The organism is Streptomyces kanasensis, assembly GCF_043077165.1.
GTDB classification, from domain to species: domain Bacteria; phylum Actinomycetota; class Actinomycetes; order Streptomycetales; family Streptomycetaceae; genus Streptomyces; species Streptomyces changanensis.
In genome coordinates, this window is record NZ_JBIBSF010000009.1 from 56,062 (window position 1) to 109,827 (window position 53,766).

Here is a 53,766-nt window from a genome sequence, read left to right on the forward strand (position 1 = left end):
CATGCCGACGGCGGCGGGCAGGTAGCGGGCGGACACGTCGAGCCCGGACACCCGCGGCAGGCCGTGCGGCAGCAGCCCGGCCTGGAGGCTGTGGACCAGATCGTGCTTGGCGTCGTACAGCCGGGCCCGGTCCAGGGCCTGTGCGATCAGGCCCGCGAGGGAGCTGAGGACGGCCCGCTCCGGGGAGTGGAACCCGCGCGGCCGGTCGAAGCCGAGGACGAGGGAGCCGACCGGGCGGCCGGAGGCGATGAGCGGGACGAAGGCCCAGGCGCCCTCGGGGGTCCGCTCACCCGCCGACGGGTAGGCGGCGCGCAGCTCCTGGGCGCTCTGGAAGAACAGCGGGGTCCCCCCGGTGAAGGCCCGGACCTCCGGGGTGCCGGCGCCGACGGGGACGGAGTACAGCCGCTCGGCGAGGTCCGGGTCACAGCCGCTGTGGCCGACGAGCCGCAACCGGCCGTCCCCGGCGAGGAGCAGGGCGAGCGACCGCGCCCCCAGGGCGGGGGTCATCTGCTCGGCCGTCCGTTCGGCGACGTCCTGTACGCCGACGGCCTCGGTGAACATCGCCGCGAGGTGCATCAGGTGGTAGAGGGTGCCCGCCCGGCCCGGCACGCCGGGCGTCGCGGACCGCCGCCGGGCGGGCGCCCGCGCGGGCCGGGGCCGGGAGCCCGCCTCCGGGGCGTCGGGCAGCGGGATGACGCGGACGCTGATGCCGGTGGCGTCCGGGTGGAGGCGGAAGCGGAGCCGGTGGCCGGGCGGGCGCACGGCGGTGAACGCGGTGGTCTCCCGGCTGATGAGGGCCGCCCGGTAGCGGTCCTCGACGACGGGGGCGTCCAGCCACGGCAGCGCCTCCCAGGGGAAGGTGCCGACGAGCCGTTCCCGGGGCAGCCCCAGCAGCTCGGCGGCGGTCCGGGTGACGAAGGTGACGCGGCCGTCGAGGTCGAGGGCGCAGCTGCCGCCGGGGAGCCGGTCGGCAAAGGCGAGGGCGGCGGCGGTCTGCCCGGGGGCGGGGCCGGGCGCGTGGGCCACGAAGGGGTGCGGTCCCGGGAGCAGGGGGTCGCCGGCGCCGGCCGCCGTCCGCAGGACGTCCGCCATCCGCCCGGCCCCGGTCCGCAGCACCTCGGCCTCCTCCGGCGAGAGGGTCGGCGGATGACCGGCCGGCCAGAGCACGACCAGCCCGCCCCACGGGGTGCCGTCCGCGGTGAGGGGCAGGGCCGCGAGGGAGAAGCGGTACGGCAGGACCAGTCCGGGCCGGGGGTAGCGGCGGGCCATCTCCTCCTGGTCGCCCAGCCACACCAGCCGGGCCTGGGACACCGCGTCGGCGACGGGGACGGGATCACCGAGCGCCACCCGGGTCCACGGCGCGGCGATGTCGAGCGGGACACCGCTGAGGACGGCGAGGCGCAGGGTCCGGCCCTCCGGCGGCAGGAGGTACACCATGCCGACGGAGGCACCGGTCCGCTCCATGGCGGCCGTCAGGGCCGCGCCCAGCTCCCGCGTCTCCCGCCGTACGCTCCGCTCCACGCCTCCAGCCTGCCGTGCCCGGCGGAGGGCCGCAGTCCGGGCACGTCCCGGACGGCCGGACGCGCACGGCACGCGCCGGGCGGGACCGGGCCGGCACCGGGCACCGCACCGCACACGCCGGGCGGGACGGAGCCGACGCCCCGCGCCGCACCGCACACGCCGGGCGGGGCGGGGCCGACGCCGGGCGCGGACGGGCGGGCGGCGCCCGGCGCGCGGTCAGGCGTCCGCGGGGGTGAAGCGCAGCTCCGCGAGGCGTACGGACCCGGTGAGGGTGACGCGCAGGTCCCGCACACCGCGCAGCTCCCGCCCGTCGCCCGCCACGACCGGCAGGCGGTGGACGGCGTAGTCGTACGGCCCGCCGGGAACGGCCACCTCCAGGGAGACCGGGTCGGGGCCGTCCACGACGGCGAGGGCGACCGTGCCCGTGCCGGAGACCTCGACGGTGACCTCGCCGGTGCCGGCGCCGAGGTCGCAGGCACGGAAGAGCAGTTCGCCCGGGTGCGCGCCGCCGGGGGTGACGCAGTCGCCGGAGGTCCGGCTGCGGTCGGCGATGACCGTGCCGTGCTGCTCGTCGTAGTCGGCGGCGGCCAGGCCGCGGGTGAGGACGGGGCGGGGCGCCGGCGGCGGTCCGTCCACGCGGACCACGGTGTCGAGGCGGATGTCGGCGCTGGAGGCGCCGGCCTGGAAGGCGTACTCCCCCGCCGGCACGGTCCAGCGGCCGTGGGCGACGTCCCAGCAGCCGAGCGCGGTGACGGGCACGTCGAACGCGAGCCGGCGCGCCTCCCCGGGGGCGAGGTGGACGCGGCGGTGGGCGGCGAGTTCGCGGTGCGGCCGGGCGACGGCCGGGGCGAGGGCGCGGACGTACACCTGGGCCACCTCGTCGGACGCGACCGGTCCGGTGTTGGTGACGGTGAACGCCACGCGGAAGGCGTCCCCGCGGCGCTCGGCCGCGAGGTCGGCGTAGGCGAAGGACGTGTACGTCAGGCCGTGGCCGAAGGGGTGGAGGGGGCGGCCGTCGAAGTAGAGGTAGGTCTGGCGGCCGCCGATGACGTCGTAGTCCAGCAGGTCCGGCAGGTCGTCGTCGGCGGCGTACCAGGTCTGGGGCAGCCGGCCCGCCGGGGAGACGTCGCCGGCGAGGACGCGGGCGAGCGCGGTGCCCGCGGCCTGGCCGCCGTGGGCCGTCCACAGCAGGGCGGGCAGTGCGGCGGCGGCGTCGGGGACGGCGTAGGGATAGGAGGACGTGAGGACGAGGACGGTGCGCGGGTTGGCCGCGTGGGCGGCGCGCCACAGGCGGTCCTGGTCCGGGGGCAGGGCGAGGGTCGTGCGGTCCTCGGTCTCGCGGCCGTTGATGTGGGGGTCGTTGCCCGCGACGACGATGACGACGTCCGCGTCCGCCGCCGCCGCGGTGACCTCGTCCACGCCGCGGCGGACCGTCTCGACGGTGAAGGGGGTCGGGGGTTCCTCGTCCGCGGCGGCAACCTTCACGCCGTCGGCGGCGACATGGACGTGCCCACCGGTTCCGATGTGCCGAAGGAGGTGGCCGTCCCCGTGCGGTTCGAGCCGGAACGTCTCCTGGACGACCCAGCCGCCCGGCTGGTCGGCGGAGGCGCGCACCCACCGGTCGTCGGCGACGGAGAGGTGGCGCCCGTCGGGGGCGCGCAGCGTGAGGACGCCGCCGCCCCAGTCGGTGAGGGCGAACTCGCTGCCCCGGTCGTCGGTGGTGAGCGGCGGCAGGTCGGTGCGCCCGGCGAGGAGGGCCGGGTCGAGCGCGCCCCGCTCGGCGGGGTCGGGCCCGTCGGCGCCGGCGCCCTCGGGGACGCGCAGGAGGCCGGTGGCGCAGCGCAGGCGCACGGTGTCGACGCCCTCGGTGTGGGTGACGCGGTCGGCGCCGAAGCGGTCGCGCACGCCGTCGAGGGGGGTGGAGCGGTGGATCAGGGTGCCGCTGTACCAGTCGAGCTTGCAGGTGTCGGCGAGGGGACCGACGACGGCGACGCGGGGGCGGGCGGCCGGGTCGAGGGGGAGGGTGCCGTCGTTGGCGAGGAGCACGACGGCCTGTTCGGCGGCCTCCCGCGCCAGGGCCCGGTGCTCGGCGGTGTCGAAGGCGCGGGTGTCGGCGTACGGGTCGAGCTCGGGGTCGAACTCGCCGAGCGCGAAGCGCACGTGGAGCAGCCGGCGGACCGCGGCGTCGACGTCGGACGCGTCGATGAGGCCGCGGTCGAGGGCGCCGCGCACCCGGGCCGTGGTGGGCGTGCTGTCGGTGCCGTGGTCGGTGAAGCTGTCGACGCCGGCGCGCAGGGCGGCGGCGACGGCCTCCTCGTGGGTGTCGAGGTAGTGCTCGGTGTCGACGAGGTTGCTGGGCGCGCCGGCGTCGGAGCAGACCAGCAGTTCCTGGTCGGTCCAGGTGCGCAGGTGCTCGGCGAGGTACGGCGAGAGGTGGTTGGGGCGGCCGTTGACGAGGTTGTAGGCGGGCATGACGCCGGCGACGGCGCCCGCCTCGACGGCGGGGCGGAAGGCCCGCAGGTCGTACTCGTGCAGGACGCGGGGGCGCACGGAGGACGAGGTGGTGTCGCGGCGGGTCTCGTTGTTGTGGGCGAGCCAGTGCTTGAGGACCGGGGCGGTGCGCCAGTAGACGGGGTGGTCGCCGCGCAGCCCGCGGGTGTAGGCGGTGGCGATGGCGGAGGTGAGCGCGGGGTCCTCGGAGTAGCCCTCCTCGCCACGGCCCCACAGGGGGTTGCGCAGGAGGTTGACGGTGGGGGCCCAGACGTTGAGCCCGACCCGGTCGTCGTGGGCGCGCATGGCGCGCACCTCGGTGGAGACGGCCTCGCCGACGCGGCGGACGAGCTCCTCGTTCCAGGTGGCCCCCAGGCCGACGGCCTGCGGGAAGACGGTGGCGGGGCCCATCCAGGCGACGCCGTGCAGGGCCTCCTGGCCGGTGCGGAAGGCCGCGACGCCCAGGCGGTCCACGGCCGGTGCGAACTGGTGGAGCATCGCGATCCGCTCGTCGGGCGTGAGCCGCCCGAGCAGGTCGTCGACGCGCTTGCCGAACGGCAGCTGCGGGTCGCGGAAGGGCGGCCGGTCTGCGGTCACGTGGGGTTCCCCTTGTGGGTGTCCTGGAGCGGTCTTTCGAAGCGCTTCGATGCTGAGCGCCGTGACGCACAGGTGTCAAGACACACCCCGGCAACATCTCGATGGAGTACGGGAGCCATGGGAAGCAACGGGGTCTGCCGGGTCCGAGGAATCTTGCCGACCACCCTTGTGCGCCCGGATGCGTTCACTTAACCTCGCAGCAACATCGAAGCGCTTCGACTGAGGTGGCCGACTTTCGGCCGCGACGCGGCGGACCGCTTCGGCTCGGTCAGTTCCGCACGTCCCGTCTCAGACACCGCAGCCGACCGGCGGTCGCCGCCGGGTGTCCTGGCGCGCCACGAAGGGTTGACGCAATGACGCCGAACTCCCCCTCAGCCCGCACCTCCGGCCCCAGCCGCAGGAGCTTCCTCGCCTCGACGGCGGTCGCCGCCGCCGCGGTGGCGGGCGGGGTGCCCCTGCTCTCCGCGTGCGGGGGCGGCTCGCAGAGCGAGCGGAAGGACGGCGCCACCAGCGGGAAGGACGCCGAGAAGCTCCTGCCCACCTACGTGGCGCAGGACGTCGTGCGGCCGGACATCCCGGCGAGGAACGGGTCGGCCGCCGGCTTCACCAGCGCCCTCGCGGCGGCCCGGCTCAAGACCTCCGTCCCGGAGAAGCTCGGCAAGGGCGGCACGGTGCGGATCATGGCCCCGCTGTGGGGCTCGCCGCCCAAGAGCGACAACCCCTACTACCGGGCGATGGACGCCGCCATCGGCGTGCGGACGCGGTGGCAGAACCAGGACGGCAACACCTACGACGAGAAGCTCGGCGCCGTCCTGGCCTCCAGCGACATCCCGGACGTCGTCGTCGTGCCGGGCTGGAACCTCACCGGCAAGATCCCCAGCGCCGTCAACGCCAAGTTCGCCGACCTGGGCCCCTACCTGTCCGGCGACAAGGTCAAGGACTACCCGAACCTCGCCGCCGTGCCCACGGACGCCTGGCAGCGCTCCATCTTCGGCGGCGCCCTGCGCGGCATCCCGATGCCGGCCTCGTACGTCACCAACATCGCGCCGTACTACCGGCAGGACGTCTTCGAGGCGCGCGGCTACCGGGTGCCGAAGAGCGCCGACGAGTTCCTCGCCTGGGCGAAGGAGGCCACCAGCGCCAAGGCGAAGGTGTGGGCCTGCGACGACATGAAGTGGACGGCGTTCAACGTCTTCGGGGTCCTCCCGGGCAGCGACAAGGCGCTGTGGTGGAACCTGGTCGACGGCAAGCTCGTCAACCGGATCGAGACCGAGGAGTACCTCGAGGCCCTGGAGTGGGTGCGCAAGCTGTACGCGGCGAACGTCGTGCACCCCGACGCCCGCGCGCAGAACCAGGGCGACGCCGGCAACCGGTTCACCGCGGGCCAGGTCCTCGTCTACAACAACGACCTCTCCCACTGGTACGTCAAGAGCATCGAGCAGGCCGTCCAGAACCCGAAGTTCCGGATGGGCGCGATGGACGTCTTCGGCCACGACGGGTCGGCGCCGAAGCTCTACGCCCAGCAGCCGGCGAACATCTTCACCTTCGTCAGCGCGAAGGCCTCCGAGGCGGTCGTCCGGGACTTCCTGGCCGTCGCCAACTTCTGCGCGGCGCCCTACGGGACGAAGGAGCGGCTGCTCACCGACTACGGCGTCGAGGGCACCCACCACACGCTGCGCGACGGCATGCCGGTCAAGAACGACACCGGCCACCTCCAGGTGACGGGCGCGTTCGACCTGGTCGGCGACCCCGCCCCGTACAACGCCCGCCCCGACCGCCCGGACCTCGTCAAGGCGCAGGTGGAGTGGCAGCAGCGGATGGGCGCCTTCACGACGAAGACCTCCTTCTACGGGCTGACGGTCACCGAGCCCGGCCGCTGGACCAACCTCGCGGACGACTTCGAGCAGCTGGAGGACGACGTCGTGCGGGGCCGCAAGAAGATCGGCGACGTCCAGCAGGCCGTGTCGGAGTGGAAGAGCAAGGGCGGCGACAAGCTGCGCGACTGGTACCGGAAGCTCCTCGACGACACCGGTGCCGCCAGCTGATCCACCTCCCGGCCCACCGTCGACGGTTCGACGACAGACCGACAGACCGACACGCAAGGAGAGAACCGTGTCGCAGCACCGCACGGTACCCGGCGCCGACTCCGGCCGGGACGGCGCCGCACCGGAGGGGACGCCGTCCCGCGGGCCGGCCGCCCGCGACCCCGCCCCCGACGCCGCCTTGCCCGCCCGGGCCGCGGCCGCCGTCGCGCAGGCCGGTCCGCCGGCGGGCGGCCCCCGCGGCACCGGGATCGCCGCCGGCATGGCGACCGGGAAGGCGGCCGGGAAGGCGGCCGGGGGCCGGGGGCGCAAGCTGCCCCTGCGGGTCCGGTTCCGGCGCGACCGGACGCTCGTGCTGATGACGCTGCCGGCCCTGCTGCTGGTCGCGGTCTTCCACTACGTCCCCGTGCTCGGCAACGTCGTGGCCTTCCAGGACTACGACCCCTACCTCAGCGAGAACGGCTTCGCCGCGATGCTGGAGAGCCCGTGGATCGGGCTGGAGAACTTCGACCGGATCCTCGCCGACTCGGCGTTCTGGCGGGCGGTGGAGAACACCCTGGTGCTCTTCCTCCTCCAGCTGGTGCTCTTCTTCCCGGTGCCGATCGTGCTGGCGCTGCTGATCAACAGCATCGTCCGGCCGCGGGTGCGGGCGGTCGCCCAGGCGATCGTGTACCTGCCCCACTTCTTCTCGTGGGTGCTGGTCATCACCGTCTTCCAGCAGATCTTCGGCGGCGCGGGCATCATCGCGCAGACGCTGCGGCAGTACGGCGTCGAGGGCTTCGACCTGATGACCGACCCGGGGATCTTCAAGTTCCTGGTGACCTCCGAGGGCGTCTGGAAGGACGCCGGCTGGGGGGTCATCGTCTTCCTCGCCGCGCTCTCCGCGGTCAGCCAGGACCTGTACGAGGCGGCCGCCATGGACGGCGCCGGGCGGTGGCGGCGGATGTGGCACGTGACGCTGCCCGCGCTGCGCCCGGTGATCGCCCTGCTGCTGGTGCTGCGCGTCGGCGACGCGCTCACCGTGGGATTCGAGCAGTTGCTGCTGCAACGGGACGCCGTGGGTCCGGACGCCGCCGAGGTGCTGGACACGTACGTGTGGTGGAACGGCATCCGCAACCAGGACTTCGGCTACGCGGCCGCCGCGGGCCTCGTCAAGGGCGTCGTCGGCGTGGGACTGGTCCTCACGGCCAACAAGATCGCCCACCTCATGGGCGAGCAGGGGGTGTACCGGAAGTGATGCCGGCACTGCGCAGGGGGTGGGCGGCGACGCCCCGCCCCGTGTGGGAGGAGGAGCCCCGCAAGGCGGGGCTCGCGGCCAAGGGGATCGTGCTGGCCGGGGCGTGCCTCGCGGTCCTCTTCCCGCTGTGGATCGTCGTCGTCACCAGCCTGTCGTCCCGTCGGACGATCACGGAGGCCGGGGGTCTCGTCGTCATCCCGAGGGACGTCACGTTCATCGCGTACCAGGAGCTGCTCAGCGGCGGTCAGGTGCAGCGGGCGGCGCTGGTCAGCGTGGGCGTCACCGTCGTCGGCACCCTGTTCAGCATGGCGGTGTCGGTGCTGTGCGCCTACGGGCTGTCGCGGTCGGGGTCGCTGGGGCACCGCTGGATCCTGATGGCGCTGCTGGCGACGATGTTCTTCGGCGCCGGGCTGATCCCGACGTACCTGCTGGTGCAGGCGCTGGGGCTGACCGACACGTACGCGGCGCTGATCCTGCCGAGTGCGGTGAGCGTCTTCAACATCCTGGTGCTGCGGGCGTTCTTCATGAACATCTCTCAGGAGCTCGTCGACAGCGCGCGCATCGACGGGGCGGGCGACTTCCGGATCCTCTGGCAGATCGTCATGCCGCTGTCCCGGGCGGTCATCGCGGTGATCGCGCTGTTCTACGCGGTCGGGTACTGGAGCGCGTGGTTCAACGCCTCCATCTACCTGACCGACCAGGACATGATGCCGCTGCAGAACGTCATGATCCAGATCGTGCAGAAGCAGGAGCCGCCGACCGGCCTGGCCCAGATGATCAGGACCAACCAGCTGTCGCCGCTCTCCGTGCAGATGGCCGTCATGGTGCTGGCGCTCCTACCGGTCGCCGTCGCGTCGCCGTTCGTCCAGAAGCACTTCAAGAAGGGCATGCTGACCGGCGCGATCAAGGGCTGAGCCGGGGCCGCCCCCGCCCCCCTTCGGCCCGCTCCGCCCCCTCGGCCCGCCCCTCCCCCACCCGGCCCGGCGGACGCCGCCCCCGCGGGGCCCTTCCCCACCCCACCTCCCCCCAGAGATCGAGGCGTGTCATGTGTCCCTCCCCGCTCAGCCGGCGGTCCGTCCTCGCCGGCGGGGCCGCCACCGCGGCGCTCGCCGCCGTGTCCGGCCCCGCCCCCGCCCACGCCGTCCCGACCTCCCCCGGCGCCGCCCCGGCCACCGCCCCCACGGCCGGCACGGCGGGCGCGGCGGCCGGCAGGGCGCCGTACCGCTGGCGCACCGCGGTGATCGGCGGCACCGGCTTCGTCACGGGCGTGCTCTTCCACCCGCGGGTGCGCGGCCTGGCCTACGCGCGGACGGACATCGGCGGCGCCTACCGGTGGGACGACCGCACGGCCCGGTGGACGCCGCTCACCGACCACCTGGGCTGGGACGACTGGAACCTGCTGGGCGTCGAGGCGATGGCCGTCGACCCCGCCCACCCCGACCGGCTGTACCTGGCGCTCGGCACGTACACGCAGCCGTGGTCCGGCAACGGGGCGGTGCTGCGCTCCGACGACCGGGGCGCCACGTGGGCCAGGACCGACCTCGACGTGAAGCTCGGCGCCAACGAGGACGGGCGGGGCACCGGCGAGCGGCTGCTGGTCGACCCGCGCGACCCGGCCACGCTGTGGCTGGGCACCCGCCACGACGGCCTGCTGGTCTCCCGTGACCGCGGCGCCACCTGGTCGGCGGCGCCCTTCCCGGCGACGCCGTCCGCGACGGGGCAGGGCGTCACCCTGCTGGTCGCGGCGGGCCGCACGGTGTACGCCGGCTGGGGCGACGGCGACGGCGCCCTCTACCGCACCACGGCCGGCGGCGGCTGGGAGGCGGTGCCGGGCCGGCCGGGCGGCCCGTCCGCCCGGGTGCCGGTCCGCGCCGCGTACGACGCGGGGGCCCGCGCCCTGTACGTGACGTACGCGGACGCCCCGGGCCCCAACGGCCAGGCGGACGGGTCCGTGCACCGGTTCGACACGGCCAGCGGCACCTGGACCGACGTGACGCCGGTCCGGCCGGGGCCCGGGGACACGTTCGGGTACGGCGGCGCGGCGACCGACCCGCGCCGCCCCGGCACGGTCGTCGTCTCCACCAACAACCGCTGGGGGCAGGTGGACACGCTGTTCCGGTCCACGGACGGTGGCGCGACCTGGACGTCGCTGAAGGACTCCGCCGTCCTCGACGTCACCGAGACGCCCTTCCTGGAGTGGGGCGGTCAGGGGCCCAAGTTCGGCTGGTGGATCCAGGCGCTGGCGCTCGACCCGTTCGACTCCCGGCACATCGTCTTCGGCACCGGCGCCACCCTGTACGGCACCCGGGACCTGCGCCGGTGGGCGCCGGAGGTGCGCGGCCTGGAGGAGAGCTCCGTCCGCCAGCTGGTGTCGCCGCCGCGCGGCCGGGCGCACCTGCTGAGCGGGCTGGGCGACATCGGCGTGATGTACCACGAGCGGCTGACGGCCTCCCCCTCGCGGGGCATGGCCGCGAACCCGGTCTTCGGCACCGCGACCGGCCTGTCCCTGGCGCCGCTGCGGCCGGAGTACGTGGTGCGCGCGGGCTGGGGCGACGGCGGGAACGGCGCGTACTCCACGGACGGCGGCCGGACGTGGGCGCCGTTCGCCGGCCAGCCCGCCGTCGCCGCCACCGCGCCCGGACCGATCGCGGCCGGCGCCGACGGCCGGGTGCTGCTGTGGTCGTTCACGCACGGGGACGGCACCCGGCACCCCACGCACCGCTCCACCGACGGCGGCGCCCACTGGGCCGAGGTCGCGACCTTCCCGAAGGGGGCCGTCCCGGTGGCCGACCCGGCCGATCCGCGCCGCTTCTACGCCTACGACACCGCCGCGGGCACCGTGTACGTCAGCACGGACGGCGGGGCCACCTTCACGGCGGGCGCGACCGGGCTGCCCGCCGGGGACGTCCAGTACCGGATCGCCGCCGCGCCGGGGCGCCGGGGCGACCTGTGGCTGTCCGCCAAGGAGCACGGCCTGTTCCGCTCCACGGACGGCGGGCGCGCCTTCACCCGCGTGGCCGGCTGCCGGGCGTCGTACGCGCTCGGCTTCGGCAAGGCGGCGCCCCGCGGCGACGGCTACCCGGCCGTCTTCCAGACGGGCACGGTCGGCGACGTCACCGGCGTGTACCGGTCGGACGACGCCGGGCGCGGCTGGGTGCGGATCAACGACGACGCGCACCAGTGGGGGTGGACCGGCGAGGTCGTCACCGGTGACCCGCGCGTCCACGGCAGGGTCTACCTCGGCACGAACGGCCGCGGCGTCCAGTACGGGGACCCCGTCTGATGCCCGCGCTCGGCGACGCCACCCGGGGCCGGATCCTCTTCGGCGGCGACTACAACCCGGAACAGTGGCCCGAGGAGACCTGGGCCGACGACGTCCGGCTGATGCGGGACGCCGGCGTCAACTCGGTGACCGTCGGCGTCTTCTCCTGGGCGCGGATCGAACCCCGCCCGGGAGTGCGCGACTTCGGTTGGCTCGACCGGCTGACACAGCTGCTGCACTCCCACGACATCGGTGTGGTGCTGGCCACGCCGACCGCCTCGCCCCCGCCGTGGATGGGCGCCCGGCACCCCGACACGCTCCCGCGCGACGAGGAAGGGCGGACCGTGTGGTGGGGGTCCCGCCAGCACTTCTGCCCCAGCTCGCCCACCTACCGGGCGTACGCGACCGCGATCACCGAGGACCTGGCGGCGCGCTACGGCGACCATCCGGCGCTCACCCTGTGGCACGTCAACAACGAGTACTGCACGTTCTGCTGGTGCGACGCCACCGCGCGCCACTTCCGCCGCTGGCTCGAGGCCCGGTACGGCACGGTGGACGCGCTCAACGAGGCGTGGGGCACGGCGTTCTGGTCGCAGCGGTACGACACGTGGGACGAGGTGATCCCGCCGCGCCGCGCCCAGTACCTGCGCAACCCGGCGCACCTGCTGGACTTCCGCCGGTTCACCTCGGACGCGCTGCTGGAGTGCTACGCGGCGGAGCGCGACATCGTCGCCCGCCACTCCCCGCACGTGCCGGTCACGACGAACTTCATGCCGTTCTGGACGGGCCAGGACGCCTGGCGGTGGGCCGCCGAGGAGGACGCCGTCTCGGTCGACGTGTACCCCGACCCGAAGGACCCGCTCGGCGGCCAGTACAACGCGATGATCGGCGACATGACCCGCTCCCAGGCGCGCGGGCCGTGGATGGTGATGGAGCAGGCGGCGGGCCCGGTCAACTGGCGGGGCGTCAACCACCCGAAGCCGCGCGGCCTGAACCGGCTGCACTCCCTGCAGGCCGTGGCGCGCGGCGCGGACGCCGTCTGCTACTTCCAGTGGCGGCAGTCCCGGCAGGGGGCGGAGAAGTTCCATTCGGGGATGGTGTCGCACGCCGGTGAGCACGGCCGCACCTTCGGGGAGGTCAAGCGGATCGGCGCCGAGCTGGCCGCCCTCGGACCGCGGGTCGCGGGCACGCGGGTCGCGTCGGACGTCGCGGTGCTCCACGACTGGCACGCGTGGTGGGCCGTCGAGCAGGAGGGCCGGCCCTCGCGGGAGGTCGCGTACCCGGAGGTGGTGCGGGCCTGGCACCGGGCCCTGTGGGAGGCCGGGTTCACCGCGGACTTCGCCCACCCCGAGCACGACCTGGGCGGCTACCGCGTGGTGGTCGTGCCCCAGCTGTACCTGCTGACCGACGCGGCCGTCGACAACCTCGTCGCGTACGCGGCCGGGGGCGGCACCCTGGTGTGCGGGTTCCTCACCGGGGTGGCCGACGAGGACGACCGGGTCCGGCCGGGCGGCATGGACGCGCGGCTGCGCGCCCTGTTCGGGATCGGCACCCTGCACGAGTGGTGGCCGCTGGACCGGGACGAGACGGTCGCGTGCGACGGCTTCGCGGGCACCCTGTGGTCGGAGGAGCTGGAGGCCCCGGACGCCGAGGTGGTGGCCGCGTACCGGGACGGGGAGCTGGCGGGCCTGCCGGCGGTGCTGCGCCGGGGCCGCGCCTGGTACCTGTCGACCCTCCCGGAGCCCGCCGCGCTGCGCGACCTGCTGGCGCGGATCGCCGACGGCGCCGGGGTGCGGCCGGTCCTCGACGGGCTGCCCGCGGGGGTGGAGGCGGTCCGGCGCGGCGACCTGCTGTTCGTCCTCAACCACGGGCGGACACCGGTCGAGGTGCCGGTGCCCGGGGAATACCGGGAGCTGCCGGCGGGGACGCCGGTCACCGGGACGCTCGCCCTGGAGCGGTACGGGGTGGCGGTGCTCCGCGAGGGGGCCGCGTGACGGGCGGCACCCTCGCGGACGGCGCCCCTGCGGACGGCTCCGTGAGGGGCGGCGGGGGGCCGGTGCACGGCACGTGGGAGCCGGAGCCGGCGGCACGGTGGGAGGACGCGTTCCTCGCCGGCAACGGCCGCCACGGCGCCCTGGTGTTCGGCGACCCGGCCGACGACCGGCTCGTCGTGACGCACCACACGCTCGTCCGCCCGGTGCCGCGGGACGACACGCTGCCGCCCCGGCTGGCGTCGGAGCTGGAGGGGCTGCGGGACCGGCTGCTGGCCGGGGACACCACGGCAGGGGAGGCGTTCACGGACGGGCGCGAGCTGCGCTGGGTGGGGGCGTTCCACCCGGCCTTCGCGGTACGCCTGCGACGCTCAGGTCCCGACGGGGCGGACCCGGCCGGCGGGGCGGACCCGGCCGGCGGGGTGCGGGGCGGGCCGGCGGGGTACCGGCGTGACGTCGACTTCGCGACCGGCGTGGTCCGGGCGGAGTGCGCCGGACGCGCGAGCCGGTCGTTCGTCTCGCGCGCCGACGACGTGATCGTCCAGTACGTCACCGGTGCCCCGCTCGACGCCCACATCACCCTCGACCCGCGCCTCCCCGGCGCGCCGGCGGGGCTGGCCGTCGACCGGGGCACCGTACCGGCGCCGGACGGCGCGCTCCTCACCCTGCGGGCCCGCCACCCCGGCGGTGAGGAGTCCTTCACCGGTGTCACGCTCGTCGTCGCGGCCGGCGGGGCGACGGCGGTCGACGGCGGCGGCGTCCGTGTGACCGGCGCCCGGGAGGCGCTGCTGCTCACCCGGGTGCGCCGGCACACCGGCGACGCCGACGTCCGCGGGGTGGCGGCCGCGCTGCGCGCCCTGCTCACCGCGGACGCCTCCCCGGGGGACACCTCCCCGGAGGGCAGGTCACCGGGGGAGGCGTACCGGCGGCTGCTCGCCCGGCACGAGTCCGCGCACCGCACCGCCTACGAGCGCGTGGCCCTGGACCTCGGGGGGCTCCCGGAGGAACGGGCCCTCCCCGGAAGCGCCCTGCTCCGCCGGCCGCGGAGCGCGGCGCTGCTGGAGCGGCTCTTCGCGGCCGGGCGGTACCACCTGCTGTCGTCGAGCGGGATGCTGCCGCCGCGCCTGGTGGGCCTGTGGACGGGCGACTGGGACACGGCCTGGTCGGGGGCGTTCACCACCAACGCCAACCTGAACCTCCAGACGGCTTCGGCCGCGGCCGCCGCGCTGCCCGAGGTGACGGAGGCCCACGCGGCGCTCGTGTACGGGCAGCTGCCGGACTGGCGCGACAACGCCCGCGAGGTGTTCGGGACGCGCGGGGTCGTCGCGCCGTCCCACACGGACGGCACGTCGGGGCACGCGTACCACTTCCAGCGCGACTACCCGCTGCACGTGTGGACGGCCGGCGCGGACTGGCTGCTGGTGCCGCTCGTCGAGCACGCCGAGACCACCGGGGCGACCGACCCGCGCCTGGTGGCGGCCCTCGCCGAAGTGGCCCGGTTCTACGAGGACTTCCTCACCCGCACCGGCCCCGACGGCAAGGTCGTCGTCGTGCCGTCCTACTCGCCGGAGAACCGCCCGGCCAACGCGGGCTGGGTCACCCTCGACGCCACCATGGACATCGCCGCCGCCCGGCACGCGCTGACGACCGCCGCCGCCCACCTGCCCGACGAAGCGGACCGGTTGCGCGCCCTCGCCGCGCGCCTGCCCGACTACCGGATCAACGACGACGGGGCGCTCGCCGAGTGGGCGTGGCCCGGGCTCGCCGACCGCTACGACCACCGCCACCTCAGCCACCTCTACCCGGTCTGGCCGCTGCACGAGATCACCCCGTACGACACCCCGGCCCTGGCGCGGGCCGCGCACCGGGCCCTGGAGCTGCGGGGCCCGGAGAACGACTCGGCCCACGGCCACCTCCACCACGCCCTGGTCGCCGCGCGGCTGCGGGACGGCGACCGGGCGGCGGCCGCGCTGGGGCGGGTGCTGCGCGGCGACTTCTTCCACGCGTCGCTGATGAGCGCGCACTACCCGGGCCGCGACGTGTACAACGCCGACGCCGCGCACGCCCTGCCCGCCCTGCTGGTCGAGCTGCTGGTGCAGTCGACGCCGGAGCGCCTCGTGCTGCTGCCGGCGCTGCCCGAGGGGTGGACGCGGGGCGCGCTGAGCGGCGTGCGCACGCGGTGCGGCGCCCGCGTGGACCTGGAGTGGCGCGACGGCACCTGCACCGCCTCGATCCGGCCGTCCAGGTCGGCGCGGATCGACCTCCGCACCCCCGCCGGCGGGCAGCCACTGGAGCTGACCGCCGGCGAGGACCTGGTGCTCACGCTGCGCACCGGGTGACCCCATCCCCACCCCATCCCCCCACCCATGGGAAGGACACCATGGCACGACACCTCCCCCGCCGCCGGATCCGCAGGGCGCTCCTCGCGCCGGTGCTGGCGTTCGGCGTGACGCTCGGCCTCACGGCGGCCCCGGCACAGGCCGCCGCCTGGCACAGCTGCGAGCAGTGGGGCAACACCTCACTGGGCGGCTACACGCTGTACAACAACATCTGGGGCAAGGGCGCCGGCGCCCAGTGCACCTGGGCCGACTCCCCGGCGAGCTGGGGGGTGTGGGCCGACCACCCCGGCACGGGCGGCATCAAGTCGTACCCGAACGCCAAGAAGAGGCTGGACCGGAAGATCAGCGGGCTGTCCTCCCTCACGAGCGGCTACCGGGTCACCGTCCCGACGACCGGCGCCTACAACACCGCGTACGACATCTGGGACACGGACCACGACTACGAGGTCATGCTCTGGATGAACCACCACGGCCCGGTGGGCCCGCTGGGCAGCCCGCAGGGCTCCGCGACGCTCGGCGGGCACAGCTGGAACGTGTACAAGGGGCGGGTGACCAACCCGGACGGCTCGTACCACGACGTGTTCTCGTTCGTGCGGACCTCCGACTCGACCTCCGGCACGGTCGACATCCTGCCCGTCCTGCGGTGGATCAGGGACGTGAAGGGTTGGTGGGGCGACGAGACCATCGGTGACGTGCAGTTCGGCTTCGAGATCACCTCGTCGCCGGGCGGCCTGGAGTTCTTCACGCGGAACCTGACGGTCTCGGCCCGCTAGGAGGTGTCCGGGCGCGCCGCGCGCACCCGGTCCGTACCGCCGCCGCCGTGCGTCTTCGAGGGGGGACGCGCGGCGGCGGCCTGCCCTCGGGCAGGATCCGGACCCGGGCTCCCCCGGGACCCGCCGGCCCCGCGGGTGCCATGATCGGCGCATGGACAGACACCTGGTGTTCGAACGGCTGCACAACTTCCGGGACTTGGGCGGGTACGCGACCGAGGACGGGCGCGTCGTGCGGTGGGGACGGCTCTACCGGTCGGACTCGCTGGGCAAGCTGCGCGAGGGTGGCGACTGGGACCGGTTCCTCGGGCTCGGCGTCCGCACCGTCATCGACCTGCGCTACCCGTGGGAGATCGACGGGCGCGGCCGGGTGCCGGCCCACCCGTCGTTCGCGTACCACAACCTCAGTGTGGAGCACCGTCCCTACGACCAGTCGCGGCTCACCGCGGACGTCGCGATCGGTCCGTACCTGGCCGAGCGCTACCTGGAGGTGGCCGAGGACGGGGTGCGCGAGCTGCGCCGCGCCCTGGAGCTGATCGCCGACGCGGGGAGCGGACCGGTGGTCTTCCACTGCGCCTCCGGCAAGGACCGCACCGGCCTGCTGGCCGCGCTGGTGCTGGGGCTGCTGCGGGTGCCCGAGGACGTCGTGATCGAGGACTTCGCCCTGACGGGGCTGGCCACGGAGCGGCTGGTGGCGGACTGGCGCGAGAACCACCCCGGCCGGGAGCTCACCTGGCCGGACTTCGGGCGCGCGCCCGGCGAGGTGATGCGGCTGTTCCTGGACGGCCTGGCGGCGCGGTACGGGTCGCCGGCCGGTTACGCGACCGAGCGCCTGGGCGTGGACGGCGCCCTCGTGGACGCGCTGCGCCGGAACCTGCTGGAGCCGGCCTCCGTCCGCTGAGTCCACCCGGCCGGCCGGCCCCGACCCACCGGCCGTCGAGGCGCCCGGCGGGTCAGGGGCGGGGGACGGGGACGACGGGGCGGGGGCCGGTGCTCTCCCGGACGGTCAGCTCCGGTGCCAGCAGGACGAGCTGGTCGGTACCGCGTCCCTCCAGCTTCGCGACGACCTGCTCGACGGCGTGCCGGCCCAACCGCTGGGCCGGCACGGCGACGGAGGTGAGGGGGACGGAGGCGTGCGCGGCGACCTGCTCGGGGCAGATCGCCACCACCGAGACGTCCTCGGGGACCGCGCGGCCCTGCTGACGCAGGAGGGCGAGGAGCGGATCGGTCGCGGCCTCGTTCTGCACGACGAAGGCGGTGGTGCCGGGGCGCTCGTCGTAGACGCGGGCGAGGGTCGCGGCGACGGCCGCGTAACTGCCCTCGCAGGGCCGGTGCAGGAGTCTCAGGCCGAGTGCGCCGCTGCGCTCCCGCAGCCCGTGCAGCGTGCGTTCGGCGAAGCCGGTGTGCCGCTCGTAGACGGCGGCGGCCTCGCCGATGACGGCGATCTCCCGGTGGCCGAGCCCGGCCAGGTGGTCGGCGCAGAGCGCGCCCGCGGCCTCGAAGTCGAGGTCGACGCAGCTGAGGCCGGTCGGGTCGGCCGGCAGGCCGATGAGCACCCCGGGGCGGGTGGCCCCGCGGAGCAGGGGCAGGCGGTCGTCGTCCAGCTGGACGTCCATGAGGATCATGGCGTCGGCGAGCGCGCTGCCCTCGATGCGGCGCACCGCGGCCGGTCCCTCCTCGCCCGTCAGCAGCAGCACGTCGTACCCGTGGGCGCGCGCGGTGGTGGCGACGGCGATGGCGATCTCCATCATCACCGGGACGTACATGTCGGTCCGCAGCGGGATCATCAGGGCGATGATGTTGGACCGGCTGCTGGCGAGGGCGCGGGCGCCGGCGTTGGGGTGGTAGCCGAGCTGCGCGATGCTGCGCTCGACGCGGGCCCGGGTGGAGGCGGAGATGGACCGCTTGCCGCTCAGGACGTAGCTCACCGTGCTGGCGGAGACTCCGGCATGCTGAGCGACATCGGCGAGGGTGACCATCGGCTCTCCCGGACGGTAGGACACAGGCGAAGTGAAGCGCTTCGACTGACTGTGCACTGACATTAAAGGCGCCACCGACCCCTGTCCAGGGTGCTCGTCGAAGCGCTTCGACAGATTGTGCCACGCCGTTCCCGGGACGGGGAGGGGCCGGGGAGGACGACGGTCCTCCCCGGCCCAGGGTAGTGAGGGGACCGGGCTTCCGGTCCCCTCCGGCCGCCTGGTGCGGCGGCCGGCGGCGGCCCGCTACCGGGTCGCGATCCGCAGGAAGGTGACCGAGTGCGGCGGGAAGGTGTGCGTGAACGTCCTCGCCACCCCCGTCACCGTCGACGCGACCGGCCGGACCGGCTGGTCGTCGGCGGTGTTGACGGCATCCGGCGCGGCGCTCAGCGTCGTCGCCCGGGCGGTGCCGGAGGCGGGGGCGGCGCCCAGGTCGATCCGGGTGCGGGCGGGGGCGGCCTGGGCGTTGACGACCTTGACGACGAGCTCGCCGGTGGCGGTGTCGCGGGTGACGACCTGCCGGAACGGCTCGGCGCGGTTCTCGTCGGTGAAACCGCCCCAGCGCTGCCCGTCGACGTACAGCGTCACCTGACGGCCGCGCACCTGGACGTGGAGGTCGTAGGTGCGCCCGGTCTCCACGGTGGTGGTGTCCTCGACGAGCGTCTCCTTGGCGCCGTCGACCGCCTTCTCCACGGCGGAGCGGGTGTTGTTCCAGCCGCCGAGGTTCCACCAGTGGAGGTTGCCGGTGTCACGGACGCCGAAGGCGACGAGGAAGCCCTCGCTGCCGGCCTTCTTGGTGGCCTTGACCCGCAGGTCGTAGTCGTGCCACGCGGGGTCGCCGGCCGTGACGAGGGTGTCCTGGGCGGTCTCGTCGGACTGGACGAGCGCCCCGTCGCGGACGCTCCACGTGCCGCGCCCGGCGGCGCGGGTCCACCCGCCGTCACCGGCCGAGAAGTCGTCGGCGAGGAGGGTCGTGCCGTCCGCCCCCGTGACGCGCACGTCGTCGTAGGCGGCGCTGGTCGCCCAGGTCGACAGACCGACGGCACCGGTGATCGGGGCGGCGGACTGCGGTGTGCCCGTGGCCTCGCTGGGGACGACCCGGTCACCCGTGTTGTTCATGAACAGCTTCTGGACCTCGTAGCTGGTGGAGCCCCAGGAGCGGGTCGAGTCGAACCAGATCATGTCGGGGCGCCACTGGTTCTCGCCCACGTCCGCGAGCAGCGGGGCGTAGGAGGCCATCTTGACGACGTCGGCGTTGCGCTCCAGGCCGGTCATGAAGGCGGCCTCGGCCAGGGCGTTGGAGAAGCGGTCGCCGCGGGAGGCGTACTCGCCGAGGAAGACGTCGGGGCCGCCCCGGTCGTAGGCGTCGTACCGCTCGTTGTTCTCCAGGAACCACTGCGGGCCGTTGTAGTAGTGCTCGTCGACCATGGCGACGCCCGCGTCGCGGTTGAGGCGCCACAGGCGGTCGAAGGTGGTGCCGGAGTCGTCGGGTCCGGAGTTGCCGACGACGGTGACGCCCGGGTGCTTCGCCTCGATCGCGGCGCGGAACTGCCGGAAGCGCTCGAAGTAGGCGTCGGGCAGGTTCTCCTCGTTGCCCACCGCGAGGTGGGTGAGGCCGAACGGCCTGGGATGGCCCATCTCGGCGCGTTTGCGGCCCCACGGCGAGGTCACGGGCCCGTTGGCGAACTCGATGAGGTCGAGGGTGTCCTGGATGTGGCGCCGCAGGAGGGCCGGGTCGTCCGTGACGCGGTTCTGCCCGCAGCCGGTGACGAGGGCGGGCACGACGGGCAGCGGCATGGCGCCGACGTCCTCGGCGAACTGGAAGTACTCGTAGTACCCGAGGCCGTAGCTCTGGTGGTAGCCCCAGAAGTTGGCGTTGACGGCCCGCTGCTCGACCGGGCCGATGGTGTCCTTCCACTGGTAGGAGCGGGCGCGCTCCCAGTTCGGGGCCTCGTATGCCTGGTGGGAGCCGGTGTTGACGAGGCAGCCGCCCGGGAAGCGCAGGAAGCCCGGCCGCAGTGCGGCGATCTTCTCGGCGAGGTCCTTGCGCAGGCCGCCGGGCCGGCCCTTGTAGGTGTCGCGCGGGAAGAGGGACACCATGTCGAGGCGCAGCACACCGGTGCCCTGCGCCGTGACGGCGAGGCGGGCGCCCGACGCGGTGGCGCGGGCGGTCAGGGTGCCGGTGTACTTCGCCCAGCGGTCGCCGCGCACGGTGAGGGCGAGCGGCTCCGAGAGGGGCGCGCCGGCCGCGTCCTGGAGCCGCGCGGTGAGACGGGTGCCGCGGCGCTGGTCGGTCCTGGCCCAGACGGAGAAGTCGTAGCGCGCCCCGGCGCGCAGGGCGACGCCCGGACCGTGACCGGTGTTGACGAGGCCGTACCCGGAGCCGGGCGCCCCGCCGCCGGACAGGTCCAGATGCGCGTGGGCGCGGTTGCGCTCGTTGAGGCGGTGGGCGTCGTCGACGACGCGCACGGTGCCGGTGGCGCCGCCGTGCGACGTCTCCTGCCAGCCGGTGAGCGGGGTGTAGGCGCGGTTGTCGGTGGTCGAGAACTCGAAGGACCGGTTGCGCACCAGCTCGGCGTAGAGCCCGCCGTCGGCCGCGTTGTTGATGTCCTCGAAGAAGACGCCGTACATGGTGCGGTCGATGGCGGGGCCGGCGCGGCCGGGGTGGACGGTGAGTGTGTGGTCGACCGGAACGGCCGCGGGGGTGTCGTCCGCCCGGGTGGGGGCGGCGAGCAGGGTGCCGACCAGGGCGGCGGCCAGCGCGAGGACGAACCTCGGCCGTATGGAGGTCATGTGGGTGCTCCTGGAATCTCATCTGTTCGATATGTCGGACATTGACCAGGACTTCGAACAGGAAGATAGGCAGGGGGAGTTGACGCGTCAACGGTCCGGACGGGATCGGCTCCGACGGTCGCGGCACCGCCTCCGGCACTGACGTCCCGTCACCGACCGGGCGGCGAGGCCGCGGTCGTGGGGCGCGCGGCGCGGGACGGTCGCCGGCCGCGGGGCGCTGCGGCGACAATGGGAGGGACCGGAACGCTCGCACGCGGCGCCCGACCTCGGGGAACGTTCGTCCCCCGGCGCCTTCCGGGTACGGCGGAACGAAAGGGAACACACGGGGTGGGGATGGAGAGGGCAGGTCTCGCTGACCTCCTGCGGGAGCTCAAGGAGCGGTCCGGGCGGAGTTACGGGGCGCTCGCCAAGCAGATGCACATGAGCACGTCGACGCTGCACCGGTACTGCAACGGTGACGCGGTGCCGACGGAGTTCGCCCCCGTCGAGAGGCTGGCGCGGCTGTGCGGGGCGGACCGCGAGGAGCTGCTGCGGCTGCACCGGAGCTGGATCGTGGCGGACGAGGCGCGGCGCCGGGCCAAGGCGGCCGCTTCGGCCGCCACCGGCGGGGCGGCCGCGCCGCCCGTGGGTACCGTGACGGCGCCCGCCGCGGTACCGGGCCGGGGCTCGGCGCCGGCACCGGAAGCCGGAGCGGAACCAGAAGCGGAACCTGGGGCGGAACCGGTACCGGAACCCGGGTCGGGGCCGCACGCGGCGTCCGGGACGGACCCGAGGCCGACAGCCACGACGGGGCCGACAGCGGAAGCGGCGCCCGGCCCGGAAGCGGCGCCCGGCCCGGAAGCGGCGCCCGGCCCGGAAGCGGCGTCGGGTCCGCCGCCCGCGTCGGCCCGGGTGGCCGGACCCCGGCCGGAAGGGGCGCCGGCCCCCGTAGCGGCTCCGGAGCCGACGCCCGCGCCGCGCGCGTCGGGGGTCCCCCTCGCCGAGGGCGAGCGCGCCCCGGCCGGCGGGAGCCCGGCCGGCGAAAGACGGGCCGACGGTACCGCGACCGGGCCGGAAGCGGAGGCGCGCGCGGGGCGGCAAGCGGATGCGGCTCCGCCGGAGCGGCCCGACCACCCGGCGGGCCGCCGCCGGCGCGTACGGCTGCTGGCCGCCGTGGCGGGGACGGCCGTCCTGGCGGTGTCCGGCGCCGCCGTCGCGCTGACCCACCGCTCGCTCCCCTCCCCCGCCGGTCCGGACGTGCCCGCCGTGGTGGAGGAATCCGCCGCGCCCTCCGCCCAAACCCGCCCAGGCTCCGGCCCGACGACCCCCGTCCGGCCCGCGACCTCGCCCCCGGCCGCCGCCACCTCCGCGCCCGTCGGCGGTGCGGCGCCCGCCCGCACCGCGCCCGTCGGACCCGGCGGGGCCGCCGGTTCCGACGGGGGCGGTGCGGCGCCGGGGGGCGCCGGCGTCCGGCAGGTGCCCGCCGTGCCGCTGACGGCCGACGTCGACCCGTACGTCTGGAAGGACCCGTGCAGTCAGGTCTACGTCGTGGACCGGCCGCCGACCCGCATGCCGCCCCCGCCGTCCGAGCTGGAGGCCCGCGGCTGGGTGACCGCGCTGGGCGGGACCCCCGGCGGGGAGATGGTGATCGACGTGTCGCTCCAGGGGGTCGGCGACGAGACCGTCGTCCTCAAGGCACTGCACGTGCGGGCGGTGGAGACGTCGCAGCCACTGCCCGGCAACGCCTACGTGATGGGCGTCGGCTGCGGCGGGGAGGCGCGGCTGCAGGGCCACGACGTCAACCTGGACGCGGCCCGGCCGCGCCCGGTGCCGGTGGCTGGCTACCAGGGCGACCGCCTCGTGCCCGCCTCGGACTTCCCGTACACGGTGTCCCGCGACGACCCGCAGGTGCTGAGGATCACCGCGCACACGAGCGCCCGCCATGTGCGCTGGTACCTGGAGCTGGAGTGGACCAGCGGCGGCCGCAGCGGCACGCTCCGGCTGGACGACCGGGGGCGGCCCTTCTCCACCAGCGCCGCGCGGGGTGTGCCGACGTACCAGTTCCCGCTGGGGGCCGACGGCTGGGGCCCGTTCGTGGCCGGCTGACCGACCGCTCCCCGGCTGACCGGGCCGGCGCGTGACCGGCGCGTGACCGGCCCGGCGGACCGGTCGGGCCGCATCCGGCGGCGGGCGGTGGCGGGGCCGCCGGAGCGTCCGCCACCCGGTCGGCCCGACGCGCCCACCGATGCCTTGGCGTTCGCCGGGGCCGGGCTCGACAATGAGGGGGATGACGGACAACCGGGCACTCGGCGCGGAGCGGGAGCACGGCGGCGAGATCCAGCCGACCGAGCGGCTCGCCATGAACCGCACCGGCAGCTTCGACTGGGACCTGGACGCGGGCACCATCGACGTGGACGACGCCGGGTTGCTGGTGTTCGGACAGGCGCCCGAGACGTTCGACGCGCGGCCGGCGACCCTGGTGCGCCGGCTCGACCAGCCGGAGCGGGAGCGGCTGGACACCGTGATCCGGGACGCCCTGACCAGCGGCCGGTCCTCGTACGCCGCGTACTTCCGGCTGGAGCGCGACGACGGCTCCGAGCAGTGGACGCACGTGCAGGCGCGCATCCTGCGGACCCGCGACGGCCGGGCGCACCGGATCGTCGGGATCGTCCGCGACGCGACGTCCGAGGTCACCCACTCCGAGTTCGTGATGGAGCTGGAGAAGCGCCGGAAGCGCCAGACCGACATGGTGGAGCGGTCGACGCGCGCGTTGTCCCGGGCGGTGACGGTGGACGACGTGACGGCGGCGCTCACCGGGCCCGGGGGGCTCGCGCGGCTGGGCGCCGACGGGTTGGCGCTGGGCCTGGTGGAGAACGGCTCGCTGAACATCATCGCGTTGAGCGGGGAGTCCCTCGACGTCCTGGACGACCTGCGGTTGCGCCGGCTGGAGGAGGGGCTCCCGCTGCACGAGACCGTGCTGAGCGGACGGCCGCTGTTCACGAGCGCCTTCCAGGAGCTGGTCCAGGGCTATCCCCTGCTCGCCCCGCACGCGGGGCGGCTGCCGTTCCGGGCGGCGGCGTACCTGCCGCTGGTCGCGCAGGCGCGCACGCTGGGCGGCATGGCCCTGCTGTACCGGCGGCACACGACGTTCACCGCAGACGAGCGGAACCTCGCGCTGGGCCTCGCGGCGATCGTCGCCCAGTCGCTGCAGCGGGCCATCCTCTTCGACGAGGAGCGGGAGCTCGCCACGGGCCTCCAGGCGACGATGCTGCCGCGCCGCATCCCGGAGATCCGCGGCGGCGAGATCGCGGTGCGCTACCACTCCGCGTGGAGCGGCCGACAGGTCGGCGGCGACTGGTACGACGTCATCCCGCTGCCGAAGGGCCGCGTCGGGATCGTCGTCGGGGACGTGCAGGGCCACGACACCCACGCGGCGGCGATCATGGGTCAGCTGCGCATCGCGCTGCGGGCGTACGCCGGTGAGGGCCACGCGCCGTCGACGGTGCTCGCCCGGGCCTCCCGCTTCCTGGCCGAGCTGGACACGGAACGGTTCGCGACCTGCACGTACGCCCAGGTCGACCTGAGCAGCGGCACCGCCCGTGCGGTACGGGCGGGGCACCTGGGGCCGCTGATCCGGCACACCGACGGCCGCGTCGGGTCGCCGAAGCTCCAGGGCGGGCTGCCGCTCGGCATCGCGTCGGTCTTCGGGGACGAGGAGTACCCGGAGACGCGGCTCGACCTCGTGCCGGGCGAGACGCTGGTGATGTGCACCGACGGCCTCGTCGAGGAACCGGGCACGGACATCGGGCAGGGCATGGAGGCGCTGGCGGAGGCGATCGGCGCGGGTCCGCCGGGCGCGGAGGCGCTCGCCGACCACCTGTCGCAGCGGTTCTGGGAGCGGTGGGGCGCGGGGGACGACGTGGCGCTGCTGGTGCTGCGGCGCAGCCCGGACCCGGGGACGACGCGGGCCCCGCGCATCCACCAGTACATCCACCAGGCCGACCCGGAGGGGCTTTCGGAGGCACGGGCGGTGGTGCGGCGGGCGCTGCGCGACTGGGGGATGCACGAGTACGCCGACGACGCGGAGGTGCTCACCGGCGAGCTGCTGGGCAACGTGCTGCTGCACACCGAGGGCGGGGCGGTGCTCACGCTGGAGGTCCTGCCGGAGCCGGTGCGCCGGGTGCGACTGGCGGTGCAGGACCGCTCCAGCGCCTGGCCCCGGCGGCGCACCCCGGGCGAGGCGGCGACATCGGGGCGGGGGCTGCTGCTGCTCGACGCGCTGGCGGCGCGCTGGGGGGTGGAGCCGCGGGGCGAGGGCAAGGCCGTGTGGTGCGAGATCGGCCCGGTCCCCGGGCGGGACGGCGCGAGGGGGGTGCCGTGACGGAACGGGTGGAGCCGGTGGAGGCGCTGGAGCGGATCGCCTTCCTGTTGGAGCGGTCGCTGGCCCCTTCGTACCGGGTGCGGGCCTTCCGCACGGCGGCGGGTGCGCTGCGCGGGCTGGACGCGCGGGAGGTCGCCGAGCGGGCGCGGGCCGGGACGCTGGAGGCGCTGCGGGGGATCGGCCCGAAGACGGCGCAGGTGGTGCGCGAGGCGCTGGACGGGGAGGTGCCCGCCTACCTGCGGCGGCTGGAGGAGGAGGCGGAGCGGCCGGCGAGCGGGGCCGGCGCGGAGCTGCGGGCCCTGCTGCGGGGTGACTGCCACCTGCACTCGGACTGGTCGGACGGCGGCAGCCCGATCGAGGAGATGGGGCGCACCGCGGCGGGGCTGGGTCACGAGTGGGCGGTCCTGACGGATCACTCGCCCCGGCTGACCGTGGCGCGCGGCCTGTCCGCCGAGCGGCTGCGCGAACAGCTCGACGTGGTCGCCGAGCTGAACGCGCGCTGGGCGCCGTTCCGGCTGCTGACGGGGATCGAGTGCGACATCCTGCCCGACGGGTCGCTGGACCAGGAACCGGAGTTGCTCGACCGGCTGGACGTGGTGGTGGCGTCGGTCCACTCGAAGCTGCGGATGGACGCGCCGGCGATGACCCGGCGGATGGTGCGGGCCGTCTCCGACCCGCTGGTGGACGTGCTGGGGCACTGCACCGGACGCTTGGTGTCGGGGCGCCGGCCGGAGTCCGAGTTCGACGCGGAGCGGGTCTTCGAAGCGTGCGCGGAGGCCGGTACCGCGGTGGAGATCAACAGCCGCCCGGAGCGGCTCGACCCGCCGCGTCGCCTGCTGCGCCTCGCGGTGGCGTCGGGGGCCTACTTCGCGATCGACACGGACGCCCACGCGCCGGGCCAGCTGGACTGGCAGATCCTCGGGTGCGCGCGGGCGGAGGAGTGCGGCGTCCCGGCCGAGCGGGTGGTCACCACGTGGTCGGCGGCGGAGCTCCTGGAGTGGACGCGGACCCGGACACCACCCGCGTGAGGCCCGGGACCGGGGGGTGCGACGGGACCGGGGCGTACGGCGGAACGGAGGTGTACGGCGGGGCCGGGACACCGGCCGCGACCGGCCGCGACCGGCGCGCACGGCGGGGCCGGGGCGGGCGCCGAGGGGGAGGCCGTATCACGGGGGACGTACCGAGAGGATCGGTTTTGCGTCCGGAAGGCCCTGGCAGTGACCTTGCGGTATCCGCACGATGCCCGGCAGGACACGCTGCCCGTGCCCTGCTCTGCCCGGTTCTGGCATGAGGCGCGGATAACGACCCCCGTAATAACGGCTCCGTGGAGTCTCGGCGCTCCTCGAAGGGCCGGTTGACCTCCCGACCGCCTCCAGGATGCAGCAGCCCGGGGCCGTTTTTCCTCTGATGCTTTTTCATTTAAAAACCGACCGGACGCGCGCGGTCACCCGGTCGGGTCGCCGCCCCCGTCCCCCCGTTCGCCCTGGTCACCGCCCGCCCCACCGGTGTCGGCCCGCAGCCGCTCCGGGGAGAGGGCCCACTGGTAGGCGAGCGCGGCGAGGGTGGTGGCGCCCCAGCGGGCGCGGAGCCGGCCCAGTTCCTTGGTGAGGGTGCGCAGTCCGATGTTGAGCCGGCGGGCGGTGATGCGCTGGTCCACACCGGCGGCCGTGTCGATGAGGATCTCGCGCTGGCGTTCCGACAGCGCGCCCGTGCCGTCGTCGGGGACGACGCGGCGCGGGTCGCCGTGCCAGATGTCCGCGCGGCGCCACGCCTCCTCGAACCCCTCCGCGACGAAGGCGACGAACGCCCGGTCCATGACGTGCCAGGCGGTCCGCTCGGGGTCGCCCCCGACGACGTGGTCGGAGATGAACGCCTGGCGCCGGTCGACGACGACGCACCGCTGGAACGGGGCGAGGAGCGTGCGGAAGCGCGTCCCCCGCCCGGACATGACGCTGGCCCAGGCGCGGGCCGCCGCGTCGTCGCGCACGCCGTCGCCGAACAGGGTACGAAGGCGCACGCCGCGGGCGAGCGCGCGGGAGGCGCGGACGGTGGCGTCGTCGAGGAGGTCGGGGCAGGCGGGCCCGGCGGGCAGCGCCGTGAGGACCTCGCTCTCCGCCCGGTCCACGGCCTCCCCGATGCGCGCGGACACCTGCTCCCGGCCGGCGAGGAACTCACTGCCGCTCCCGGCGCGCCACTTGGCCCGCTCGAAGTGCAGGCCCAACTCGTCGCTGACGCCGGGGATGGCGGCGATCCGGGCGGCGCGGGCGGCCATGTCGCGCAGTTCCTCGTCGAGCCTGCGGCGGCCCGCCTCCTGCGGGTCCAGCGCGATCGGCGGGCCGGGCCCGTCCGGGTCGACGGTCACGAGCCGCCACCCGACCAGTTCGGCCAGCGCGCCGGCGTCCCCCGGTCCGACGGGCTCCCCCCGGGTGACCCGCGCGTAGAGCGCTCTGGCGGCCTCCGACAACGGACCCGCCGGGTGAGCCGTACCATCCCTTTCGCCCATCTCTGCCCCCGTTCGCGACTGCGTGTGTGCGCCGTGCGCAGGTACGCACCACGTGGGCACTTGATCGCCGGCGCACGACGGGTCAGCGTACCGGTGCGGCTGCCCACGCCCCGCGCCCCGTGGAGGGCGGTGGTGGGTGCCGTCCCTTCCGCATGCCCATGAACGGACGCGCCCCGATGCAACGCCCCGCTCCCGCCCCCGTCACCCGCCATCCCCCGGCCGCCCCCGGCCCGGCAGCCCACGCACCGGAGCCGGCGCCGCACCGCTGAACCGCCACACCGTTCGCCGCGACGGCCGCCGACCGACGACCACCCGGCGGCCGTCCCTCTGGGGGAGGGACCCGTCTTGGACAAGGTCGCCCTGCGTTTCCTGCTGCGGGAGCGCCGCGCCCTGATCGCACCCGAGAGCCACGGGCTGTCGCGCCCCGCCCGGCAGGGCCGGCGGGCCCCGGGCCTGTCGCAGGCGCAGATCGACCAGCTGCTGCACCGGGCGCCGGACACGTACGGCCGCCTGGAGTCGGGCCGGTACGCCAACCCGCCGGTGGACCTGCTGGAGGACGTGGCGCGGCTGCTCGGCATGAACGAGCACGAGTGGGTGGCCCTGTGGCGGTACGCCCTCGGGCAGGACCCGCCGCACCCGCTGAACGCGCGGGCCGGCGAGGCGGTCCCCGGCACGTGGCAGCTGGCCCTCGACGGCGTCACCCACATGGCGTACATCAGCGATCGGTCGTGGAACCTGCTGGCGTACAACGAGCCGTTCGCCGCGCTCTTTCCCGGCCGCCGGGTCCCGGCCAACGTGATGCGGTGGATGACGGTCGAGCCGGAGGCCCGGTCGGTGCTGCGGCACTGGGAGACCTCGTGGGCACCGCTCGTCCTGCCGCAGCTGCGCGCCGCCATCGCGGCGGACCCGGAGGACCCGACGCTCTGCGGCATCGAGAAGGAGGTGCTCGACGACCCGCCGGCCGCGCGCGTGTACGAGTCCGCGAGGGCGTACGTCCACCCCGACGGGAGCGAGCGCCCGGTGCACCACGCCGAGCACGGTCCCGGGTGGATCACCGTGTGCGCCGCGCAGCCCATGGCGGCGCCCCGCGCGCGGCTGCTGATCCTGCCCTTCCGCGCCGGCGAGCACCACTCCGGGGGACGGCTGCGGCCCCTGCGGGCCAGCGGCTGACGGGGGGGGGCTCGGTCCCGGCCCTGCCGCCGGGCCCGGCAGTCCGGGCCCGGCAGCCCGGCCCGGATGCGGTGCGGTGGTGCGGTGGTGCGGTGCGGTTCGGCTCGCATCGGATCGGATCGGATCACAGCGGATCGCATCGCATCGACCTGGCTCGATTCGGCTGGGTCCGGCTTCGGCCCCGGCCCGGGGTCCGGGCGGTGCGGCCGGGCCCGGGAGGGCGCGGGCGGGTCCCAGGGCGCCCCGCGGGCGGCCCCGGGCCGGACCGGGCGGCTTCGGGGCGGGACCGGCAGGCTCCCGGGCGGGACCGGGCGGCTTCGGGCCGTGCGGGACGGGTACCCGCGGTGCATGGCAGACGAGGGACGGTTCCGGCGCGCCCCCGGGCGCTTCACCGACCGCATCACGGCAGACGGCGGGGACGGCTGGCCCGTGGAGGCGGGACGCTACCGGCTGGTGGTGAGCCGCGCCTGCCCCTGGGCGAGCCGGTCGCTGGTGGTGCGGCGGCTGCTCGGGCTGGAGGAGGCCCTGTCGCTCGCCGTCGCGGACCCGGTGCAGGACGACCGGAGCTGGCGGTTCACGCTCGACCCCGACGGACGCGACCCCGTGCTGGGCATCCGGTACCTGGCCGAGGCGTACGAGGCCCGCGACCCGGAGCGGGCGGACGCCGTGAGCGTCCCGGCCGTCGTGGACGTGCCGAGCGGCCGCCTCGTCACCAACGACTACCAGCGCCTCACCCTGGACCTGGAGACGGAGTGGACCGCGCTGCACCGGCCGGGCGCCCCCGATCTGTACCCCGATCACCTGCGCGACGAGATCGACGCGCGGATGCACGACATCTTCCGTGACGTCAACAACGCCGTCTACGAGGCCGGGTTCGCCACCGGGCAGGATGCCTACGACGAGGCGTACGCCCGGCTGTTCGCGCGGCTCGACCAGCTCTCGGACCACCTGGCGACCCGCCGCTACCTGGTCGGCGACACCCTCACGGAGGCCGACGTACGGCTGTTCACGACGCTGGTCCGGTTCGACGCCGTGTACCACGGCCACTTCAAGTGCAACCGCACCAAGCTGACCGAGGACCCGGTGCTGTGGGCCTACGCACGGGACCTGTTCCAGACGCCAGGGTTCGGCGACACCGTGGACTTCGACCACATCAAGCGCCATTACTACCGGGTGCACGAACACATCAACCCGACCGGGATCGTGCCGCGCGGCCCGGACCTGCGGGGCTGGCGCTCCCCGCACCACCGCGAGGAGCTGGGCGGCCGGCCCTTCGGCGACGGGACCCCTCCCCCGCCGCCCCCACCGGACGAGGTGGTCGTCCCCCTGTGAGGCCCGGCCTCCGCCGGGGCCCGGCCGGCGTGAGGGCCGGGAGGGCGGCGGCGGGCGGCACCGGATCGGCGGGCGGGGCGGCCACCGCCGGGTGACCGCCCCGCCCGCCGTCCGGCCCTCGGCACCGTCCGGCGGGGTGCCGTCCGGCGGGGGTCAGTCCGCCCGCCAGACCGTCGTGGCGTTGCAGAACTCCTTGATGCCGTGGCCCGCCAGCTCACGGCCGTACCCGGACCGCTTGACCCCGCCGAACGGCAGCGCCGGGTGCGAGGCGGTCATCCCGTTGACGAAGACGCCGCCCGCCTCCAGCTCGCGCACGCAGTGCGCCACCTCGGCCTCGTCCCTCGTCCAGACGTTGGAGCTCAGCCCGAACGGCGAGTCGTTGGCGATGCGCAGCGCGTCGTCCAGGTCCTCGGCGCGGTAGACGGTGGCGACCGGTCCGAACGTCTCCTCCCGGTGGACGCGCATGGCGGGCGTCACGCCGGTGAGGACCGTCGGCTCGTAGTACCAGCCCCGCTCCAGGTCCCGCGGGCGGCGGCCCCCGCAGCGGGCCTCGGCGCCGCGCTCCACCGCGTCGTCGACCAGTTCCTCCAGGTCCGCGCGTCCCCGCTCGGTGGCGAGCGGGCCGACCTCGGTGGACTCCTCCAGCGGGTCGCCCACCTCCAGGGCGGCCATCCCGGCGGTGAACCGCTCCACGAAGTCGTCGTAGACGTCCGCGTGCACGATGAAGCGCTTCGCGGCGATGCACGACTGGCCGTTGTTCTGGGCGCGGGCCGTGACGGCCGTCGCGGCCGCGCGGGCGATGTCGGCCGAGGGCAGGACGAGGTAGGGGTCGCTGCCGCCCAGCTCCAGCACCGTCTTCTTCACCTCGTCGCCCGCGACGGCGGCGACGGCGCGGCCCGCGGCCTCGCTGCCGGTGAGGGTGGCCGCGGCGACGCGCGGGTCGCGCAGGACGCCCTCGACGGCGTCGGAACCGGTGAGCAGGGTCTGGAAGACCCCCTCGGGGTAGCCCGCCCTGCGGAACAGCTCCTCCAGGTACAGGGCCGTGCGGGGGACGTTCGACGCGTGCTTCAGCAGCCCGGTGTTGCCGGCCATCAGGGCGGGCGCGGCGAACCGCACGACCTGCCACAGCGGGAAGTTCCACGGCATGACGGCCAGGACGGGGCCGAGGGGCCGGTAGTGCACCCGGGCGCCGGAGGCCCCCGCGTCGCGCACGTCCGCGTCGTCGGGCCGCTCGTCGGCGAGGAGCTCCTCGGCGCGGTCGGCGTACCAGCGCATGGCCTTGACGCACTTGGCCGCCTCGGCGCGGGCCGCCGTCACCGGTTTGCCCATCTCGGTGGTGACGGTCCGGGCGATGTCCGGCACGTCCGCCTCCAGCAGGTCGGCCGCACGGCGCAGCAGCGCCGCCCGTTCGGGGAAGCCGGTGGTGCGGTAGGCGCGGAACGCGCGGTCGGCGGCGGTCAGCCGCTCCTCGATCCCGTCGGGTCCGAGCGGCCGGAAGGTCTCGAGCGTCTCACCGGTCGCGGGGTTCACCGTCGCGATGGGCATGGAGGTCCTCTCTCGTCACGGCCGCGCGGCAGCCGCCGGCGGCCTGGTTGAGCTACCCGTACCGGGTAACCCTTGCCCGTATGACGAACCCTGGCGGAGGGCCGGCGGACCTGTCCGCCCGCTCGTGGCGGACGGTACTCAAGCGCACGGCCAAGGAGTTCCTCGACGACGAGCTGCCCGACCGGGCCGCCGCGCTGACCTACTACGGCGTCCTGTCGGTCTTCCCCGCCCTGCTCGTCATGGTCTCCCTGCTGGGCGTGGTCGGCGACTCGGCCACCCGGTCGGTACTGGACAACCTGGGCGGGCTGGCGCCCGGCGCCGTGCGGGACCTGCTGAGCGACGCGGTGCGGCAGTTGCAGGGCAGCGGGTCCACGAGCGGGGTCATGGCGATCGTGGGCCTGGTGGCGGCCGTCTGGTCGGCGTCGGGGTACGTGGCGGCGTTCATCCGCACGGCCAACGCCGTGTACGACGTGCCGGAGGGCCGGCCGGTGTGGAAGCTGACGCCGCTGCGGGTCTTCCTCACCCTGGTGCTCATGGTGCTGCTGGCGGTCAGCGCGGTGATCGTGGTCTTCACCGGGCCGGTCGCGCGGCGCGCCGGGGAGGCGATCGGCGTCGGAGAGGCCGCCGTGGCCACGTGGGACATCGCCAAGTGGCCGGTGCTGGTGGTGCTCGTGGTGCTGATGGTGGCGCTGCTGTACTGGCGCGCGCCCAACGTACGGGGGCCGGGCCTCCGCTGGCTCGGCCCCGGCAGCGTGCTCGCGGTGCTCCTGTGGCTGCTGGCGTCCGGCGGCCTCGCCCTGTACGTCGCCAACTTCGGCGCCTACAACAAGACGTACGGGACGCTGGCCGGTGTGGTGGTCTTCCTGGTCTGGCTCTGGCTCTCCAACCTGGCGGTCCTGCTGGGCCTGGAGCTCAACGCCGAGCTGGCGCGGCAACGGGCCATCCGCGGTGGCCTGCCGCCCACGGAGGAGCCGTACGTGGAGCCGCGCGACACGAGGAAGTGGCCGTCCGGACTCCGCGGGCGCGCCGCCCTGTGGAAGCGGGAACGCGGCGAGCGGGCCGACGGGGGTCCGCGGCGCGCCGGCGGGCACGGGCTCAGGGATCGGCTGCGCCGCCACGGCGGCGCCCGGCGCGCCTGACGCCCGGTCCGCGGTCCACGTCACCCCGCCGCCCGGCCCGCCGTACCGCGGCCGTGCCAGACCGGCCCGGCGGGACCGGCCCGGCGAACGACCGGACGTCCGGTTCAGGGCAGCGGCGTGCCGCCGGTGGCGTTGACGATGTCGCCGGTGATGTAGCTCGCCCCCGGGGAAGCCAGGAAGACGTACGCGGGTGCCATCTCGACCGGCTGCGCGGCCCGCCCGAGGGGCGACTGCTTGCCGAACTCCGACGTGTCCGGCATGGTCGCCGGGATCAGCGGCGTCCACACGGGCCCGGGAGCCACGGCGTTGACACGGATGCCGCGCGGGGCGAGGTCCTGCGCGAGCCCCTGGGTGAAGGTGACGATGGCGCCCTTGGTCATGGCGTAGTCGAGCAGCGGCGGGCTCGGCTTGTACGCCTGCACGGAGGCGCTGTTGATGACGCAGCCGCCCGCCGGGATGTGCGGAAGGGCGGCCTTGGTGATCCAGAACATGCCGTACAGGTTCGTCTTCATGACCCGGTCGAACTGCTCGGTGGGGATGGCCTCGATCCCCTCCTCCTGCGCCATCTGGTAGGCGGCGTTGTTGACCAGCACGTCGATGCGGCCGAACTCGGTGACGGCCCGGTCCACGAGGGCCCGGCACGCGTCCTCGTCGCGGATGTCGCACGGCACGGCGACGGCCTTGCGGCCCGCGTCCTCGATGAGCCGGGCGGTCTCCCTGGCGTCCTCGGCCTCCTCCGGGAGGTGCGCGAAGAGCACGTCGGCGCCCTCGCGGGCGAAGGCGAGGCAGACGGCGCGGCCGATGCCGGAGTCGCCGCCGGTCACGAGGGCGGCGCGGTCCTGGAGCTGGCCGCTGCCGCGGTACGACTCCTCGCCGTGGTCGGGGCGCGGGCTCATCTCCTCGGTGCGGCCGGGGTGCTCCTGCTGCTGTTCGGGGTAGTCGGGACGCGGGTGGGCGGTCGTGGGGTCGGGGCGCGGCGTCTGCTCCTGCGGCACGGGGGCCTCCTGTCACGTGTCGGGTTCCGTGTTCGCGTTCCCCCGGGACCCCCTCGCACAAACAGCGCATCAGGCGCATTCCGGGACGGAAAGATAAAATTCCCTCATGGGAGAGCAGCCCGGCACGCCCACCGCACCCGAGCTGGTCGTCGAGGTCGGCGGGCACCTCACGGTGCTGCGCCCCGACCGCGACTACCGCGTCGGGCGCGACCCCGCCAGCGACATCGCGCTGGCGGACGTCCGTGTCTCCTGGCACCACGCCGTGTTCCGCCCGGAGGACGGCCGGTGGACGGTGCACGACGAGGGCAGCACCAACGGCACCTTCGCCGGCGGGGTACGGGTCGGCGCCGCGCACGAGGTCGGACCGGGCGTCACCCTGCGGTTCGGGCACCCGGCGGACGGGCCCCTGGCGACGGTGTCGGCGGCGGACGCGCCCGCGGCGGCGGGGCCGCCCGCCGTGCCGCCCGATCCCGCCCCCGCGCCGCCTCCGCCCGCCCCCGCGCCGCCGGTGCCGCCGCCGCTCCCCGCGTTCGAGGGGCCCGAGCCCGGGCCCGTCGTCGCGGAGCCCGAGCCGGGACCCGCCGAGCCGGGTCATCCGGAGCCGGGTCCCCCGGTCCCGGGACGCCCGGGCGCCGGTCCGGAGCCGGGTGCCGCCCGGCCGGGGTCCGCGGCCCGTCCGTCGTCGGTCTCCCTGCCGGGCGCCACCGGCACCTTCCGGCGCCCCACCTCCGTACGCCCCCTGCCGTCACGGGCCGTCCGCATCGGCCGCAGCGCCGACAACGACGTGGTCGTGGACGACCTGGTGGTCTCCCGGCACCACGCGGAACTGCGCTCGCTCCCGGACGGCACGTACCGCATCCACGACCTGGGCAGCCACAACGGCACGTACCTCAACGGCCACCCGGTCGACGACGCCCGCGTGACGGCCGACGACATCATCGGCATCGGCCACCGGGCGTACTGCGTCGTCGGCGGCCGACTGGTGGAGTACACCGACACCGGCGAGGTCTCCCTCGACGTGCAGGAGCTGGCCGTGACCGTCGACGGCGGCAGGACCCTGCTCGACGGGGTGTCGTTCCCCGTCGGTGAGCGCACCCTCCTCGGCGTGGTCGGCCCCAGCGGCGCGGGCAAGTCGACGCTGCTGAACGCCCTGACCGGGCTGCGCCCCGCCGACCGGGGGACCGTCCTGTACGACGGGCGGGACCTGTACCGGCAGTACGCCGAGCTGCGCCAGCGCATCGGCCTCGTCCCGCAGGACGACATCCTGCACCTGCAGCTGACCGTGCGGCGCGCCCTCGGGTACGCGGCGGAGCTCCGCTTCCCGCAGGACACCCGCCCGGCCGAACGCCGGGCCAGGGTCGACGAGGTGATGCGCGAACTGGGCCTGGACCAGCGGGCCGGGCAGCCCGTCCACAGCCTCTCGGGCGGCCAGCGCAAACGGGTGAGCGTCGCCCTGGAGCTGCTCACGAAGCCGTCGCTGCTCTTCCTCGACGAGCCGACGTCCGGCCTGGACCCGGGCATGGACCGGTCGGTGATGCACATGCTGCGCGGGCTCGCCGACGACGGGCGGACCGTCGTCGTCGTCACCCACAGCGTGCTCAGCCTGGACGTCTGCGACCGGCTGCTCGTCCTCGCGCCGGGCGGCGTGATCGCCTACTACGGGCCGCCCGGCGAGGCGCTCGACTACTTCGGCTGCGCGCAGTGGCCGGAGGCGTTCGAGGCGTTCGAGAACGACCGGGAGCGGGACTGGGCGGGGCGGTTCCGCGCCTCCGCGTACCACGAGCGGTACGTCGAGGCCGCGATGCGGCGCCCCGTGCCGCACTCCCCCGGAGCGACCGCGCCGCCCCCCGCGCCGCCGCCCAAGCCACAGAGCTGGGGCGCCCAGTGGCGCACCCTCGTCCGGCGGTACGCGGCCGCCTTGAGCGCCGACCGCACGTTCCTGGCGATCATGGTGGCGCTGCCGTTCGTGATGGGCGCGATGGCCCGGGCGCTGTCCGAGGGGCGGCTCGGCGGGGAGTCCACGCTGAACGTGCTGCTCATCCTGTGCGTGGGCGGCGTGCTGACCGGCGCGGCCAACGCCGTGCGCGAGCTGGTGAAGGAGCGGACCATCTACCGGAGGGAACGGGCCGTCGGCCTGTCCCGGTCGGCGTACCTGATGTCGAAGGTGACCGTGCTCGGGCTGGTCACGGTCGTCCAGGCCGTCGTGCTGACGCTGGTCGCGCTCGTCGGCGTGCCGATGGGCGTGCCCGACGGGCGCGGAGTGCTGTTGCCGCCGCTCGTGGAGGTGGCGGTGGCCGTCGCGGCGCTGTCGTTCACGGCGATGATGCTGGGCCTCTTCGTCTCCGCCCTGGTGCGCAAGGAGGAGGTCACCATGCCGCTGCTGGTCCTCCTCGCGATCGTGCAGGTGGTCTTCTGCGGGGCGCTGCTGTCGGTGCGCGGCACGCCCGTCCTGGAGCAGCTGGCGTGGCTGGTGCCGTCCCGGTGGGCGTTCGCCGCGATGGCGGCGACGGTGGACCTCGGGGCGACGGTGCCGGGCGAGCGGGCGCAGGACCCGCTGTTCGACCACACGCTGTCGGCCTGGCTCCTCGACATGGGCGCACTCGTGGCGCTCGCCGTCGTCCTCGGCTTCGTGGTGGTGCGGCTGCTGCGCCGCCACGAACCGGTGATCATGCGAAAGTAGGCGCCCCCATGGCCTCTGCCGCCGTCCCCGCCGACGAGCCGGCCGTCCGGGACTTCCGCCCGACGCACGTGGTGCCGCGCCACGGGATGGCGACGTGGGAGTCGCCGGACACGGCCCGCCCGACGGTACCGCTCGATCCGTTCCTGCCGGTGCGGCTCCTGGAGCGCACGGGCGACTGGGCGCGGGTCCTGTGCGCCAACGGCTGGGCGGCGTGGGTGGACGGGCGGCTGCTGGTGTCCGTGCCGGAGGACCCGCCGGCGGCGGCGCGCGACACCGCCCGGGCCGCCGATCCACGGCCGCTGCTCACCCGGGCGGAGGAGTCGCTGGGCCGGTACCGGCGGGCCGTCGAGGACCTGGCCGCGGGCCGCTCGGACGGCGAGCGGTTCCGCCGGAACACGGGCGGGTTGCGGATCGGGGTGGTCGTCGACGGCGAGGCGATGTGGCTGTACGACGCCGGGCACGAGCGCTGGCTGTACTGCGACGGCTACCGGCTCGCCGAGTACGCCGGGGCGGCCGCCCCGTCGCTCACCCCCTCGGTGGCCCGGCCGGCGAACCCGCCGGTGACCCCGCCGCCGGGCGTGCCGGTGGTGGGCGCGGCGCCCGGGCCGGGCACCGGTCACGAGCCGACGCGCGTGGTGACCACCGGCCCGGCGGCTCCCGGTGCCGCGCCCGAGCCGACGCAGGTGGTGCCGCTACCCGAGGGGCCGGGCGGGACCGGGGGCCCCGTCCGCATCACCGGACCGGGCGCCCCCGCCGACCCGGACGGCCCGCACGGCCCCGGGCACACCACCGGCTCGGACGGCACCGACGGCTCGGGCCGTGCCGACGGTGCGTACGGGCCCGGGCCGGACGCCCAGGCCCGGCGCGCGCCGGACTCGGCGGACGGGTCGGCGGATCCGTCGGCGGCCCGGCCCACCCGGGCGGTCGCCCGGCCTCCCGGGCCCGCACCGGGTGACGGGGGCGGGGACACCGGAGGCGGCAGGGGCGGCGGGACGGCCGACGGGGGACGGGCGGGGACGGACCGGGACGCGCCGGCGGGTGACGGCTGATGGACCCGGACGCGGGGCTGCCCGCCGGGCGGGCCTCGGGGCTCGTGGGCCGGCAGGTCGCCGAGTACCGGATCGAGGCGGAGATCGGCCGCGGCGGCATGGCCGTGGTGTACCGGGCGACGGACCTGCGGCTCGGCCGGACGGTGGCGCTGAAGCTCCTCGCGCCGGAACTGGCGCGCAACGACACGTTCCGCCGGCGGTTCGCGCACGAGTCGCGCGTGGCCGCCGCCATCGACCACCCGAACATCGTGCCGGTCTTCGAGGCGGGCGAGACGGAGGGGCTGCTGTACATCGCGATGCGCTACGTCCCCGGTCAGGACCTGCGGGCGCTGCTGGACCGCACCGGCCCGCTGCCGGTCGCCGCCGCTGTGCGCATCGCGGTGCAGGTGGCCTCGGCTCTGGACGCGGCGCACGCCCACGACCTGGTGCACCGGGACGTCAAGCCGGGCAACGTCCTCGTCGCCGAGGGCACCGACAGCGACCGGCCCGAGCACGTGTACCTCACGGACTTCGGGCTGACGAAGAAGTCCCTGTCGCTGACCGGCTTCACCAGCGTGGGCCAGTTCGTCGGGACCCTCGACTACGTGGCGCCGGAGCAGATCTCCGGGCGGCCGGTCGACGGCCGGTGCGACGTGTACAGCCTCGGGTGCGTGGTGTACGAGACGTTGGCGGGGGCCCCGCCGTTCCGCCGGGACGACGACATGGCGCTGCTGTGGGCGCACCAGTACGACCCGCCGCCGCCGCTGAGCGGGGTACGGCCGGGCCTGGCGCCGGGTGTGGACGACGTGCTCGCCAAGGCACTGGCGAAGGCCCCGGACGACCGGTACGCCTCGTGTCTGAGGTTCGTGACCGAACTGCGGCGGGTGGCGCTGGAGCAGCGGCCGGCCGGCGGGGGCGACCGCGCGCGGAGCCTTCCGCGCGGGGCGCCGCCCGCCGGGCCGCCACCCCCGCCTCCGTCGCCACCGGAGTGGGCGCTGCCGGTGTTCCGCGGCGGCGGCCCCCCGCGGTGAACGGCGCGGCGCCCGGGCCGGGGCGTGAGCGGCCGCCGCCCCGGGCGGGAGAGCCGCGGTCCCGGCGGGTGAGCGGCGCGGTGAGCGGCACCCGAGCGGGGTCGTGGGCCGGGTGGCGTGGGGGGTGGTCGGGGCTGTGTGGCGGGGCGTGGGGGGCAGGGGTCACCCGGAGGGGTGGTCGGATCGGCCGTCCACCTCGCCGTGGTGTCGTGCCCGGGACGCGAGGAGTCCGCCGAGGAGCCCGGCGACCGCACCCCACAGCAGCGCCAGGCCGACGGCCTTCCACAGGTGCGGGTGGAGGGCCACGTGCCCACCGATGTCCTCGACCTCGAAGATGCCGAGCAGGGACAGGCCGAGCCGCGCGTCGAGCCGGGTCAGCGGGACCACGACGAGCAGGGTGAGGGCGAACGCCACCGCGAGGTGCAGCGCGTGCCGCCACGGCCGGGTGCGGGCCGGCGAGCGCAGCGCCGCCACCCATCCGGCGGCGAGGAGGAGGACCGCCGCCACGGGCAGCAGCCACCAGGCGCGCTCGTCGTGCGCGGTGAGCGACCGCACGTCCAGGGTGGTGTCCCGGGGGCCGCGCAGGACCTGGTCGAGGACGTGGGGCATGGGCAGGCCGAACGGCCCGTCGACCCGGCCCTCCCAGGACCCGCCGATCCCCAGGCCCAGGGCGAGCCACGCGACGTTCGGCAGGCCGAGGAGGAGTACGGCGAAGGTGTCGGCCGCGTGACCGCGCGTGGCGGCCACGACCAGCCCCGTGACGAGACCGGCGACGACGTACGCGAGGAGCAGGAAGAGCATCGCGGACGCCGCCGGGCGCACCGGTTCCTGGTAGCGCAGCAGACGGGGCGGGAGCGGCGCGCGCCGGGAGACCAGCAGCGTCACGGCGAGGACGCCGAGCACCCAGAGGAGGCCGTAGAGGAGCGTGACGCCGGTGTCGGCACGGAAGCCGATGGTCGGCGAGGCGTCGAGGAGCTCCCCGAAGAGGTCCGCGGGCGAGTCGGCCGGCAGGAGGTCGGTGAAGGTGTGCCGGGCCGCGGCGCAGAGCACGGCCAGCGCCACCAGCCAGAGGACCGCCGTGGCCGCCGCCCGGGCGAGGAGCTCGTGTGCGGGGACGACGGCCCGGTGCCGCAGCGGCCGGACGAAGCCCGCTCCCAGGGTGAGGGCGCCGACGAGGGAGACGGACAGCGGCACCGCCGTCAGTTCGGCGTCCGTGCGGGCGAGGTCGCCGGCGCCGCCCGCGATCCCGACGTCGCCGCCCGCCGCCATGACGACGACGGCGGCGACGATCCGCGGGAAGGCGCCGCCCGGCAGGGCGGTCGCGCCCGCGGCCCACAGGCCGAGGGCAGCGGTGGCCGCCATCGCGGCGACGGCGGCGAGCACGGCCGCGAGGGCGCTCCCCACCCCGCGCACCGCCAGGCGCGCGACGTCCGGCGGGGTGCCGCGCTCGGCGGCTTGCTGGCTGCTCACGCTGCCACGCTAGGCCCGTCGCGGGCGCCCGGCTTGCGGACGGCACCCGGACGGGGCACACAATGGCGCGGAACGGAAGAAAGGGACGAATGTGACTTCCGACCCCGCATCCGGCCGCCCCACGGGTCCCCCGTCGGGCCCGCTCTCCCACCCCAGCCCCGATCCCTCGGCCACCGGGCAGCCCCCTGCCCCGCCGCCACCCCCCACGGGCGGCGGCGGTCGTGGCGGTGGCGGTGACGGCGGTGCCGGCGGGGGCGCGGGGCGTGGCGCGGGAGGCGGCCCGACCGGCCGCCCCTGGTGGCGGTCCGTCCCGGTGGTGGCCTCCCTGACGGGCGTGGTCGTCGCCGCGGTGGCGCTGGCGGTCGTGTTGTCGCGTCCCGACGAGGCCGAGGCCGCCGTCAACGCCGAGAGCGTCTCCTACCGGCCTCCCGACAGCTGGACGCCCAGCACCGCGACGTCGGCCAACCGCGGCGTCGAGCGGCTGCCGACGCAGCAGCGCCACCAGTACGCGGGATCGGCCCCGGAGCTGTACGGCGGCAGCGGCGACCGCGCGGCCTGCGACGTGGAGCGGCAGATCGCGTACCTGGGGGCAGACCCGGCCAAGACGCGCGCCTTCGCCTCGGTGCTCGGTGTGGCCCCCGAGTCCCTCCCCGAGCACCTGCGCGGACTGACGTCGGTCCAGCTGCGGTTGGACACCCTGGTCACCAACCACGGTTACCGGGACGGCCGGGCGCGGCCCTACCAGGCGGTCCTCCAGGCCGGGACGGCCGTCCTCATCGACGAGTACGGCGTACCGCGGGTGCGCTGCGCCTGCGGCAACCCGCTGGACCGGCCCCGCGTCCAGCGGCCCGACGAGGTCCGGGGGAAGACGTGGCCGGGCTTCCAGAAGGAGGAGATCGTGGTCGTCGTGCCGGCGCCGACGCCCGTGCCCACCTTCACCATCGTCGACGTGGGGAGCGGCAAGCGCACCGAACGCCCCCACGCGGGCCGGACCAGCCCGTCGGCGAGCCCGAAGCGGCCCTCGTCGCCTTCTTCGCCCTCGTCGCCTTCCTCGCCCTCGTCGCCCTCGACGCCCTCCTCACCCCCGGTGTCGCCGCCGACGTCGGAGCCCCCCGCGCCCCCGCCGCCGGAACCGCCGGTCTCGCCCGACCCGCCGTCCCCCGACACGCCGCCGGACGAGCGGAGGGTGCCGGAGAGCCCGGGCGAGACCTCACCCCCGGTCGCCCCGCCCCCCGAGCCGCCCTCCAGCCCCGGTTCGCCGTCCGACCGCACCGAGACGGACACCGGCACGGACACGGACACGACCACGGAGACCGGCACGGGTGAGGACACCTCACCCGATTCGGAGCCGGCCACCGGGCCCGGGGCGGCCGCGGTCGACCTCCCGCGCGGTACCCGCTGACGCGCGACGCCCCGGCCGCGGGTCCCGCACGACGGGGCCCTGCGCCCGGCGGCGGCACGGGCGGACGCACGGCGCGGACCTGGACGACCCCGGCCCCGGGCGCGGCGAGACACGGCGGGGGCCGGAGACGGCCGGGCGCGGGCCTTCCGGGCCCGGCGGGGCAGGCGCGGACAGGCGAGGGCAGGCGCGGACAGGCGGCGGATCGACGCGGACGTACGGCGCAGTCACACGCCGGGACCCGCGCGGCGGCCCGCCGGCCCGCGGGGGTGCGCAGGGCTCAGGCGGACGCGCGGCGGACCAGTTCCGTCGGGAGGATGACCGCCGCCGGGTCCTCACCGCCGATCAGGGCGAGCAGCACGCGGACCATCTCGGAACTGATCCGGTCCCAGGGCTGGCGGATCGTCGTGAGGGCGGGCTCGGTCGCCGTCGCCGCGGGCGAGTCGTCGAACCCGCCGACCACGACGTCCTCGGGCACCCGCCGTCCCGCCCGCTGCAGGGCCGTCAGCGCGCCCCGCGCCATCAGGTCGGACGCGACGAACAGGGCGTCCAGGTCGGGGACGCGGTCGAGCAGCCGGGCCGCGCAGGCCTCGCCGCCGGCCCGGCTGTAGTCGCCGGTCGCGACGAGCCGTTCGTCGAAGGGGACGCCCGCCTCGGCGAGGACCTCCCGGTAGCCGCCGAGCCGGTCCACGCCGCCGGGGGTGTCGAGCGGACCGGTGATCGTGCCGATGCGGCGGCGTCCGAGGGACAGCAGGTGGCGGACCATGCAGCGGGCGCCGTCGCGGTCGTCGGCGGCGACGTAACTGATCCTGGACGCCCCTCCGATCGGCTTGCCGCACGCCACGAGGGGCACGCCCGCGTCACGCAGCCGCTCGGCGAGGGGGTCGCCGGAGTGGCTGGAGACGAGCAGCACCCCGTCGACGTGCCCGGCGGTGATGTAGCGGGTGATGCGCCGCCGTTCGGCCTCCGTCCCCGCGATCATCAGCAGGAGCGGGATGTCGTGCGCGGCGAGGGCCTGGGTGCAGCCGCGCAGCAGGACGTTGAAGTTGGGGTCCTCGAAGAACCGCTCCTGGGGTTCGGTCAGGAGGAAGCCCACCGAGTCCGAACGGCCCGTGATGAGGGAGCGGGCGTGCCGGTTGACGACGTACCCGGTCCGGCGGATGGCGGCGTTGACGGCCTCCTGCGCGGCGGGGCTGACGTAGTGCCCGCCGTTGAGGACGCGTGAGACCGTGCCCCGTGAGACGCCCGCCTCACGGGCCACGTCGTGGATCGTCGGCGGCCTGCGCCTGCCCCCCGTCTGCTGCATGGTCACGACTTTACGGCTCCCGACAGCAGGTCCAGGCTCCAGAACCGTTGGATGAAGAGGAACAGGGCGATCAGCGGCAGCAGCGCCAGCAGCGCCCCCGTGATGACCAGGGTGTAGAGGGCGGGGGTGTTGGAGCCCTGGGCGAGGAGCGTGTAGAGGCCGAGCGTCATCGGGAACTTCTCGTCGTCGCCGAGCATGATGTAGGGGAGCAGGAAGTTGTTCCAGATGGCCACGAACTGGAACAGGAAGATCGTCACCAGCCCGGGAACCATCATCGGCACTCCGATGCGCGTGAAGACGCGCCACTCCCCCGCGCCGTCCATCCGGGCGGCCTCGACGACGTCGGTGGGCACGGCCGCCGCGGCGTGGATACGGGCGAGGTAGACGCCGTACGGGGAGAGCAGCAGCGGCAGCAGCACCGACAGGTAGGTGTCGGTGAGGTCCGCCTCCGCGAGCAGCAGGTACTGCGGGACGGCGAGGATCACCGGCGGTACGAGCACCCCGGCGAGGAGGACCTTGAAGAGGGCTTCGCGGCCGGGGAAGCGGTAGAGCGCGAGCGCGTAGCCGGAGACGGCGGACACGGCGGTGGACAGGAGGGCGCCGAGACCGGCGTAGAAGGCGGAGTTGGCCATCCACCGCCAGTAGATGCCCTCGCGGTAGGCGTGCAGGTCGGTGAGGTTCTCGGTGAAGCCGGTGCCGGGCAGGAAGGTGAAGGTGGAGAAGAGTTCGCGGCCGGACTTGGTGGCGGCGACCACGACCCAGGCGACCGGCAGCAGGCAGTACAGGGCGCCCAGGAGCAGGGTCGCGGTGGGCAGGAGGGCGACGCGGTGGCGCAGCGGGGGGCGCGTCGCGCCGGGCGGCGGCCCCTGGGCGGTGCCGGGGGTGGTGCCGGCGGCGGGGGCGGACTTGCGCTCGGCGAGGCCGTTCATCGAGGTTCTCCCTGGGTGCGGCGGGAGTCGGCGACGCGGAGGAAGCCGAAGGACAGGGCGAGCGTGACCACCGCGATGATCACGGCGGTGGCGGCGGCGGTGTGGAGGTCGCCGTTGCCGAAGGCGTCCTGGTAGACCTTCATCAGCGGGCTCCAGGTGGTGGAGACGGAGTTGGTGAGCGGCTTGAGGGTGGTCGGCTCGGCGAAGACCTGGAGCGTCGCGATGATCGAGAAGAAGAAGGTCAGCACCAGCGACGGCGCCACCATGGGGATCTTGACGCGGAGCGCGATCTGGAGCTGCGAGCAGCCGTCGAGCCGGGCCGCCTCGTACACCTCGGCGGGGATGGACCGCAGGGAGGTGTAGATGACGATCATGTTGAAGCCGGTGCCGCCCCAGACGGCGATGTTCGACAGCGACAGGAACAGCGGTCCGCCGTCGAGCAGGTCGGGCCGCGGCAGCCCCGCCGCGTCGAGGACGTGGAAGAAGGGGCTGACGTCGGGCAGGTAGAGGAAGCCCCACAGGAGGGCGGCGATGACGCCGGGCACGGCGTACGGGAGGAAGATCGCCAACCGGGTGAAGGGGGTGAGGCGGACCCGTTCGGCATCGAGCAGCAGCGCGAACAGCAGGGCGAGGCCGAGCATGGCGGGGACGACGATGGCGCCGTAGCCGAGTACGCGCAGCGCGCCGTCGAGGAGTTCGGGGTCGGTGAGCGCGTCGGTGTAGTTGCCGAGTCCCGCCCACACCTCGCTGCGGGCCCCCTTGCCGAGACCGAGGCCCTTGACCTCGACCTTGTGGAGACTGAGCCAGACCGCGTAGCCGATGGGCAGGGCGAAGAAGAGCAGGAAGAGGACGGCGGCGGGGGCGAGGAAGGCGTACGGCGCGCCACGGCCCCGCCGGCGCGCGCCGGTGCGGCGGGCGGCGGCCGTGGCGGCGGTGGTCGCCCCGGGGGCGGCGGTGGTCACTCGGCGACCTCGAATCCCTGCTTCCGCAGGTCGGCGACGGTGGTGTCGTGGACGGTGCGCAGGGCGGCGCCGAAGTCGGCGCGGTTCTTCGCGGCGCGGGCGAAGGCGTCCCGGAAGGCGGTGTAGGCGACGTTGACGTTCGGGCCCCAGGCGGAGGGGGCGGTGGTCCCCGCGATGGCTGCGGCGCGCTCGTAGAAGTCCGGCTGGTCGGCGAAGAAGTCGGGGGCCTCGGCCAGGGCGCCGCCGGTCTGCGCGGCGGTGGCGGCCGGGTAGATGCCGCCTTCCTTCACGAGGGCGGCGAGGGCGGTGGGGTCGGTGTTGAGCCAGGTGACGAACCTGGCGGCGGCGGCCTTGTGCTTGCTGTCGTTGGTGACGGCGGTGGAGGAGCCGCCCCAGCTGCCGGTGGCGCGGGCGCCGGCGGTCCACTGCGGCAGGGGGGCCATCGCCCACTTGCCGCGGGTGTCGGGGGCGGCGGTGGTCAGGGTGCCGGAGGCCCACACGGCGCTGACCCAGGCGATCTGCTTGCCGGTGTTGAGGGCGTTGTTCCAGGCGGGGGTGTACATGGGCTGGTTGTCGACGGCGCCCTCCTCGACCAGGCCGCCCCAGAACTCCGCGACCTTGCGGGTGGCGGGGTCGTCGATGCCGACCTTCCACGTCTCGCCCTCGGTGGTCCACCAGCGCGCGCCGGCCTGCTGGGCGAGACCGGCGAACAGGCCGGCGTCGTTGGCGGAGAAGGTGGTGAGGGACTTGTCCGGCGCCTTCTTCTTCAGGGCGCGGGCGGTCGCGGCGAACTGGTCCCAGGTGGTGGGGACGGTCAGGCCGTACTGCCGGAAGAGGTCCTGCCGGTAGTAGAACATCATGGGCCCGGAGTCCTGCGGCACGGCGTAGACGGCGTCCGTGCCGAGGGTCGTCTGCTGCCAGACGCCGGGGGCGAACTTCTTCTCGACGCCCTCGACCTCCCGGGATATGTCGGCGAGGACGTCGTTGCTGACGAGAGTGGGCAGGGCCTGGTACTCGGCCTGGACCAGGTCGGGGGCCTGGTGCGCCTTGGCGGCCGTGAGGATCTTGGTGACGAGGTCGTCGCCGGACGCCTGCTTCTTCACGGTGACCGTGATCCCGGCCTCCTTGCCGGGGCCCTCGTTCCACAGGGCCGCGACCTCGTCCATCCCGGGGGCCCACGCCCAGTAGGTGAGGGCGGCGGGGCCCGCCCCGGTCGCCGTCCCGTCGTCGCCGGACGAGCCGCAGGCGGTGAGGGTGGAGGCGCCGAGGAGGGCGGCGGCGGACAAGGCCACGAGGCGGCGGCGCAGCGTGAACGGCATGGATGTTTCTCCCTGACCCGGGGCCCTCCGGGGTACCGCGAGGGCCTGCCATGCTTCTGTGAGCGTTCACAGTAGAGAAACATTCGAGACACTTGTCAATGGTTGTTGCTGTGCGGTTATGTTGGCTTCACGCTCGTCCCCGCGTCTGTGAACGTTCCCAATCCCACAGGATCCAGGAGATCACCCCATGCCGGATGCACCCCGGTCCCTGACACCGCTCGCCTTCGGCGCGGACTACAACCCCGAGCAGTGGCCGGAAAGCGTCTGGCGCGAGGACATGGCCCTGATGCAAGAGGCCGGGGTCACCATGGTGAGCGTCGGCATCTTCTCCTGGGCGCTCCTCGAACCGGAGCCTGGCGTCCACGACTTCGGCTGGCTCGACCGGCTCCTCGACCTGCTCCACGACCACGGTGTGCGCGCCGACCTCGGCACGCCCACGGTCTGCCCGCCGGCCTGGTTCCACCGCGCCCACCCCGACGCCCTGCCCGTCACCCGTGAGGGCGTGCGCCTCTCGTTCGGCTCGCGCGGCGCGATCTGCCACACCTCGCCCGCCTACCGGGCCGCCGCGGCCGACATCACCGAGCGGCTCGCCCGCCGCTACGCCGACCACCCGGCGCTGGCGCTGTGGCACGTCCACAACGAGTACGGCGTCCCCGTCTCCGCCTGCTACTGCGACACCTGCGCCGCCGCCTTCCGCGTCTGGCTGGCCGGGCGGTACGGCACGGTCGACGCGGTCAACGACGCCTGGGGCACCGCCTTCTGGGGCCAGCGCTACGGCGACCTGGAGCAGATCGACCCGCCCCGGCTCACCCCCACCGTCGCCAACCCCGCCCAGCGGCTGGACTACCGGCGCTTCGCCGACGCCGCCATGCGGGAGAACTTCGTCGCCGAGCGCGACATCCTGCACCGGCACTCCCCCGGCGTCCCGGTGACCACCAACTTCATGACGGCGCTGAGCCAGTGCGACTCCGTCGACTACTGGGCCTGGGGCCGCGAGGTCGACCTGGTCACCAACGACCACTACCTGATCACCGACGGCCGGCGCACCCACGTCAACCTCGCCATGGCCGCCGACCTGACGCGCTCGGTGGCGGGCGGGGCGCCCTGGCTGCTGCTGGAGCACTCCACGAGCGGCGTGAACTGGCAGCCCCACAACCCCGCGAAGGCGCCCGGCGAGATGGCGCGCAACTCCCTCGCCCACGTCGCACGCGGCTCCGACGGCGCGATGTTCTTCCAGTGGCGCCAGTCCCGGCGCGGCGCCGAGAAGTTCCACTCCGCGATGGTGCCGCACGCCGGCACCGACTCCCGCGTCTGGCGGGAGGTCGTACGGCTCGGCGCGGACGTGGGCGCGCTGGCGGAGGTCCGGGGCACGCGCACGGAGGCCGACGTCGCCGTGGTGTGGGACTGGCAGTCCTGGTGGGCGCAGCAGCTGGAGTGGCGCCCGAGCGAGGACCACGACGCCCGCGAGCGGGCCGACACCGCCTACGAGGCCCTGTACGACCGGCACCTGACCGTCGACTTCGCCGCGCCGGAGGCCGACCTCGGCGGCTACCCGCTGGTGGTGGTGCCCGCGCTGTACCTGACGACCCCCGCGGCGGGGCGCAACCTGCGCGCGTACGTGGAGGGCGGCGGCACGCTCGTCGTGTCGTTCTTCTCCGGCATCGTCGACGAGCACGACGCCGTGCACGAGGGCCCCTACCCGGGTGCGCTGCGCGACGTGCTGGGGCTGACCGTCGAGGAGTTCTCCCCCCTGCTTCCCGGGGAACGGGTCCGGCTCGCCCCACCGGCCGGCGGGGACGCCGGGGCCGGGGCGGCGCCCCCGGAGCTGACCGGCGACGTGTGGACCGAGTTCGTCGTGGAGCGCGGCGCGCGGACGGTGTGGGAGTACGCCGACGGGCCCGCCGCCGGGCGGCCCGCCGTGACCCGCCACCGCCTCGGCGACGGCACCGCCTGGTACGTGTCGACCCGCCTCGACGCCGACGGGCTCGGCGCGGTCCTCGACCTGGCCGCCGCGGACGCGGGCGTCGTCCCGCGCACCGCACTGGCCCGGGACGTGGAGGTGGTCCGCCGCAGCGGCGACTCCGGCCGCTTCGTCTTCGTGGTCAACCACACCCAGGCGGCGGCCGACGTGCCGCTGGAGGCGCCCGGCACCGAACTGCTCGGCGGCGCCCGCGTCGACGCGGCGCTGACCGTGCCCGCCGGGGCCGTGCGGGTCGTCCGGCTCGACGGCTGACCGACTCCCGGGCGGGCCCCCAGGCGCGCGCCCCACCGACCCCGGCCGGACGCACGAGGGGCGTCCGGCCGGTCCCCCGCCCCCCTCACCCCCGTCGAAGGGACGACGATGTTCCCAGCGAGCCGCCTGACCCGCACGGTGCGGGCCCTGTTCCTCCCCCTGGTCGCGGGCCTGGCCCTGACCGCCGCCCCGGCCCCCGCCGCCCACGCCGCGGCCACGCTCGCCAACCCGGGCTTCGAGTCCGGCACGGCCGGCTGGTCCACCCGCTCGGCGACCGGGCACCACTCCGCGTCGTTCGTCGAGGCCGGCGGGCGCAGCGGCGCGTCCCGGCTGTCGCACTGGGCGCCCACCGCCTACCGGGTGGAGACGTACCAGAGTCTGACCGGCCTGCCGGACGGCCCGCACACGCTGACCGCCTGGGTGCGGTCCGGCGGCGGCCGGCACGCCGCCCACCTCTCCCTGCGCGACTGCGGTGCGCCCGAGCAGCGCACCGACCTGCCGGTCACCCCGGACGGGCGGTGGATGCGGATCGTCACCTCGGTGCGGGTCACGTCCGGCCGGTGCACGGTCGCCATCACCTCCGACGCCCACGCGGGCAGCTGGATCAACGTCGACGACCTGACCCTGACCGCCGGCTCCACCGGCCTGTCCGTGCGGGGCGTCGACGTGTCGTCCCTGAAGAAGAGCGAGGACCTCGGCGGCGTGTACCGCGACGCCTCCGGCACCCCCGCCGACGCGCTCGCCGTCCTGCGCGCGGCCGGCGCCGACCACGGGCGCCTGAAGGTGTGGGTGGACCCGGCGGACGGCTACCACGACAAGGCCCGCGTCCTGGAGACCGCCCGCCGCATCAAGGCCCGGGGCATGCGGTTGCTGGTGGACTTCCACTACTCCGACACCTGGGCCGACCCCGGCGCCCAGACCAAGCCGGCAGCCTGGGCGTCCCACTCCTACGAGCAGTTGCGCGCGGACGTGTACGACCACACCCGTGACGTGCTCGCCGCCCTCAAGGCGCAGGGCACCACGGCCGACATGGTGCAGATCGGCAACGAGACCGACAGCGGCATGCTGTGGCCCGAGGGCTCGACCACCGACTGGTCACGGCTGGCGGGGCTGCTGAACGCGGGGGCCTCGGCCGCCAAGTCGGTCTCCTCCTCCACCCGGGTCGCCCTGCACCTGGCGCACGGCGGGGACAACGCCCTGTACCGGTGGTGGTTCGACGCCGCCACCGCGCACGGCGTGCGCTTCGACGTCATCGCGCTCTCCTTCTACGGCTACTGGCACGGCCCGCTCTCCGCGCTCCAGGCGAACCTGGACGACGTGTCGGCCCGGTACGGCAAGCCCGTCCTCGTCGTGGAGACGGCCTACCCGTTCCGGCTGGACGACGAGGACGGCCACGAGAACATCATCGACCGGACCGACGAGCTGGTCGACGGCTACCCGGCGACCCCGGCGGGCCAGGCGACCTGGCTGCGGGACGTCATGAACGTCGTGGAGGCCGTGCCGCACGGGCGCGGTCTGGGCGTCGTGTACTGGGAGCCGACGTGGACGGCCGTGCGGGGCAACGGCTGGGACCCGGCGGACCCGTCCTCCGGCAACGGCTGGGAGAACCAGGCGCTGTTCGACTACGCCGACCGGCCGCTGCCCGCGATGGCCTGGCTCCGTCACCGCTGAGCCCGACCGCGCGGCCCCGCGGCGACCCGCGCGGCTGCGCCGGCGCTGGGGGCGCGCCCCTCCGGTGACCTGCGCGGCATTCCCTCCGGCGGCCTTCGCCGTACCCCCTCCGGCGGCCGGGTCGGCGTGTCGTCCGGTCCCGGTCGGCGTGTCGTCCGGTCCCGGTCGGCGTGTCGTCCGGTCCCGGTCGGGGAGCGGGGGAGAATTTCCCGCTCCCCGACCGTGACCCCCGGGCGCCTCGGCAGTTGTTCTGGGCATGAAGAAGCGCAGCATGCTCGCCGTGGCGTCCCTGGCCGCCGGAGTCGTCACCGCCCTCGTCACCCCCTCCTCGCACGCCGTCGTCGGCGGCGGAGCCCTGCCCGACCCCGGTTCCCTGGTCGGCTCGGACACCGTCAGCTCCCTGATGGAGGGCGCCACGGACGACAACGCCGACTCCACCGCCCACGCGGGCGGCGAGACCGTACGGCACTGACACACCCCCTCCGCCGCGTGGCATGCCCGTGCCGCGCGGCGGAGCCGTGTCCGGGCCCGGGCGGGAGCGGGCCGGGTCAGCCCGTCTCGTCGCCCGCCGCGGCACCGGACGGCCGGGGTGCCGGGCCGGTGTTGATGACCGTCGCCAGCTGGGCCCGGGACCGCACGTCGAGCTTCTGGTAGATCCGGGTCAGCCGCGCCTCGACGGTCTTGACGCTGAGGTACAGCCGGGCCGCCGCCTCCTGGTTGCTCGCCCCCTGCCCCACCATCCGCGCCAGGCGCACCTCGGCCTCCGTGAGGCGCGCCAGGGCGCCGTCCCCCGCCGTGGCCGCCTCCGTCCGGGCGGGGCTCTCCGCCACCAGGTCGAGCCAGGGCACGGCCCCGGCCCGTTCGAAGACGGCGGCCGCGGCGTGCAGCGCCTGCTGGGCGGCGGAGCGCCTGCGGCGGCGCCGCTCCACCCGCGCCAGGGCGATCAGGCAGCGCCCCTGCTCCAGGACGAGGCCGTGCGCGGCGAACCGTTCCGCCGTCTCCACGAGCAGACCGGCCGCCTCCTCCGACTTCCCGCCCGCCGCCAGGCACTGCGCGTAGGCGCGGTCGCAGCCGAGCAGCACCGTCGTCCGGCCGAGGCGTTCGGCGACCGGGCCGACGTCGGCGAGGAGCGTCTCGGCCTCGTCCCGGGCGTCGTGGGCGAGCAGCGCCTCGGCCAGTTCCTCGTGCCAGCGCAGCATCGACGGGTCGACGCTCCCCTGGGCCCGCTCGCCCTCCCGCACGCGGCGGAGGGTCTCCAGGGCGCCGGCGACGTCGCCGGTCACCAGCTGGACCCGGCCGAGCGCGTAGAGGCTGCGGGAGAGGAAGACGTGGTCGCCCTCCTCGTCCGACGCCTGGGCGCTGCGCCGGGCGTAGCTCGCCGCGCGGGCGAAGGAGCCGCCCGCGGTCTCGGCGAGGGCGAGGGTGTACCAGGCGGGGCCGGGCGACAGCCCCGCCTCCAGGGTGAGGGCGAGGGACCGGTGGGCGTGCTGGAGGGCGGCGGCGCACTGTCCGCGGCGGGCCTCGACGGCGGCGAGGGTGTGGAGCAGTTCGATGGTGTCCTCGACCGGGCCGCGCCGCTCGACCAGCGGGAGCAGGGCGTTGACGCGGTCGCGGGCCTCGGTGAGCCGGTCGTCGAAGAGGGCGTGCCGGATGGTGAGGATCTGTGCGGCGTTGTGCACGCCGAGCGGCCGGTCGGCCGTCTCCAGGGCACGCGCCTCGGCGAGGGTCCGCTCGGCGTCGGGCGAGCCGAGGACGCGGTCCATGCGGGCCTGCTGGGTGAGGGCGCGGGCCGCGGTGTGCCGGTCGCCGACGGAGGTGGCGAGCGCGGCGGACTCGACGGCGGCGGCGCGGGCGCGGACCGGGTCGCCGTCGGCGAGGACGTGTTTGACGGCGAGGCGCAGCTGTACGGCGGCCCGCAGCGCTGGGTGGTCCTCGGAGTCCTCCATGGCGTGGACGTACAGCTCGTCGAGGTCGGTGAGGCCCTGCCCGGCGGTGTCGAGGACGGCGAGCCGGGCCCGTACCCGGTCCTCCGGGGAGGCGTCGCGGGCGAGCAGGTCGGCGGCGGCGCGCACGGCGAGGTCCGCGCGGGCGGCGCGGGCGGCCTCCTCGGCGGCGTCGGCGAGCCGCGCGATGCGGCGGCGGCCCAGGTGGACGGGGGTGGACTCGGCGGCGAGCAGGGCGAGTTCGGCGGCGAGTGCGCTGTTGCCCCGGCGGCGTACGGTCTCCACCGCGGCGGCGACCTCGGCGGCGAGCCGCTCGTCGGGCACGTCGGTGGCGAGCGCCCGGTGCCGTACCGCTTCGACGGGGTCGTCCACGACACGGGCGAGCGCGGTGTGCGCCTCGCTGCGCTCGGTCCAGCAGGTGTCATGGACGAGGGTCGTGGGGAGCAGTCCCGCGGTGAAGGTGACGGCGCCGTCCTCGGTGAGGGCGACGAGCCCGGCGCGTTCGGCGGCGGCCAGCTCCGCCTCGGCGGTCGGCCGGCCGGCGCGGCGCACCAGGGCGGCCGTGGGGCGCAGGGCGAGCGCGGCGAGCAGCAGCGCGGCGCGTACGGGGGGTGGCGCGGGGGCGAGCATGCGCCGGGCGAGGTCGCGGGCGCGCCCGGACAGGGGCAGCGCCTCCGCGTGGTGCACCGGGGTGCGGGAGTCGGCGAGGGAGCGGCCGACGGCGAGGGCGAGGCGGGGGTTGCCGCCGCTCGCCTTGTGGATGCGCCCCGCCATGCGGGAGGCGAGGCGGTGGTGGACCAGGAGTTCGGCGATCTCGTCCGCCTGGAGCGGCGGGACCAGCAGGACGTCGGCCTCGGAGGGCACCCACAGGGCGACGGGCGCGCCGTCGACACCGGCCTCGGGATCGGCGCCGCCGGCGCTCTGCTCCCGCCACGGACCGGTGCCCGGGTCGCCGTAGGGGGCGTCGGGGCCGTAGGGGGCGGGCGTCTCGACGGCGAGGACGCGCAGGTCCGGCGGGGCGAGGTGGAGGGCGAAGCGGAGGAGGTCCGCGCTGTCGGGGTCGACGTGGCGGGTGTCGTCGACGACGAGGAGGACGGGTCCCTTGTCGGCGAGGGTGCGCAGGACGCGGGCGAGGCCGAGCCGCAGGGCGATGGGGTCCCGGCCGGTGTCGGGGGCGGTGGCCTCGCGGCAGAGCACCGCGACGGCGGCGCGCTGGGGTCCGGGGAGGCCGTCGAGCGCGGAGGGCGGCACGGAGGCGACGAGCGCGGCTGCGGCCGCGCCGGGCATGTCCCGGTCGGCGGGTTGCGGGGCGAGCCACAGGACCGTCTCGCCGCGGGCCGTCGCCTCGGCGGCGGCCGCCTGGGCGACCTCGGTCTTGCCGACGCCGGCCGGTCCGGTGAGGACGGCGCGGCCCCGGGTGTGCAGGGTGCGGTCGAGACGGTCGAGGAGGTGCGCCCGCCCGACCGGCGCGGCGCGGTACGGCGTCGTCCTCATGTGCCACCACCCTCCGGCGCGTGGGCCCCGCCCGCACGCGGCGGGCCCCCTGCCCGCGCCCTGTGAGGATACGAAGTAGGGGCGGGGAGTCCAGGGCCGGTGTCCGGCATGTGGACGTCGGGCACCGCTCACAGAACCGGGCGTGGGGGGGGGGGGGGGGCCGGGGGCGGGCGCGGGCCGGGCGGGGGGGGGGTGGTGGTGGGGGGGGGGGAAGGGGGTGGTCAAGGAGAGAGTGAGAA

Annotated in this window: 34 protein-coding genes (1 of these 34 only partly in view); 21 read left to right on the forward strand and 13 right to left on the reverse strand. The window is 75.5% G+C overall.

Annotated elements, in window-relative coordinates; translation table 11 throughout:
* Together ACF053_RS22055 and ACF053_RS22060 are read right to left on the reverse strand one after the other, a co-directional pair.
* On the reverse strand, positions 1 to 1,464 hold the 5' portion of the coding sequence (locus tag ACF053_RS22055) for a SpoIIE family protein phosphatase (protein WP_449336539.1). It extends 600 nt beyond the left edge of the window; the window shows 1,464 of its 2,064 coding nt (coding positions 1-1,464); its start codon is at positions 1,462 to 1,464; its stop codon lies off the left edge, out of view.
* A gap of 273 nt (positions 1,465 to 1,737) precedes the next feature.
* Positions 1,738 to 4,608 carry a glycoside hydrolase family 3 C-terminal domain-containing protein gene (locus ACF053_RS22060; protein ID WP_391955483.1) on the reverse strand — a complete coding sequence of 957 codons (2,871 nt, stop codon included), beginning with the start codon at positions 4,606 to 4,608 and terminating at the stop codon, positions 1,738 to 1,740.
* Between the two features lie 353 nt (positions 4,609 to 4,961).
* Between ACF053_RS22060 and ACF053_RS22065 the strand changes: the two genes are divergently transcribed.
* The 8 genes from ACF053_RS22065 (at position 4,962) to ACF053_RS22100 (ending at position 17,150) form a co-directional block, all read left to right on the forward strand.
* Positions 4,962 to 6,653: a Tat pathway signal sequence domain protein gene (locus tag ACF053_RS22065; protein WP_391955484.1), complete on the forward strand. Its 1,692-nt coding sequence runs from the start codon at positions 4,962 to 4,964 to the stop codon at positions 6,651 to 6,653.
* A 259-nt stretch (positions 6,654 to 6,912) separates the two neighbouring features.
* Positions 6,913 to 7,887 carry an ABC transporter permease gene (locus tag ACF053_RS22070; protein ID WP_391955736.1) on the forward strand — a complete coding sequence of 325 codons (975 nt, stop codon included), beginning with the start codon at positions 6,913 to 6,915 and terminating at the stop codon, positions 7,885 to 7,887.
* Positions 7,887 to 8,801: a carbohydrate ABC transporter permease gene (locus ACF053_RS22075; protein WP_391955485.1), complete on the forward strand. Its 915-nt coding sequence runs from the start codon at positions 7,887 to 7,889 to the stop codon at positions 8,799 to 8,801. The genes ACF053_RS22070 and ACF053_RS22075 overlap by 1 nt, the downstream gene beginning before the upstream one ends.
* A 131-nt stretch (positions 8,802 to 8,932) precedes the next feature.
* On the forward strand, positions 8,933 to 11,170 hold the full coding sequence (locus ACF053_RS22080) for a WD40/YVTN/BNR-like repeat-containing protein (RefSeq protein ID WP_391955486.1): 2,238 nt from the start codon (positions 8,933 to 8,935) through the stop codon (positions 11,168 to 11,170).
* Positions 11,170 to 13,143: a beta-galactosidase gene (locus ACF053_RS22085; RefSeq protein WP_391955487.1), complete on the forward strand. Its 1,974-nt coding sequence runs from the start codon at positions 11,170 to 11,172 to the stop codon at positions 13,141 to 13,143. Before ACF053_RS22080 ends, ACF053_RS22085 begins: the two co-directional genes overlap by 1 nt.
* 41 nt (positions 13,144 to 13,184) lie before the next feature.
* Positions 13,185 to 15,479, forward strand: coding sequence for a glycosyl hydrolase family 95 catalytic domain-containing protein (locus ACF053_RS22090; RefSeq protein WP_391955737.1), 2,295 nt, complete (start codon positions 13,185 to 13,187; stop codon positions 15,477 to 15,479).
* Between the two features lie 41 nt (positions 15,480 to 15,520).
* The gene (locus ACF053_RS22095; protein ID WP_391955488.1) at positions 15,521 to 16,252 is read left to right on the forward strand and encodes a glycoside hydrolase family 12 protein; all 732 of its coding nucleotides are present in this window, start codon (positions 15,521 to 15,523) and stop codon (positions 16,250 to 16,252) included.
* 151 nt (positions 16,253 to 16,403) lie between these two features.
* Positions 16,404 to 17,150, forward strand: coding sequence for a tyrosine-protein phosphatase (locus tag ACF053_RS22100; protein WP_391955489.1), 747 nt, complete (start codon positions 16,404 to 16,406; stop codon positions 17,148 to 17,150).
* 52 nt (positions 17,151 to 17,202) lie between these two features.
* Here the strand turns inward: ACF053_RS22100 and ACF053_RS22105 are convergent, their stop codons facing one another.
* Positions 17,203 to 18,228 carry a LacI family DNA-binding transcriptional regulator gene (locus ACF053_RS22105; protein ID WP_391955738.1) on the reverse strand — a complete coding sequence of 342 codons (1,026 nt, stop codon included), beginning with the start codon at positions 18,226 to 18,228 and terminating at the stop codon, positions 17,203 to 17,205.
* A gap of 243 nt (positions 18,229 to 18,471) precedes the next feature.
* A complete protein-coding gene (locus ACF053_RS22110) occupies positions 18,472 to 21,018 on the reverse strand; it encodes an alpha-L-arabinofuranosidase C-terminal domain-containing protein (protein ID WP_391955490.1) in 2,547 nt (848 codons plus the stop codon).
* 333 nt (positions 21,019 to 21,351) lie between these two features.
* Here ACF053_RS22110 and ACF053_RS22115 point away from each other — a divergent pair, with 333 nt between their 5' ends.
* The 3 genes from ACF053_RS22115 (at position 21,352) to ACF053_RS22125 (ending at position 26,406) form a co-directional block, all read left to right on the forward strand.
* Positions 21,352 to 23,103 carry a helix-turn-helix domain-containing protein gene (locus ACF053_RS22115; RefSeq protein ID WP_391955491.1) on the forward strand — a complete coding sequence of 584 codons (1,752 nt, stop codon included), beginning with the start codon at positions 21,352 to 21,354 and terminating at the stop codon, positions 23,101 to 23,103.
* Positions 23,104 to 23,284: 181 nt separating this feature from the next.
* Positions 23,285 to 25,378 carry a SpoIIE family protein phosphatase gene (locus ACF053_RS22120; protein ID WP_391955492.1) on the forward strand — a complete coding sequence of 698 codons (2,094 nt, stop codon included), beginning with the start codon at positions 23,285 to 23,287 and terminating at the stop codon, positions 25,376 to 25,378.
* 8 nt (positions 25,379 to 25,386) lie between these two features.
* Positions 25,387 to 26,406, forward strand: a complete 1,020-nt coding sequence (locus ACF053_RS22125) for a PHP domain-containing protein (protein WP_391955739.1) — start codon at positions 25,387 to 25,389, stop codon at positions 26,404 to 26,406.
* 416 nt (positions 26,407 to 26,822) lie between these two features.
* On the opposite strand, the gene ACF053_RS22130 is transcribed toward ACF053_RS22125, so the two are convergent.
* Positions 26,823 to 27,881 (reverse strand): TrmB family transcriptional regulator sugar-binding domain-containing protein, encoded by a 1,059-nt coding sequence (locus ACF053_RS22130; RefSeq protein WP_391955493.1) that lies wholly within the window; start codon positions 27,879 to 27,881, stop codon positions 26,823 to 26,825.
* Between the two features lie 345 nt (positions 27,882 to 28,226).
* On the opposite strand from ACF053_RS22130, the gene ACF053_RS22135 reads away from it, so the two are divergent.
* Together ACF053_RS22135 and ACF053_RS22140 are read left to right on the forward strand one after the other, a co-directional pair.
* Entirely contained in the window at positions 28,227 to 29,051 is an 825-nt protein-coding gene (locus ACF053_RS22135; protein WP_391955494.1) for an MmyB family transcriptional regulator, read from the forward strand.
* A gap of 348 nt (positions 29,052 to 29,399) precedes the next feature.
* Positions 29,400 to 30,383 carry a glutathione S-transferase family protein gene (locus ACF053_RS22140; RefSeq protein ID WP_391955495.1) on the forward strand — a complete coding sequence of 328 codons (984 nt, stop codon included), beginning with the start codon at positions 29,400 to 29,402 and terminating at the stop codon, positions 30,381 to 30,383.
* A 153-nt stretch (positions 30,384 to 30,536) separates the two neighbouring features.
* Here the strand turns inward: ACF053_RS22140 and ACF053_RS22145 are convergent, their stop codons facing one another.
* Complete coding sequence (locus ACF053_RS22145) at positions 30,537 to 31,928, reverse strand: NADP-dependent succinic semialdehyde dehydrogenase (RefSeq protein ID WP_391955496.1); 1,392 nt, start codon at positions 31,926 to 31,928, stop codon at positions 30,537 to 30,539.
* An 80-nt stretch (positions 31,929 to 32,008) separates the two neighbouring features.
* On the opposite strand from ACF053_RS22145, the gene ACF053_RS22150 reads away from it, so the two are divergent.
* The gene (locus ACF053_RS22150) at positions 32,009 to 33,067 is read left to right on the forward strand and encodes a YihY/virulence factor BrkB family protein (protein ID WP_391955497.1); all 1,059 of its coding nucleotides are present in this window, start codon (positions 32,009 to 32,011) and stop codon (positions 33,065 to 33,067) included.
* 104 nt (positions 33,068 to 33,171) lie between these two features.
* Here the strand turns inward: ACF053_RS22150 and ACF053_RS22155 are convergent, their stop codons facing one another.
* Entirely contained in the window at positions 33,172 to 34,062 is an 891-nt protein-coding gene (locus ACF053_RS22155) for an SDR family oxidoreductase (RefSeq protein WP_391955498.1), read from the reverse strand.
* A gap of 106 nt (positions 34,063 to 34,168) precedes the next feature.
* On the opposite strand from ACF053_RS22155, the gene ACF053_RS22160 reads away from it, so the two are divergent.
* Genes ACF053_RS22160 through ACF053_RS22170 form a run of 3 tightly spaced genes read left to right on the forward strand, consistent with a single transcriptional unit; the run spans position 34,169 to position 38,801 of the window.
* Positions 34,169 to 36,742: an FHA domain-containing protein gene (locus ACF053_RS22160; protein WP_391955499.1), complete on the forward strand. Its 2,574-nt coding sequence runs from the start codon at positions 34,169 to 34,171 to the stop codon at positions 36,740 to 36,742.
* An 8-nt stretch (positions 36,743 to 36,750) separates the two neighbouring features.
* Positions 36,751 to 37,791 (forward strand): hypothetical protein, encoded by a 1,041-nt coding sequence (locus tag ACF053_RS22165; RefSeq protein WP_391955500.1) that lies wholly within the window; start codon positions 36,751 to 36,753, stop codon positions 37,789 to 37,791.
* Positions 37,791 to 38,801 (forward strand): serine/threonine-protein kinase, encoded by a 1,011-nt coding sequence (locus tag ACF053_RS22170; protein ID WP_391955501.1) that lies wholly within the window; start codon positions 37,791 to 37,793, stop codon positions 38,799 to 38,801. The genes ACF053_RS22165 and ACF053_RS22170 overlap by 1 nt, the downstream gene beginning before the upstream one ends.
* Positions 38,802 to 38,963: 162 nt before the next feature.
* Here ACF053_RS22170 and ACF053_RS22175 read toward each other — a convergent pair whose 3' ends face one another.
* The gene (locus ACF053_RS22175; protein WP_391955502.1) at positions 38,964 to 40,271 is read right to left on the reverse strand and encodes a streptophobe family protein; all 1,308 of its coding nucleotides are present in this window, start codon (positions 40,269 to 40,271) and stop codon (positions 38,964 to 38,966) included.
* A 316-nt stretch (positions 40,272 to 40,587) separates the two neighbouring features.
* Between ACF053_RS22175 and ACF053_RS22180 the strand changes: the two genes are divergently transcribed.
* Entirely contained in the window at positions 40,588 to 41,673 is a 1,086-nt protein-coding gene (locus ACF053_RS22180; protein WP_391955503.1) for a DUF6777 domain-containing protein, read from the forward strand.
* 277 nt (positions 41,674 to 41,950) lie between these two features.
* On the opposite strand, the gene ACF053_RS22185 is transcribed toward ACF053_RS22180, so the two are convergent.
* From ACF053_RS22185 to ACF053_RS22200, 4 genes are read right to left on the reverse strand one after another with little or no spacing between them, the layout of a single operon-like run.
* A complete protein-coding gene (locus tag ACF053_RS22185) occupies positions 41,951 to 42,982 on the reverse strand; it encodes a LacI family DNA-binding transcriptional regulator (RefSeq protein ID WP_391955504.1) in 1,032 nt (343 codons plus the stop codon).
* Positions 42,979 to 43,905 carry a carbohydrate ABC transporter permease gene (locus ACF053_RS22190; protein WP_391955505.1) on the reverse strand — a complete coding sequence of 309 codons (927 nt, stop codon included), beginning with the start codon at positions 43,903 to 43,905 and terminating at the stop codon, positions 42,979 to 42,981. The genes ACF053_RS22185 and ACF053_RS22190 overlap by 4 nt, the downstream gene beginning before the upstream one ends.
* Positions 43,902 to 44,867: a carbohydrate ABC transporter permease gene (locus ACF053_RS22195; protein WP_391955506.1), complete on the reverse strand. Its 966-nt coding sequence runs from the start codon at positions 44,865 to 44,867 to the stop codon at positions 43,902 to 43,904. Before ACF053_RS22195 ends, ACF053_RS22190 begins: the two co-directional genes overlap by 4 nt.
* On the reverse strand, positions 44,864 to 46,186 hold the full coding sequence (locus tag ACF053_RS22200; RefSeq protein WP_391955507.1) for an ABC transporter substrate-binding protein: 1,323 nt from the start codon (positions 46,184 to 46,186) through the stop codon (positions 44,864 to 44,866). Before ACF053_RS22200 ends, ACF053_RS22195 begins: the two co-directional genes overlap by 4 nt.
* A gap of 187 nt (positions 46,187 to 46,373) precedes the next feature.
* Here ACF053_RS22200 and ACF053_RS22205 point away from each other — a divergent pair, with 187 nt between their 5' ends.
* The 3 genes from ACF053_RS22205 (at position 46,374) to ACF053_RS22215 (ending at position 50,562) form a co-directional block, all read left to right on the forward strand.
* Positions 46,374 to 48,419 (forward strand): beta-galactosidase, encoded by a 2,046-nt coding sequence (locus ACF053_RS22205; RefSeq protein ID WP_391955508.1) that lies wholly within the window; start codon positions 46,374 to 46,376, stop codon positions 48,417 to 48,419.
* Between the two features lie 108 nt (positions 48,420 to 48,527).
* Complete coding sequence (locus ACF053_RS22210; RefSeq protein WP_391955509.1) at positions 48,528 to 50,090, forward strand: glycoside hydrolase family 53 protein; 1,563 nt, start codon at positions 48,528 to 48,530, stop codon at positions 50,088 to 50,090.
* Positions 50,091 to 50,346: 256 nt separating this feature from the next.
* Positions 50,347 to 50,562: a hypothetical protein gene (locus tag ACF053_RS22215; RefSeq protein ID WP_058941881.1), complete on the forward strand. Its 216-nt coding sequence runs from the start codon at positions 50,347 to 50,349 to the stop codon at positions 50,560 to 50,562.
* A 76-nt stretch (positions 50,563 to 50,638) separates the two neighbouring features.
* Here ACF053_RS22215 and ACF053_RS22220 read toward each other — a convergent pair whose 3' ends face one another.
* Positions 50,639 to 53,527, reverse strand: coding sequence for a helix-turn-helix transcriptional regulator (locus ACF053_RS22220; RefSeq protein ID WP_391955510.1), 2,889 nt, complete (start codon positions 53,525 to 53,527; stop codon positions 50,639 to 50,641).
* Positions 53,528 to 53,766 lie beyond the last annotated feature (239 nt).

Bases quoted from the DNA above. Each gene is read 5' to 3' on its own strand.
- ACF053_RS22065 (WP_391955484.1), top strand. From the start codon at position 4,962: ATGACGCCGAACTCCCCCTCAGCCCGCACCTCCGGCCCCAGCCGCAGG.
- ACF053_RS22070 (WP_391955736.1), top strand. From the start codon at position 6,913: ATGGCGACCGGGAAGGCGGCCGGGAAGGCGGCCGGGGGCCGGGGGCGC.
- ACF053_RS22075 (WP_391955485.1), top strand. From the start codon at position 7,887: ATGCCGGCACTGCGCAGGGGGTGGGCGGCGACGCCCCGCCCCGTGTGG.
- ACF053_RS22080 (WP_391955486.1), top strand. From the start codon at position 8,933: ATGTGTCCCTCCCCGCTCAGCCGGCGGTCCGTCCTCGCCGGCGGGGCC.
- ACF053_RS22085 (WP_391955487.1), top strand. From the start codon at position 11,170: ATGCCCGCGCTCGGCGACGCCACCCGGGGCCGGATCCTCTTCGGCGGC.
- ACF053_RS22095 (WP_391955488.1), top strand. From the start codon at position 15,521: ATGGCACGACACCTCCCCCGCCGCCGGATCCGCAGGGCGCTCCTCGCG.
- ACF053_RS22100 (WP_391955489.1), top strand. From the start codon at position 16,404: ATGGACAGACACCTGGTGTTCGAACGGCTGCACAACTTCCGGGACTTG.
- ACF053_RS22105 (WP_391955738.1), bottom strand. From the start codon at position 18,228: ATGGTCACCCTCGCCGATGTCGCTCAGCATGCCGGAGTCTCCGCCAGC.
- ACF053_RS22110 (WP_391955490.1), bottom strand. From the start codon at position 21,018: ATGACCTCCATACGGCCGAGGTTCGTCCTCGCGCTGGCCGCCGCCCTG.
- ACF053_RS22115 (WP_391955491.1), top strand. From the start codon at position 21,352: ATGGAGAGGGCAGGTCTCGCTGACCTCCTGCGGGAGCTCAAGGAGCGG.
- ACF053_RS22120 (WP_391955492.1), top strand. From the start codon at position 23,285: ATGACGGACAACCGGGCACTCGGCGCGGAGCGGGAGCACGGCGGCGAG.
- ACF053_RS22130 (WP_391955493.1), bottom strand. From the start codon at position 27,881: ATGGGCGAAAGGGATGGTACGGCTCACCCGGCGGGTCCGTTGTCGGAG.
- ACF053_RS22140 (WP_391955495.1), top strand. From the start codon at position 29,400: ATGGCAGACGAGGGACGGTTCCGGCGCGCCCCCGGGCGCTTCACCGAC.
- ACF053_RS22145 (WP_391955496.1), bottom strand. From the start codon at position 31,928: ATGCCCATCGCGACGGTGAACCCCGCGACCGGTGAGACGCTCGAGACC.
- ACF053_RS22150 (WP_391955497.1), top strand. From the start codon at position 32,009: ATGACGAACCCTGGCGGAGGGCCGGCGGACCTGTCCGCCCGCTCGTGG.
- ACF053_RS22160 (WP_391955499.1), top strand. From the start codon at position 34,169: ATGGGAGAGCAGCCCGGCACGCCCACCGCACCCGAGCTGGTCGTCGAG.
- ACF053_RS22165 (WP_391955500.1), top strand. From the start codon at position 36,751: ATGGCCTCTGCCGCCGTCCCCGCCGACGAGCCGGCCGTCCGGGACTTC.
- ACF053_RS22170 (WP_391955501.1), top strand. From the start codon at position 37,791: ATGGACCCGGACGCGGGGCTGCCCGCCGGGCGGGCCTCGGGGCTCGTG.
- ACF053_RS22190 (WP_391955505.1), bottom strand. From the start codon at position 43,905: ATGAACGGCCTCGCCGAGCGCAAGTCCGCCCCCGCCGCCGGCACCACC.
- ACF053_RS22200 (WP_391955507.1), bottom strand. From the start codon at position 46,186: ATGCCGTTCACGCTGCGCCGCCGCCTCGTGGCCTTGTCCGCCGCCGCC.
- ACF053_RS22205 (WP_391955508.1), top strand. From the start codon at position 46,374: ATGCCGGATGCACCCCGGTCCCTGACACCGCTCGCCTTCGGCGCGGAC.
- ACF053_RS22210 (WP_391955509.1), top strand. From the start codon at position 48,528: ATGTTCCCAGCGAGCCGCCTGACCCGCACGGTGCGGGCCCTGTTCCTC.
- ACF053_RS22215 (WP_058941881.1), top strand. From the start codon at position 50,347: ATGAAGAAGCGCAGCATGCTCGCCGTGGCGTCCCTGGCCGCCGGAGTC.
- ACF053_RS22220 (WP_391955510.1), bottom strand. From the start codon at position 53,527: ATGAGGACGACGCCGTACCGCGCCGCGCCGGTCGGGCGGGCGCACCTC.